This is a genomic window from Pseudonocardia ammonioxydans (assembly GCF_900115005.1).
GTDB lineage: Bacteria > Actinomycetota > Actinomycetes > Mycobacteriales > Pseudonocardiaceae > Pseudonocardia > Pseudonocardia ammonioxydans.
Genome location: NZ_FOUY01000002.1, coordinates 1 through 57271, shown reverse-complemented (window position 1 = coordinate 57271; position 57271 = coordinate 1). Strand labels below are relative to the sequence as shown.

51 protein-coding genes and 1 pseudogene are annotated in these 57271 nt (G+C 74.1%); 26 read left to right on the top strand and 26 right to left on the bottom strand.

All coding sequences use genetic code 11. The annotated features are described in order from the left end of the window. Positions 1-9: 9 nt before the first annotated feature. Positions 10-1134: an HNH endonuclease signature motif containing protein gene (locus BM093_RS02860; RefSeq protein ID WP_245773262.1), complete on the bottom strand. Its 1125-nt coding sequence runs from the start codon at positions 1132-1134 to the stop codon at positions 10-12. A 313-nt stretch (positions 1135-1447) separates the two neighbouring features. Between BM093_RS02860 and BM093_RS02855 the strand changes: the two genes are divergently transcribed. After that, a complete protein-coding gene (locus BM093_RS02855; protein WP_245773261.1) occupies positions 1448-3172 on the top strand; it encodes a hypothetical protein in 1725 nt (574 codons plus the stop codon). 14 nt (positions 3173-3186) lie between these two features. On the opposite strand, the gene BM093_RS02850 is transcribed toward BM093_RS02855, so the two are convergent. Then, positions 3187-4194 (bottom strand): ABC transporter substrate-binding protein, encoded by a 1008-nt coding sequence (locus BM093_RS02850; RefSeq protein WP_093336760.1) that lies wholly within the window; start codon positions 4192-4194, stop codon positions 3187-3189. A 153-nt stretch (positions 4195-4347) separates the two neighbouring features. On the opposite strand from BM093_RS02850, the gene BM093_RS02845 reads away from it, so the two are divergent. Then, entirely contained in the window at positions 4348-5235 is an 888-nt protein-coding gene (locus BM093_RS02845; RefSeq protein ID WP_093336758.1) for a MurR/RpiR family transcriptional regulator, read from the top strand. Here BM093_RS02845 and BM093_RS02840 read toward each other — a convergent pair. Further along, entirely contained in the window at positions 5201-6118 is a 918-nt protein-coding gene (locus tag BM093_RS02840; protein WP_093336756.1) for a TIGR03854 family LLM class F420-dependent oxidoreductase, read from the bottom strand. The two genes, BM093_RS02845 and BM093_RS02840, sit on opposite strands and share 35 nt — an antisense overlap. Before the next feature lie 21 nt (positions 6119-6139). Beyond that, a complete protein-coding gene (locus tag BM093_RS02835; protein ID WP_093336753.1) occupies positions 6140-6724 on the bottom strand; it encodes a TIGR03086 family metal-binding protein in 585 nt (194 codons plus the stop codon). 133 nt (positions 6725-6857) lie between these two features. On the opposite strand from BM093_RS02835, the gene BM093_RS02830 reads away from it, so the two are divergent. Next, positions 6858-7190: a DUF3817 domain-containing protein gene (locus BM093_RS02830; protein WP_143105238.1), complete on the top strand. Its 333-nt coding sequence runs from the start codon at positions 6858-6860 to the stop codon at positions 7188-7190. Positions 7191-7349: 159 nt separating this feature from the next. Here the strand turns inward: BM093_RS02830 and BM093_RS02825 are convergent, their stop codons facing one another. From BM093_RS02825 to BM093_RS02800, 6 genes are all read right to left on the bottom strand, one after another. After that, positions 7350-7847 carry a hypothetical protein gene (locus BM093_RS02825; protein WP_093336751.1) on the bottom strand — a complete coding sequence of 166 codons (498 nt, stop codon included), beginning with the start codon at positions 7845-7847 and terminating at the stop codon, positions 7350-7352. A gap of 10 nt (positions 7848-7857) precedes the next feature. Further along, on the bottom strand, positions 7858-8091 hold the full coding sequence (locus BM093_RS02820; RefSeq protein ID WP_093336748.1) for a helix-turn-helix transcriptional regulator: 234 nt from the start codon (positions 8089-8091) through the stop codon (positions 7858-7860). 14 nt (positions 8092-8105) lie between these two features. Next, positions 8106-8942, bottom strand: coding sequence for an SWIM zinc finger family protein (locus BM093_RS02815; RefSeq protein WP_093336746.1), 837 nt, complete (start codon positions 8940-8942; stop codon positions 8106-8108). After that, the gene (locus BM093_RS02810; RefSeq protein WP_093336744.1) at positions 8935-12012 is read right to left on the bottom strand and encodes an SNF2-related protein; all 3078 of its coding nucleotides are present in this window, start codon (positions 12010-12012) and stop codon (positions 8935-8937) included. Before BM093_RS02810 ends, BM093_RS02815 begins: the two co-directional genes overlap by 8 nt. A gap of 61 nt (positions 12013-12073) precedes the next feature. Then, positions 12074-12565, bottom strand: a complete 492-nt coding sequence (locus tag BM093_RS02805; protein WP_093336740.1) for an SRPBCC family protein — start codon at positions 12563-12565, stop codon at positions 12074-12076. Next, entirely contained in the window at positions 12562-12918 is a 357-nt protein-coding gene (locus BM093_RS02800; RefSeq protein WP_093336737.1) for an ArsR/SmtB family transcription factor, read from the bottom strand. Before BM093_RS02800 ends, BM093_RS02805 begins: the two co-directional genes overlap by 4 nt. 125 nt (positions 12919-13043) lie before the next feature. On the opposite strand from BM093_RS02800, the gene BM093_RS02795 reads away from it, so the two are divergent. Then, positions 13044-13469 (top strand): TIGR03668 family PPOX class F420-dependent oxidoreductase, encoded by a 426-nt coding sequence (locus BM093_RS02795; RefSeq protein WP_093337438.1) that lies wholly within the window; start codon positions 13044-13046, stop codon positions 13467-13469. Positions 13470-13515: 46 nt separating this feature from the next. Here BM093_RS02795 and BM093_RS02790 read toward each other — a convergent pair whose 3' ends face one another. From BM093_RS02790 to BM093_RS02750, 9 genes and pseudogenes are all read right to left on the bottom strand, one after another. Then, on the bottom strand, positions 13516-14262 hold the full coding sequence (locus BM093_RS02790; RefSeq protein ID WP_093336735.1) for an alpha/beta fold hydrolase: 747 nt from the start codon (positions 14260-14262) through the stop codon (positions 13516-13518). Next, a complete protein-coding gene (locus BM093_RS02785; RefSeq protein WP_245773260.1) occupies positions 14259-14657 on the bottom strand; it encodes an MmcQ/YjbR family DNA-binding protein in 399 nt (132 codons plus the stop codon). Before BM093_RS02785 ends, BM093_RS02790 begins: the two co-directional genes overlap by 4 nt. Continuing rightward, positions 14654-15037, bottom strand: coding sequence for a VOC family protein (locus tag BM093_RS02780; RefSeq protein ID WP_093336733.1), 384 nt, complete (start codon positions 15035-15037; stop codon positions 14654-14656). Before BM093_RS02780 ends, BM093_RS02785 begins: the two co-directional genes overlap by 4 nt. After that, complete coding sequence (locus tag BM093_RS02775; RefSeq protein ID WP_093336730.1) at positions 15034-15894, bottom strand: helix-turn-helix domain-containing protein; 861 nt, start codon at positions 15892-15894, stop codon at positions 15034-15036. The genes BM093_RS02780 and BM093_RS02775 overlap by 4 nt, the downstream gene beginning before the upstream one ends. A 10-nt stretch (positions 15895-15904) precedes the next feature. Beyond that, positions 15905-16654: a MerR family transcriptional regulator gene (locus BM093_RS02770; protein ID WP_093336728.1), complete on the bottom strand. Its 750-nt coding sequence runs from the start codon at positions 16652-16654 to the stop codon at positions 15905-15907. Between the two features lie 60 nt (positions 16655-16714). Then, a complete protein-coding gene (locus BM093_RS02765) occupies positions 16715-16927 on the bottom strand; it encodes a hypothetical protein (protein WP_093336725.1) in 213 nt (70 codons plus the stop codon). A gap of 41 nt (positions 16928-16968) precedes the next feature. Next, a complete protein-coding gene (locus BM093_RS02760; protein WP_143105237.1) occupies positions 16969-19788 on the bottom strand; it encodes a transglycosylase domain-containing protein in 2820 nt (939 codons plus the stop codon). A 1443-nt stretch (positions 19789-21231) separates the two neighbouring features. After that, the gene (locus tag BM093_RS02755; RefSeq protein ID WP_093336720.1) at positions 21232-21609 is read right to left on the bottom strand and encodes a nuclear transport factor 2 family protein; all 378 of its coding nucleotides are present in this window, start codon (positions 21607-21609) and stop codon (positions 21232-21234) included. Positions 21610-21651: 42 nt separating this feature from the next. After that, positions 21652-22673, bottom strand: a pseudogene (locus BM093_RS02750) (LLM class flavin-dependent oxidoreductase). A gap of 134 nt (positions 22674-22807) precedes the next feature. Between BM093_RS02750 and thrS the strand changes: the two are divergent. The 8 genes from thrS (at position 22808) to BM093_RS02710 (ending at position 32069) form a co-directional block, all read left to right on the top strand. Then, a complete protein-coding gene (thrS, locus tag BM093_RS02745; protein WP_093336718.1) occupies positions 22808-24865 on the top strand; it encodes a threonine--tRNA ligase in 2058 nt (685 codons plus the stop codon). Positions 24866-24881: 16 nt separating this feature from the next. After that, positions 24882-25499 carry an HIT family protein gene (locus BM093_RS02740; RefSeq protein ID WP_093336716.1) on the top strand — a complete coding sequence of 206 codons (618 nt, stop codon included), beginning with the start codon at positions 24882-24884 and terminating at the stop codon, positions 25497-25499. 43 nt (positions 25500-25542) lie between these two features. Next, the gene (pgsA, locus tag BM093_RS02735) at positions 25543-26157 is read left to right on the top strand and encodes a phosphatidylinositol phosphate synthase (protein WP_093336714.1); all 615 of its coding nucleotides are present in this window, start codon (positions 25543-25545) and stop codon (positions 26155-26157) included. Next, on the top strand, positions 26150-27082 hold the full coding sequence (locus tag BM093_RS02730; RefSeq protein ID WP_093336712.1) for a phosphatidylinositol mannoside acyltransferase: 933 nt from the start codon (positions 26150-26152) through the stop codon (positions 27080-27082). The genes pgsA and BM093_RS02730 overlap by 8 nt, the downstream gene beginning before the upstream one ends. 5 nt (positions 27083-27087) lie before the next feature. Next, positions 27088-28281 (top strand): glycosyltransferase family 4 protein, encoded by a 1194-nt coding sequence (locus BM093_RS02725; RefSeq protein ID WP_093337432.1) that lies wholly within the window; start codon positions 27088-27090, stop codon positions 28279-28281. Then, the gene (locus tag BM093_RS02720) at positions 28278-28865 is read left to right on the top strand and encodes a hypothetical protein (protein WP_093336710.1); all 588 of its coding nucleotides are present in this window, start codon (positions 28278-28280) and stop codon (positions 28863-28865) included. Before BM093_RS02725 ends, BM093_RS02720 begins: the two co-directional genes overlap by 4 nt. A 16-nt stretch (positions 28866-28881) precedes the next feature. Further along, positions 28882-29799, top strand: coding sequence for a pyridoxal 5'-phosphate synthase lyase subunit PdxS (gene pdxS / locus BM093_RS02715; RefSeq protein ID WP_093336708.1), 918 nt, complete (start codon positions 28882-28884; stop codon positions 29797-29799). A 1256-nt stretch (positions 29800-31055) separates the two neighbouring features. After that, the gene (locus tag BM093_RS02710) at positions 31056-32069 is read left to right on the top strand and encodes a glycoside hydrolase family 16 protein (RefSeq protein ID WP_143105236.1); all 1014 of its coding nucleotides are present in this window, start codon (positions 31056-31058) and stop codon (positions 32067-32069) included. Here the strand turns inward: BM093_RS02710 and BM093_RS02705 are convergent, their stop codons facing one another. Beyond that, positions 32070-32624: a helix-turn-helix domain-containing protein gene (locus BM093_RS02705; protein ID WP_093336702.1), complete on the bottom strand. Its 555-nt coding sequence runs from the start codon at positions 32622-32624 to the stop codon at positions 32070-32072. It abuts the gene before it with no gap. Between the two features lie 54 nt (positions 32625-32678). On the opposite strand from BM093_RS02705, the gene BM093_RS02700 reads away from it, so the two are divergent. Genes BM093_RS02700 through BM093_RS02690 form a run of 3 tightly spaced genes read left to right on the top strand, consistent with a single transcriptional unit; the run spans position 32679 to position 35238 of the window. Then, positions 32679-33422 (top strand): AzlC family ABC transporter permease, encoded by a 744-nt coding sequence (locus tag BM093_RS02700; protein WP_093336700.1) that lies wholly within the window; start codon positions 32679-32681, stop codon positions 33420-33422. Further along, entirely contained in the window at positions 33419-33727 is a 309-nt protein-coding gene (locus BM093_RS02695; protein ID WP_093336697.1) for an AzlD domain-containing protein, read from the top strand. The genes BM093_RS02700 and BM093_RS02695 overlap by 4 nt, the downstream gene beginning before the upstream one ends. Positions 33728-33774: 47 nt before the next feature. Beyond that, the gene (locus tag BM093_RS02690; RefSeq protein ID WP_093336695.1) at positions 33775-35238 is read left to right on the top strand and encodes a DUF2867 domain-containing protein; all 1464 of its coding nucleotides are present in this window, start codon (positions 33775-33777) and stop codon (positions 35236-35238) included. Between the two features lie 4 nt (positions 35239-35242). Here the strand turns inward: BM093_RS02690 and BM093_RS02685 are convergent, their stop codons facing one another. From BM093_RS02685 to BM093_RS02670, 4 genes are read right to left on the bottom strand one after another with little or no spacing between them, the layout of a single operon-like run. Beyond that, complete coding sequence (locus BM093_RS02685; protein WP_093336693.1) at positions 35243-36460, bottom strand: ABC transporter ATP-binding protein; 1218 nt, start codon at positions 36458-36460, stop codon at positions 35243-35245. A 37-nt stretch (positions 36461-36497) separates the two neighbouring features. Continuing rightward, on the bottom strand, positions 36498-37331 hold the full coding sequence (locus BM093_RS02680) for a carbohydrate ABC transporter permease (RefSeq protein ID WP_093336691.1): 834 nt from the start codon (positions 37329-37331) through the stop codon (positions 36498-36500). After that, a complete protein-coding gene (locus tag BM093_RS02675; RefSeq protein ID WP_093336689.1) occupies positions 37331-38296 on the bottom strand; it encodes a carbohydrate ABC transporter permease in 966 nt (321 codons plus the stop codon). The genes BM093_RS02680 and BM093_RS02675 overlap by 1 nt, the downstream gene beginning before the upstream one ends. Further along, positions 38293-39588: an extracellular solute-binding protein gene (locus BM093_RS02670; protein ID WP_093336687.1), complete on the bottom strand. Its 1296-nt coding sequence runs from the start codon at positions 39586-39588 to the stop codon at positions 38293-38295. Before BM093_RS02670 ends, BM093_RS02675 begins: the two co-directional genes overlap by 4 nt. Before the next feature lie 238 nt (positions 39589-39826). Here BM093_RS02670 and BM093_RS02665 point away from each other — a divergent pair, with 238 nt between their 5' ends. Beyond that, positions 39827-40858 (top strand): LacI family DNA-binding transcriptional regulator, encoded by a 1032-nt coding sequence (locus BM093_RS02665; protein WP_093336684.1) that lies wholly within the window; start codon positions 39827-39829, stop codon positions 40856-40858. Further along, positions 40858-42114: a DUF4032 domain-containing protein gene (locus tag BM093_RS02660; RefSeq protein WP_093337429.1), complete on the top strand. Its 1257-nt coding sequence runs from the start codon at positions 40858-40860 to the stop codon at positions 42112-42114. Before BM093_RS02665 ends, BM093_RS02660 begins: the two co-directional genes overlap by 1 nt. Here the strand turns inward: BM093_RS02660 and BM093_RS02655 are convergent. Beyond that, positions 42111-44231, bottom strand: a complete 2121-nt coding sequence (locus BM093_RS02655) for an elongation factor G (protein ID WP_093337425.1) — start codon at positions 44229-44231, stop codon at positions 42111-42113. The genes BM093_RS02660 and BM093_RS02655 overlap by 4 nt on opposite strands. A gap of 133 nt (positions 44232-44364) precedes the next feature. On the opposite strand from BM093_RS02655, the gene BM093_RS02650 reads away from it, so the two are divergent. The 9 genes from BM093_RS02650 to BM093_RS02610 all read left to right on the top strand — a co-directional run bounded on the left by BM093_RS02650 (position 44365) and on the right by BM093_RS02610 (position 55461). Further along, positions 44365-45771: an NAD-dependent malic enzyme gene (locus BM093_RS02650; RefSeq protein WP_093336682.1), complete on the top strand. Its 1407-nt coding sequence runs from the start codon at positions 44365-44367 to the stop codon at positions 45769-45771. A gap of 73 nt (positions 45772-45844) precedes the next feature. Next, positions 45845-46471: a pyridoxal 5'-phosphate synthase glutaminase subunit PdxT gene (pdxT, locus tag BM093_RS02645; RefSeq protein ID WP_093336680.1), complete on the top strand. Its 627-nt coding sequence runs from the start codon at positions 45845-45847 to the stop codon at positions 46469-46471. Positions 46472-46571: 100 nt separating this feature from the next. Then, complete coding sequence (locus tag BM093_RS02640) at positions 46572-47054, top strand: hypothetical protein (protein WP_093336678.1); 483 nt, start codon at positions 46572-46574, stop codon at positions 47052-47054. 222 nt (positions 47055-47276) lie between these two features. Beyond that, a complete protein-coding gene (locus tag BM093_RS02635; protein ID WP_093336676.1) occupies positions 47277-48488 on the top strand; it encodes a glycine cleavage T C-terminal barrel domain-containing protein in 1212 nt (403 codons plus the stop codon). 5 nt (positions 48489-48493) lie between these two features. Continuing rightward, positions 48494-49366 (top strand): methylenetetrahydrofolate reductase, encoded by an 873-nt coding sequence (locus BM093_RS02630; protein WP_093336673.1) that lies wholly within the window; start codon positions 48494-48496, stop codon positions 49364-49366. 32 nt (positions 49367-49398) lie between these two features. After that, positions 49399-51093: a formate--tetrahydrofolate ligase gene (locus BM093_RS02625; RefSeq protein WP_093336670.1), complete on the top strand. Its 1695-nt coding sequence runs from the start codon at positions 49399-49401 to the stop codon at positions 51091-51093. A 24-nt stretch (positions 51094-51117) separates the two neighbouring features. Then, positions 51118-53634, top strand: coding sequence for a GcvT family protein (locus BM093_RS02620; RefSeq protein WP_093336668.1), 2517 nt, complete (start codon positions 51118-51120; stop codon positions 53632-53634). 7 nt (positions 53635-53641) lie between these two features. Beyond that, a complete protein-coding gene (locus tag BM093_RS02615) occupies positions 53642-54442 on the top strand; it encodes an electron transfer flavoprotein subunit beta/FixA family protein (protein WP_093336666.1) in 801 nt (266 codons plus the stop codon). A 2-nt stretch (positions 54443-54444) separates the two neighbouring features. After that, on the top strand, positions 54445-55461 hold the full coding sequence (locus tag BM093_RS02610; RefSeq protein WP_143105235.1) for an electron transfer flavoprotein subunit alpha/FixB family protein: 1017 nt from the start codon (positions 54445-54447) through the stop codon (positions 55459-55461). A gap of 198 nt (positions 55462-55659) precedes the next feature. Here the strand turns inward: BM093_RS02610 and BM093_RS35720 are convergent. Further along, the coding region (locus BM093_RS35720) for an HNH endonuclease signature motif containing protein (protein WP_483880037.1) at positions 55660-57271 on the bottom strand (1612 nt) is incomplete at its 5' end.

The window sequence follows — 57271 nt, the reverse complement described above, 5'->3', positions numbered from 1 at the left end:
GGCCGGCGCTCACTCGGGTGCCAGGTAGGTGTGCCCGGTCGGGGTGGTGGTCTGCACGCCGTCGGGTGTGCGTGCCACGTTCCATCCGGGTTGTTCGCGGATGTAGTTGTGGAACTCGCAGACGGCGCGCCCGTTCTCGAGCGCGGTCGGCCCGTGCTCGGCGGAACGGTCGATGTGGTCGACGTGCCGGGCCGGGGCGTCGCAGTACGGCTCGGTGCAACGCTGCCGGGCCCGGGCCTTCACCAACTCGGCGAGCAGCCCGGTGAAGAACCGTTGCCGGGACCCACCGCCGATGATGAACCCGTCGCGGGTCAACAGCCGACGGAGCGCTTTCCGGCCGGTGGTGGTGGCCAGCAGGTCGACCGGGACGGGGCCGTGGCCGGGAACCTCGGCCGGCAGCGGGCTGTCGGGGTCGATCAACGCCTCGACCGGCACCAGCACCTGGACCTCGATGTCGACGTCGGTCGCGACGGACTTCCCGGTGGCGCGTTCGACCAGGGTGTCGGCCATGACCTGCCCGCGGGAGCGGGTCAGGGGTGCCGGGTCGACCGAGACCTCGGTGAACGCCTTATGAAGCGCGGCCAGGCAGGCGACGCCCTGTTCCACGGGGAGGTAGGCGGTCAGGTAGCTCATCCCGTCCGGGGCCGGGCGCAGGGTGACGCGGCGTTGGGCGCGGGCGGCCTCGACCCGGGACCGGAACTTCTCCGGGGCGATCTCGGCGACCAGCCGGCGCACCAGGTCGCGTAGCCGTCCGATGCCGAGCCGGGTCAGCTCGTGCGCGGCGAGGCGGGCGTCGACCGCGGCGCGTTGGCCGGTGTCGAGGTCGGCGGTAGCGGTGACGATGGCGGCGATCTTGTCCCGGTTCAGCTCCCCGGCCACGAACAGGCCACGGATGTGGTCGAGGCCCTCGCGCAGGTCCCGGGCGGCGCGCAGCCGGGAGCGGGCCTCGGTCGGGGAGACCCGGCAGGCGAGCCCGAGCTGGGCTATCACCCCGCGTTCGAGCTTGTCCGGGTCGACCACCCCGCTCCTGATCCGTCGGTCGACGTGGGTGCGGGCGAAGGAGCGGATCCGGTTCGCCTGCAACGCCGCGAGAGAGTTCTGCAGGGATTCGATCTGCTGGATCTGATCGATCAACTCGGATTCCCCACACGATTCCGCGTCAACCGTGGCGGCCTGTTCGACCGCGACCTGTATCAACACGAGATCGACCTGCGGGAATCCGGGCTCGCCGGCACCCGGGTGGGTGTCGGGAATCGGGGGATCATGAACTGCGGTCACGCACCCCATTTTACTCGAACTGGTGTTCGATGTCACGGTGCCGTTCGCTTCTGCGAATTCCGCTGGTGGAGCGCTTAATTGGTCGGCGAATTGTTTCCGGAGTGGAGGAATCGGGCGCCGAATGCCACCTCGCGTAGGCGGGCCGCGGGCGGTGCGGAATGATGCCCGCGTGGTCCAGGCACCCGACAGACCGGTCCGGCCCGTCACCCCCGCGCCGAGCCGCGGGCCGCGTGCCCCGCTGACCTGGCTGCTCGCCGTCGGTGTCCCGACCGCGGCGCTGGCGTTGCACATGGCGCTCTACGGCCGCTGGCTGGTCGACGACGCGGGCATCACGTTCGCCTACGCCCGTTCGATCGCCGCCGGGGCGGGCCCGGTCCTGCAGCCGGGCGCGGCCCCGGTGGAGGGCTGGTCGAACCCGTCCTGGCTGGCGCTGCTCGTGCTGGCGAGCGCGGTCGGGCTGTTCGACCACGGCACCTGGTTCGGGGTGTCGGACCTGGTGCTGTTCCCGAAGGCGGCCGCGCTGGCCTGCGGTGCCGGCGTGGTGGCCGCCTTCCACGTGGTGGCGCGGGAGGTCGTGCCCGGCCGGTGGCGGGCGGCCGCGGTCACCGCGGTGGCGGGGACGCTGGTCGCGGCGGTGCCGTCGTACGCGGCCTGGCTGGCGTCCGGCCTGGAGAACCCGTTGCTCGCGCTCGGCGCGGCGGCGATCGCCGCGACGCTGGTCCGGGCGGTGGCCCGGGGCCGGCTCACCGCGCCCGGACCGGCGGTGACCTGCGGGTTGCTCGCCGCGCTCGCCGCACTGACCCGCCCGGACGGGCTCGTGTATGCCGTCGCCTACCCGGTCGCGCTGCTGGTGCTGTTGCGCCGGGACACGATCGGCCGTGCCGTCGCCGCGGCGGGCCTGTCGCTGCTGGTGTTCGCCGTGCCCTACGGCGGCTACCTCGCCTGGCGGGTCGCGACCTTCGGGTTGTGGGTGCCCAACACCGCGGTCGCGAAGGCCCAGGGGCTACCGGAGGTGACCGCGCTGAACCGGCCGGCCGAGCTGGTGCCGGTGGCCGGCTGGCTGCTGGTGTCGCTGGCCGCCGGCGCGCTCGGGGCGGCGCTGCTGCGGCCGGGACGGCACCGGCCCCTGCTCGCGGTGCTGCTCGTGCCGTTCGGGCTCGCGCTCGCCGCCTACGCCGTCCTCGAACCGGACTGGATGGGCCTGCAGCGTTTCGCGACACCGATCTGGGCGCTCGGAGCACTGGTCGCGGTGCTCGCCGCGGACCGGGCGATCGGCGCGGCCACCGTGCGCGGTCGCGCCGTGGCCGGGGGGCTGGGTGTGGTGGCATTGGTGGTGTCGGCGGCGTCGTGGCTGGAGACCGCGCGGACGTTCCGCAACGGGCCGACCGTGCCGTTGTGCGCGATCGCGGTCGGGATGGGGGCGGCGCCGAACGCGTTCGGCGACATCCTCGGGGTCCCGGACGGCCGGATCGCCACCCCGGACGTCGGCGGCACCGCGCTGACCAGCCGTTACGAGGTCGTCGACCTGGTCGGTCTGGTGTCGGCACCGATCGCGCGCTTCCACGCCGACGGCGACATGGCGGGCCTGCGCGACCACGTCCTCGACGAGGTGGCGCCGGAGTTCGTCGAGGTGCACGGGAACTGGACCCGGATGACCGGGCTGCTCGACGACCCGCGGACGGCCGAGCGGTACGTCCCGGTGCACATGGTGAGCCCCGACTCCGGCTATCTGGTCCGGCGCGACCTGGTCACCGACCCGGCGCGGCTGGCCGAGGCGAGCACCTACGCCCGCGAGGTCACCCAGCCGCGCCGCGAGGCGGCGAGTGCGGCACCCCGCTCCGGCTGCGGGACGCTGCGGCCGGGGTCGACGGACGCGCTCACCATCACCCGCTGAGCGCCCGGGGCGGCTCAGCGGTCGGCGAAGTACGCGGTCAGGTCGTCGAGCACCAGGTTCGCGCCGGTCGGGCCGAGGCCCAGGAACCAGACGCTGTCGTCGACCTCCGCGACGTTCCCGGCGGCGACGGCGGGCAACCGCTCCCAGAGCTCACCGCCGACGACGGCGTCGCGGCCGTTGCGGGCGGGGTCGCCGAAGCTGGAGTAGAAGATCTGACCGGCGTCCGCCTGGTCGATCCGCTCCTCCGAGATCTCCACGGCCAGCTCCTGGATGTCCTGCTCCGGAGGCCGGGGCAGGCCGATGTCGGCGAGGATGACGCCGATGAACGACAGGTTCCCGTAGAGCCGCAGCCGCCCCGGCATGAATCGCACCAGCGAGATCGTCGGCGCATCGGGCCCGATGGAGTCCCTGATCCCGTTGGCCCGGGTCTGGTAGGCGTTCAGCAGTTCGGTGGCTGCCGTCTCCGCACCCAGCGCGTCGCCGACCAGGCGCAGATTCTCCTTCCAGGGGAAGCCCGGCCGGATGCTCAGGACGGTCGGTGCGATCGCGGCGAGCTGGTCGTAGTAGCGGTCGACCCGCAGCCTGCTGCCGACGATCAGGTCCGGACGCAGGGCCGCGATGCCCTCCAGGTTGAGCGGGTCGAGCAGGCCGAGCCGGGTGGCGTCGCCCAGCTTCGGCTCCAGGTAGGCGGGGATCTGCCCGTCGGTCGTGGCGACACCGACCGGTGTGAGTCCCAGCGACAGCACGTCGTCGAGCTCGCCGGTGTCGAGGACGACGACCCGCTGCGGTGCCGCGTCGAGCACGGTCTCGCCGCGCGCGTGCCGCACCGTGCGGGGGAACACGCCCGGTTCGGCATCCGAGCCCAGGGCGGCGGTCTCGGTGTCCGCGACGGAGAAGCGTTCACCGCCGGTCGTGATCGCCTTCGTGTCCGGTGGCGCGGGTGCGGGGCCGGCACAGGCGGTGACCGCCACGACCAGCGTGACGACGAGCAGGACGAGCGACCGTACGGAACGGCGGGACATCGGTACCCCTTCGGAGCTGACCGGTGTGGTGGGTGCCGGTGCCGGGCCTGGAGCGTGCAGTTCGGGGAGGCGCTCCCGGACGCTCCGGGCGCTGCTGTGTCGTAGACGCTACAGTGACGATCAATTCTGTAGCAAGCACGACTGGTGGGATCGATGCACACCGACCTGGAGGACCGCGCCCGCGCCGCACGGCTCACCGCCGCCGAGCGGAAGGTCGTGGACTACCTGCGGACCCGTGCTGCGGAGGCGATCTTCGCGACGGCGGAGCAGATCGCCGGGGCCGCCGGGACCAGCGACGCGACCGTCGTGCGGACCGCCCGCGCGCTGGGCTACTCGGGCCTGGCCGAGCTGCGGCGGAGCCTCGCCGAGCCGGTGGTCGGCCGGACCGGGCCGGGCGCGCACGCGACGGAGCTCGCCGGTGACGACACCGCGACCCTGCTCGACCGGGCCTTCGGCGAGGTCGGGGACCGGCTCGCCCGCACCCGGGCGGCGATCGACGTGGCGGAGTTCGAGCGGGCGGTCACGCTGCTCGGGGAGGCGGACGACGTGCTCGCCTACGGTGTCGGCCCGTCCGAGCAGGTCGCCCGGATGCTGGCGCAGCGGCTGTCCCGGATCGGCAGGCGTGCCCGTGCGTCCGGGGCGACCGGGTTCCGGCTGGCGGACGCGCTGGTGACGCTGGAGCCCGCGTCACTGGTCGTGCTCCTCCTCCCGAGCCGCCCGACCGTCGAGGCCCGGGTGATCGTCGAGCACGCCCGCGAGACCGGTGCCCGGACGGTGCTGGTGACCGACTCGCTGGGCGTCGAGCTGGGTGACCGGGTGGACGTCGTCCTGCCCGCGGTGGCCGCGAGCGGAGAACTGACCGCGGAGGCGGCGACGTCGGCGATGGTCACCGACGCGCTGGTGCTCGCGCACGCGGCGCGGCACCGCGATCAGGCGGTCGAGGCGTCGGTCCGGCTGAACCGGCTGCGCAGCGCGCTGACCGGGCACGGACCCGGCGACGGGACCCTCACCCGGACTCCAGGGGACCCAGCTCGGCACTGAACTGGTCGAGGTAGGCCGACCAGTCGGTGATCGGTGCCGACGGGCGCACCACGAACTTGGTGAGCCCGCCGTCGACGTAGCGGCGGATCAGCTCGGCGACCCCGTCCCAGCCGATCCCGACGAGCTCGCGGGGGTCCACGTCCGGGCGCTGGGCGGCGGCCCGCTCCAGCGCGGCGTCGACGTCGGTGCCGGGCAGCGCGAACCAGACGTTGGTGCCGTAGTGGTCGTCGTCGATGGTGCGGCCGGCGTCACGGGCGGCGTCCTCGATGACCGACCGCCCGCGGGCGGTCTCCTCGGGGGTCAGGAAGCTGGCCAGCCAGCCGTCGGCCAGCCGTCCGGCCCGGCGCAGGCCGGCCGGTGCGCGGCCGCCCAGCCACAGGTCCAGCGGCCGCTCCGGGCGCGGGACGATCGAGGCGTCGTCGAGGGTGAAGAACTCGCCGTGGTGGGTGACGTGGTCCTCCGAGAGCAGCCTGCGCAGCACCAGCAGCGACTCCTCGAACAACGCGGCGAGCCGGCCCGGTGCCGGGTAGAACTGGCGGTCCGCCGGCGACGCCGCGCGGATCCCGAACACCGGCAGGACCCGCTTCGGTGCGAGCACCGCGAGCGAGGCGAGCTCGGCGGCGAGCAACATCGGGTTGCGGCCGGGCAGCACGGTGACCCCGGTGCCGACCTTGATCCGTTCGGTGCGGGCGGCCACCCAGGTGTTCCCGATCGTCGGCTCGATGACCGGGGTGGAGATCAGGTCGGCCAGCCAGAGCGAGTCGACCGACGACTTCTCGAGTGCCTCGACGAACTCGTGGAACTCGGGTCCCAGCTCGGGGACGCTGCGCGCCCCGACCAGCCCGATGCCGATCCGTACCTTGCCGTGCGGGGAGTCGACCACTCACGGCACGTTACGCGGTGGTCACGCTGCGGTCACGGGGGTCCAGCGTGGATCACGCCCGCTGAACCCGAGCGCCCGCTCGAACGCCGGCGCCCGGTCGGGTACCGCGACGGCCGGTCCGAACAGCCCCTCCGTCGGTCCGCCGGCGGCCGTCGCCTCGGTGAACGCCAGGACGACGGCGACCGCGTCGTCGTCGGGCTCGAAACGCTGCCCGGTGGCGACAGCCAGGTCCCAGCCGTGCAGCACCAGCTCGTCGAGCGTGACGGTGCCGGCGACCTCCGCGGGCATCTCCAGCCCGCCGGCGTGGGCGGTGCCCGCCCAGGCGGCCGGGTCCCGCCAGGCGGCGGCGAGCGCGTCGAGCCGGGCCGGGATCGCGGTGCGCCAGTCCGGGGCGAGGTGCTCGGCGACCAGGCTCGCCGTCGAGTCCACGGCCTCGGGGTCCTTCTCGGCGGCGAGCCGGAACGCCCGCGCCAGGCCGTGCAGGTGGTCGAGCAACGCGGCCACCGTGGTGGCGGCGCACGGGGTCGGGTGGCCGAGCTGGTCGTCGGTGATGCCGGAGACGACGGCGGCGACGGCGTGGGCGGTCGGGGTCAGGTCGATGCTCATGCCCGGACGACCGCCCGTGGCCCCCGGACTCATCGCCGGGCGCTGCATTCGACACCCAGTAGAAGTTCGTGCGGCGGATGCGGCAGAGTAGGGGAGACGCCGTCCCCGAAGCGTGCCGGAGGAACCGACCGCCATGAACGACCCCATCCTCGTCGCCCGGATCTTCCGGGTCGTCGCGATCGCCGAGGCCGGTTCCTGGACCGGGCTGCTGATCGGGATGTTCGTCAAATGGGTGCTCGGCACCAGCGAGCTCGGCGTGCAGGTGTTCGGGCCGATCCACGGGGCGCTGTTCGTCGCCTACGCGCTCGTGACCCTGTGGACGGCCCGGCTGTTCCGCTGGGACCTGCGGACGGCGGCCGTCGGCCTGCTCGCCAGCATCCCGCCGCTGACCACGATCTGGTTCGAGCGGCACGTGACCCGCTCGGGGCGGCTCGACGCGGCGCGCGCCCAGCCGGTCGCCGGCTGACACATGCTCCGAACTGCGCCGATGCGATCCACCCTTGACGCCGAGGTAAGCCTAAGCTAACTTCAACGGTGTCGCTTCGTGGTGGGAGCGGCGCGTCAGTTCGGGAATCACGGCCCGGCCGCCTCGACCACAGCGGCCGGGCCGTCCCGCGTTCGGGGGTCATTCCGAGGCGGGCCCGGCAGTCGTGTCGTCCTGCTCACGGGCCAGGTGGGCGTGCCGCCACCGGCGCAGCAGCAGGGTGGCCGCCAGCATCGGGCCCAGCATCCCGATGTAGAGGACTGTGAAGTCGAGATCGCCACTCACGTACCAGTGGATCAGGGCCGTGACGACCGGGGTGGCCGGGAGCAGGACCAGGCTGCGGGTGGCGTCGGCCCGCTTCGCCTCGGCCGAGTGCGACGCCCCGTGCCGGTGGGTCGCGACGGCGACGGAGAGCCCGCCGGTCAGCAGCGTGGCGACGAGGGTGGTCAGCACCGGCCCCGTGGGCAGCGTCTCCGTCGTGCCCAGTCCGAGCGTCACCACCAGGCCCGCGAACCCGGTCCAGAGCATCGTGCGCAGCACGATCCGCTCCTTGCGCAGTGCGATCAGCTCGGCGCGTTCGTCGCGTTCCCGGTGCAGCTCGGCATTCGCGTCCCGCAGGACGGTCCACGGCGCTCGCATACCTCTCCCGTCAGCCGTCGTCCCGGCGTGCGCGCAGGTCGGTGGCCTCCTCCGCGGAGAGTGCGAACAGCGCCGTCACCGGCGTCTCCAGCACCACCGCCAGCCGCAGCGCGACCGCGGTGGACGGGTTGTACCCGCCCGCCTCGATCTCCACCACGGTCTGGCGGCTCACCCCGATCAGCTCGCCCAGCCGCTTCTGGGTCAGCCCCGACCGGCGTCGTGCGGTCGCGACATCCGAACACACGTCGGCGGGAAGATCTACCCGACACGAGCGGGGTCGGCGAGTGCCCGGTACACCGGCCGGAGCAGGTCGGTGAGCGTGTCCCGGCCCGACCGCAGCCCCGGCTCGGGTACCTGGTCGAGCACCGCGTCCGGCGCGGTCTCCGGCGGGCGCGGTGCGGCGGCCCCGCCCGGCGGGGCGGTCCAGAAGTCGTCGAGCAGGTCGGCGAGGGCGGCCGGACCGGATGCCGAGTCCGCCCCGGCCGCGCGGTCGCGCTCGGTCCGCAGCCGCTCCAGCAGCGTCGTGCGGTCCCGTCCGCGCAGGGCGAGCAGCGTGAACGGGTCGGTGTCGCAGCGCTCGGCCAGCACGTAGAACACCGCGGCGAGGTGCTTGCAGGGCACGGTTGCGTCCGGGCACGAGCAGTCCTGGGCCAGGTCATCACCGGCGGCGGGGAACAGCGAGAGCCCGAGCCCGTCGAGCAGCTCCTCGATCTCCGGCGGGACCGTGCCGGCGAGCAGCGCGGCCGCGTACCAGGCGTCGGCGGCGAGTGCCTGTTCCACCCGCCGCCACTGCGGCTTGTCCCAGACCCCCAGGCCGATCCGGACCCGGTACGGCTGCGGCCGGGTGCCCTGCACGAGGGCGACCGCGGCGCCGGCGTCGATGTCGAGGGAGACGATCTGTCCGGACCGGGCGTAGGTCCGCCCGCGGGAGAGTCGTCCGCCGACCCCGAGCTGCTCGAGCACGGTGAGGAACCGTGCCGACCACCAGGTGCGCGCGACCGCGCCCTTCGTCGCGTGGATCCGGATGCCGCCGTCGACCCGGATCGGGCGCCCGCCGGCGTAGTCGTCGGCGGCCCAGAACGGACGGTCACTCATCGGTGTCCTCCCCGTCGGCGACGGCGTCGGAGCCCAGTGCGAACACCTCGCGCAGCTCGGTGACCGACAGCGACGTCAGCCAGTCCTCGCCGTCGCTCACCACCATGTCCGACAGCGTCCGCTTCGAGGCGACCAGGGTGTCGATCCGTTCCTCGACGGTGCCCGGGCAGACGAACTTGCGCACCTGCACCGAGCGCTTCTGCCCGATCCGGAACGCCCGGTCGGTCGCCTGGTCCTCCACCGCCGGGTTCCACCACCGGTCCAGGTGGATCACGTGGTTGGCCGCGGTCAGCGTCAGCCCGGTGCCGCCGGCCTTGAGCGAGAGCAGGAACACCGACGGGCCGTCGTCGCCCTGGAACCGGGCGACCATCTCGTCGCGCCGCTTCTTCGGCGTGCCGCCGTGCAGGTAGAGCACCTCGGTGTCGAACCGGGCGGACAGGTGCGGGCGCAGCATCGCGGCGAACTCGGTGTACTGGGTGAACAGCAGCGCCTTGTCGCCCGCGGCGAGCACCGACTCGAGGATCTCCTCCAGGCGGGCGACCTTCCCGGAGCGGTGCCGGCCGCCGGCGCGGTGGATCGCGGAGCCGTCGTGCAGCAGCTGGGCCGGGTGGTTGCAGATCTGCTTGAGCTTGCTCATCGCGGCGAGCACGTTCCCGCGCCGCTCGATGCCGTCGCTGTCGGCGATCTTCTCCATCATGTCGTCGACGACCGTGCGGTACAGCGACGCCTGCTCCCGGGTCAGCCGGTGGTCCTGCACGATCTCGATCTTCTCGGGGAGGTCGTCGATCACCTGCGGGTCGGTCTTGACCCGGCGCAGCAGGTACGGCCGGGTGATCCGGCGCAGCGTGCGGGCGGCGCCGTCGTCACCGTGCCGCTCGATCGGCACGGCGAAGCGCTGCCGGAACACCTCGGGCGAGCCGAGCAGGCCGGGGTTGAGGAAGTCCATCACCGACCACAGCTCGGCGAGCCGGTTCTCCATCGGGGTCCCGGTCAGCGCGATGCGGTGCGCGGCGTCGAGCGAGCGCGCCGTCCGGGAGGCCGCAGCGTGCGAGTTCTTGATCATCTGGGCCTCGTCGAGGACGAGCCGGTGGAACCGCCACGCACGCAGGTCCTCGGCGTCGCGGGTGGCGGTCGCGTAGGTCGTGACGATCACGTCGACCTCGCCCAGCCGCTCGTGCAGCGCCGCGCCGCGCGGGCGGGCCGGGCCGTGGTGGGCGTGCACCCGCAGCTCCGGCGCGAACCGCGCCGCCTCCTTCTGCCAGGTCCCGACCATCGACATCGGGCAGACGATGAGGGTGGGCGCGGTGCCGGTGGCGGGGTCTCCGGCCCGGTCGTGCGCCTCCAGGGCGAGCAGCTGCACCGTCTTGCCGAGCCCCATGTCGTCGGCCAGGCAGGCACCGAGCCCGAGCGAGGACAGGAACGCCAGCCAGGACACACCCCGCTCCTGGTAGGGCCGCAGGGTCGCGGTGAACCCGGGCGGCGCCGGCAGCGGTTCCAGGTCGCGGTCGGCGGTGCCGTCGAGGAGCGCACCGAGCCGGCCACGGGCCTCGACGTCGGTGACCGGCAGCGGGGCGTCGACATCGCCGCGGGCGGCGGCCAGCACGTCGTGCACCGTCGGGGTGCGGTCCCGCGACCGGCGCAGGAAGTCCAGGCCGCGGGCGAGTGCGTCGGCGTCGACGCTGACCCAGCGTCCGCGCAGCCGCACCAGCGGGGCCTTCGCCGCGACCAGGGCGGCGATCTCGTCCTCGCCCAGCTCGTCGTCGCCGACCGCCAGTGACCAGCGGAAGTGGGCGAGCTCGTCGCGGCCCAGGCCACCGCGGGTGACCACGCCGGGCGCGCCGGCCGACGACGCCGACAGCTTCAGCCCGAGCGCCCGCGAGCCGTCCCACCCGCGCGGGAGTGCGACGCCGAACCCGGCGGTGAGCAGCGCGGGCGCGTCCCGGGTGAGGAACCGGTGCGCCCCGGCGATGTTGAGGTCCAGAGCCACCGGCCGGGCCTCGCGCAGCGCGCGGACCAGCTCGGGCAGCACCTGCGCGGCCCGGCCCAGCTCGGCGAGCAGCACGTCCTGCGCGCCGGCGATCAGGCGCTCGGCGCCGCCGCCCCAGACGTCGGCCGCCTCCAGCTGCAGGCTCGGGTCCTCGGTGGACTGCAGCGCGAACTGCACCTGCCACCGGGTGCCGTCGCCGGTCTGGTCGAGTACGTCCGGTCCGGGATCGGCCGGGTCGTGCAGGGTGTCGACCTCGGTCAGCCGGAACAGCGCGGTTCCCGCGCCGGGCTGCTCGCGGCCCACGTCGTCCCACGCGGTCAGGGCCTCGCGCAGCGCGGCCAGCCCCTCCCTGGAGGCGGTGACCTCCGGCGCCGGCCCGGTCAGCGCGTGCAGCAGCGCCGCCGGCGCGTCCGGGCGGTCCGGCAGAGCCAGTGGCATCGCGGCACTGCGGCCGAGCCGGTCGCGCACCGCGGCATCGGTGAAGCGCTCGAGCGCGGCGTCGACCAGCTCGTCCGGATCCTGCCCGGCGGTGTCGCCGGGGCGCCGCTGCTCACAGCGGGCCACCGGCGGCAGCCGGCGCACCAGGTCCGCCCGGGCGACGGCGTCGAGCCCCTGCACGACGGGCCGCCAGCGGGCGACCGGCCGGCCGGAGTCCGTCGCCAGTACCGGCAGCACCCGCCCGCGGGCGGCCAGCTCGTCGGCCAGGCGGACCAGCTCGGCGAGGTGCCGGAACCCGTCGCCGTAGCGCACGCCGGGTGCGGGATCGGTCAGCTCGGAGGGATCCACCAGCACCGCGGGCACCGTCCACGGGGCCAGCGCCGGCGTGCTGCGGCTGCGGGCGCGGGCCGTGCTGCGCACGAGCCCGGGGGAGTCCTGCGGCCCGCCCGGATGGGACGGCAGCAGGACGGTGACCGACGCGGGCTTGCCCGGGTGCACCGCGGCCAGCTCGTCGGACGGCACCGCGAACGGGTGCGGCCGCGCGGTCCGCAGTGAGCGCCGCCCGGTCCGGGCGGGCCGCTCACCGTCCTCGGCCCAGAGCAGGACACCCCGGCCGGGGGAGTGGAGGGCGTGGACGACGAGCACACCCCCACGCTAGAAGGCACCCCCGACAGTCACCGCGCCCGCCCGCCGCGCCGGCTCCGGGTCAGGACGCGGCGAGCAGTTCGTCGAGCTGCTCGTAGCCCTCGTTCACGCCGACCTCCATGCCGGAGGCGAGCATCGCGTCCCGGGCCTCGACCGAGTCGACGACCGAGGTCGCGACCAGCCGGGTGCGTCCCCCGGGCAGCTCGGTCAGCGTCATCGTCTCCAGGCTGACGCCCTCCGGGTAGCCCTCGTAGGTGAAGGTCTGCACGATCCGCTCGGGCGCGCGGACCTCGTGGAACGAGCCGAAGAAGCGGTGCTCGCCGTCGACCGTGTCAGGTTCGGTGTGGGTGTAGCGGTAGCCGCCGCCGGTCTCGGCGTCCCAGCGCTGCACGGTCATGGTCAGCCGGCGCGGGCCGAGCCAGCGCTTGACCTTCTCGACGTCGACGTGGGCGTCGAAGACCCGCTCCGGCGGCGCGTCGAACTCCCGGGTGATCCGGATGATCGGCAGGTCCGGGACGGCCTCGATGGTGGTCTCGCGGGTCGTGGTGCTCATGATGCTGCTCCCTCGGTGTCTGTGTCGGTGTCGCTGCGTGCTTCTCCGGCCAGCAGGTCGTCGAGGCGCCGGTAGCGTTCCTCCACCTGGCGCCGGTACCGCTCGATCCAGGCCGTCATGAGGTCGAACACCTCCGCCTCGAGGTGCACGGGGCGCCGCTGGGCCTGCCGGCTGCGCCGGACCAGCCCCGCGTCCTCGAGCACCTTGATGTGCTTGGACACCGCCTGGACGGACACGTCGTAGGGCTCGGCGAGCTCGTTGACCGTCGCGTCGTCGGCGGCCAGCCGGGCCACCATGTCGCGCCGGAGCGGGTCCGCCAGCGCGGCGAACACCTTCGAGAGCCGGTCCTCCACGACGCCTCCTCCTCGTTCAACCTTTCGGTTGAGTACGACGGTAGCGCGGCTCACTGCAGTATTCAACCCCGAGGTTGAACAACGGTGGTGGCGCGGTCGCCCACGGGCGGCCAGGATCGTCGGTGATGCCCGCCCTCGACGAGAACGCCGCCCGCTCGCTGCTCGCCTCGGCCCCGGTCGCCCGGCTGGCCACGATCCGCACCACCGACGGGACGCCGCGACTGGTGCCGATCACGTTCGCGCTGCTCGACGGGCGGGTGGTCTCCGCGGTGGACGAGGTGAAGCCCAAACGGCACCGCAGACTGGCCCGGCTGCGCGACATCGAGGCCGACCCGCGCGTCGGGCTGCTCGCCGACCACTACGACGACGACTGGTCGCAGCTGTGGTGGGTGCGCCTCGACGCCACCGCGGAGATCCACGACGACGGCGAGCCGGCCGAGCGGGCGCTCACCGCGCTGGCCGGCAAGTACCCGCCGTACGCCGAGCAGCGGCCGGCGGGCCCGGTGCTGATCCTGACCCCGGCCCGCTGGACGGGCTGGTCGGCCCGCTGAGGGCGCAGCCGCGGCGGTGTTCGCAGGGAGGTCCCCGGGGAGCTTCTCAGCCGAGCCCGGCGAGGAACCCGGTGATCGCCGCGGCCGTCTCGTCCGGGAGCTCCAGGTGCGGCGAGTGCCCGCAGGCCGGCTCGGTGATCGTCACCGGCCCGGCCGACCGCTCGGCCACGCTGCGGACGTGCACGATGCTGCCGTACGGGTCGTCGTCGCCCTGGATCGCCAGCACCGGCGCGGTGATCGCGCCGAGCCGGTCGCGCACGTCCCAGTCCCGGAACCCGGGATCGAGCCACATGTCGTTCCAGCCGCGGAAGGCGGCGTCCGGGTCGTCGTGGTGGCGGGCCATCCGGGTGCGCAGCTCGCCGGTCTCGAACGCGTCCCGGGCGGAGCGGATCGCGTCCAGCGCGAACTCCTCGACCAGCACGTGCGGGGCGAGGACCACCGCCGCCGTCACCGGGTGCTGCGCCGCGGCGAGCAGCGCGATCGTCCCGCCGTCGGAGTGGCCGACGAGCACCGGCCGGTCCAGCCCGAGTGCCCCGCACAGCGCGGGTACCACGCCGGCCGCCTCGTCGGCCATGAACGACGCGGTGCGCGGGGTGCGCGGCGGGTCCGAGCGGCCGTGCCCGAGCCGGGAGTAGGCGACCGTCCGCCGCCCGGTCTCCGCCGCGATCCGGCGGTGGAACCCCCGCCACAGCCCGACCGAGCCCAGCCCCTCGTGCAGGAACAGCAGCGGAGCGCGGTCCGCCGCGCCCGCGACGTCGTCGTACTCGTAGTGCAGGCCGTCCAGTTCGATCACCGTTCCAGTAAAGCCGCCAGCCGGGCCGGTGCCACGCAGCGGTAGGCGTCGGTGACGATCTCGGTGATCTCGTCGCGGTCCGGCCGCGCCGCGCCGCCGGGGGAGCCCGTGCCGTCCAGGACGACACCGAGCCAGCCCCGGTGCCCGACGTAGGCCGGCCGGAAGAACCGGGCCGGGTCCTCGGCGATCAGCTCCTCCTGCACCCCGGGCGGGGCGGCGCACCAGAAGGCGACGTGCGGGTGCCCGTGGTGGTGCTCGGCGTAGGACACGAACATCCTCCGCACGAACCACGACGGCGAGCCGTGGCTGAGCTTCTCGGTCACCTCGGGCAGCGTCAGGCAGATCTCCCGCAGCCAGGGCAGCGGGTCGGCCGGGTCGGGATGCGCTGCGATCACCCGGCTCCCATCCGGTACGTGCCGAGCGACCACACGTTGCCCTCCCGGTCGGCGACGGCGAACTCGCGGGAACCGTAGTCCTGATCGGTGAGGCCCATGACGACGGTCGCGCCGGCAGCCACCGCCCGCTCGTGCAGCGCGTCCGGGTCGTCGCAGGTCAGGTAGGTCACCGCACGGCCGGTGTCGAACGGGTCGCCTCCGGTGCGGGCGCCGAGGGCGAGGACGCCGCGCTCGCCCCGGTCCTCCCAGGCCAGCTCGGCGTGCACGATCGTGCCGTTCCCGTCGGAGTGCGCGGCCAGCTCACGGAAGCCGAGCGCGGTGACCAGGAAGTCGATGGCGGCACGCGGGTCGTCGTAACGCAGGGTCGGGTGAATGCTCATGGCGCCCGATCGTCGTCGCCACCGGGCTCCGTGTCTTGAACGGACGGGAACCGGCCCCACTCCGCCCGGAACGCCGACGGCGTCGTCCCGGCGAGCGTCCGGAACTCCCGTGACAGGTGGGCCTGGTCGGCGTACCCGCAGGTCGCGGCCACCTCGGCGAGCGGGGTGCGGCTCCCGCCGACCAGGCGGGAGGCGCCGGCGAAGCGCAGCACCCGGCCCGCGGTGCGCGGGTTCAGCCCCATCTGGCCGGCGAACCGGGCCTGCAGGTGACGCCGGCTCCACCCGGTCTCCGCGGCCAGGGTGGTCACCGGCACCGCACCGGCCGAGGCCGCGAGCCGGTCCCACGCGTGCGCGACCTCGGGTGCCGGCCGGCGGGCACGCACATCCAGCAGCCGGTCCGCGAGCAGGTCGGTGACCAGCGCGAACCGCCGCCCCCAGTCCGGGGCCGCGGCGAGCCGCTCCGGCAGGGCCGCGAGCTCGGGATCCTCGAGCCGGTCGAGCGCCGGCACCGCGCCGTCGCCCACCGTCCGGCCGCCGAGCAGGGTGAACAGCGCGGCCGGAGTGAGGTCGACCTGGATCCCGGCCTGCGGGCCGGTGAACTCGGTGAGTACCCAGCTGTCGCTGAGCCCGCCGACGAACGCGGCCGCCGCCCCGGTGCCGATCAGCGGCCCGGACAGCGACAGCGGATGGAACCCCAGGATCAGCGCGATGCCGGCGGCCGGGGCCTGCCTGCGACGGACCGGCGCCGTCGAGCGCTCCCGGTAACCGAGGTAGCGCAGCACGTGCCGGCGCAGCGCGGTGGGCGGCTGCGCCGGCACGTACTCGGTGTCGAGCCACCGGTCCGTCACCCCGTCCATACCCGGGGTTCTACTCCAGATGCGCCTGCGCGTACACCGCGATCGCGTCGCGCAGGTAGCCGCTCAGGCCGTCGGCGTGGGCGTCGATCTGGTCGGCGAACCGCGGGTCGTCGGCGTAGAGCGAGCCCAGCCCGATGTAGGCCTCGCGGCCCGGCACCCAGAACCGGCTCACCCACGCGTGGTGGGTGGCCACCACCTCCTGCACGGCGGGCGCGTCGACCGGCTCACCGGCCGAGCGCGCCGCGGCGAGCCGCCGCAGGATCGCCTCCCAGCCCGCCATGGTCTCGGCGGCCCGGTCGCGGTCCCAGCCCGCGACCTCCTCCTGGACGGCGACGGCCTCGGCGCCCCAGCGCTCGCGCGCCTCCGGGCCGTACGGGTCGTCGCGGAACGCGGCGAACATCTCGTCGGCGGACACCGTGTCTCCCCCTTCTCTCTCCTCGATGGACAGCGCGACGGTGTCGGCGAGCCGGCGCAGGCGCCCGACCTCGCGCAGCAGGCGCTCGTGGTGGGCGCGCAGCGCGTCCACCTCGGACCCCCCGTCGAGTACCGCGGCGATGTCCGGCAGCCCGAGACCCAGCTCACGCAGCACGAGCACGTGCTGCAGCCGCCGCAGCTCCGCCCGCCGGTAGAACCGCCGACCGCCCGGGCCGGTCCCGGCCGGTCGGAGCAGTCCCACCTGGTCGTAGTGGCGCAGCGTGCGCGAGCTGACCCCGGCCAGCCGGACCACCTGATCGGTGCTCCAGCTCTGCGTCTCCGTCACGGGAGAAACGGTAGGAGTTGACGCAGCGTCAACCGCAACCCCGGATTTCCGGGCCGTGGCTCAGATCCCGGACCGCCAGGGCCGCCCGAGGTGGATGTCGCAGGTGATCTCCCCGCGGTCGACCCCGGTCAGGTCGGCGATCAGGTCCCGGACGGCGTCCTCGGCCGCCCGCGGGTCGTCGACGGTGGTCGAGGCCTCGATGCCGGGCACATAGAGGGTCAGCCTGCGGTCCGCCCGCCAGGCCACCACCTCGAAGTGATGGTGTCCGGTCACGGGCCCACCGTATCCCGGCACCGGCGGTCCGGGCAGGCTCGTCAGCCGAACGTCGGTTCCCCGTCGCGGCCCGCGTCCTCACCCGGCTGGTCGGGCTCGTCCTGCTGCTGCAGCGGTTCGTTGCGGGGGTCGACGGTCGGCTCCGGTGTGGTGGTCGGCTCCACCGGGACCTCCGGCTCGGGCGGCGGGGCCTCCTCGACCGGCTCCGGGGACGGCGGTGGCGGCGGGGCGCTGCTCGACGGGGTCGGCGTCGGTGTCTCGGTCGGCTCGTTCGCCGCCAGCTCCGAGGGTGACTCGCCGAGCGGCCGGAAGGTCGGGAACTCGACCACCTCGGTGCTGCGCACCGCGTCGGCCATGAACTCCTGCCACACGTCGGCGGGCAGGTCCTTGCCGTTGATCGGCTCCCCGGCCGCGTTCCGGATCGGGTCGTTGCGGTCGGTGCCGATCCACACCGCGGCCGCGAACTCCGGGGTGAAGCCGGCGAACCAGGCGTCGTTGTTCTCGCCCTCGAACCGGGACTGCACGGTGCCCGTCTTGCCTGCGGCCTGCTGCCCGCCGGGCAGCTCCAGCCCGTCGTGCTCGACGACGTCCATCATCGACTCGGCGACGTTGCGGGCGACCTGTTCGGGGAAGCGCTGTTCCCCCTCGCCGGGGGAGTACTCGTAGAGCACCCGGCCCTCGGAGTCGACGACCCGCGACACCATGTGCGGTGCGTGCCAGACCCCGCCCGCCGCGATCGTGGCGTACGACGACGCGAGCTGGACCGGGGTGACCTCCTTGTTGCCCAGGGGGAGCCGCGGGTCCGGGTTCTCCATCGAGGCGGTGATCCCGGCGAGCCGGGCCGCGTCGGCGACCTTCTGCGGCCCGATCTGCGCGGCCAGCTTGGTGAAGACGACGTTGTTGGAGATCGTCATCGCCTGTTTGAGGTCGCAGCGGGGGCAGTTCGCGCCCTCGGCGTTGCGCAGGCCCGGCCGCTCGGAGCCGTCGAAGACGGTGCCCAGCCCGACCGGCGGGTCCTCCATCAGCCCGGCGAGCACGGCGAACGGCTTGAACGTCGATCCGGGCTGCTTCATCACCGTGGCGTAGTCGAGCCCCGCGCCGTTCTCGCCGCCGTAGTAGCCGATGATGCCGCCGGTCTGCGGGTCGATCGCGACGGCGCCGGAGCGCAGCACCTCGGGCTGGTCCTGCAGCTCCGCGCTGACGGCGTCGGTCAGCTGCTGCTGGCGCTGCGGGTCGATCGTCGTCGTGACCTGCAGTCCGCCCTGGGCGAAGGCCTGTTCGGAGATCCCCAGCGAGCCGAGCTCGGAGCGGACGGCGTTGAGGATGTGGCCGCGCTCGTCGGTCAGCGAGGACGAGCGCGACGTGTTCTCCGGGGGCAGCGTCTGCGGGAAGACGGCGGCGTCGCGCTCGGGGCCGGAGATCCAGCCCTGCTGCTCCATGCCGTCGAGCACGAAGCTCCACCGCTGCCGCGCGCTGTCCGGGGAGTTGGCCGGGTCCCAGTTCGACGGCGACTGGATGATCCCGGCGAGCAGAGCGCCCTCGCTCGGGGTCATCTGCGCGGCGGGCTTGCCGTAGTAGGCCAGGCTGGCCGACTCGATGCCGTAGGCGCCGCGGCCGAAGTAGATCGCGTTCAGGTAGCCGTTGAGGATCTCGTCCTTGGACTTCTGCCCGGAGACCTTCAGCGAGACGATCAGTTCCTTGTACTTGCGCCAGTACGTCGCGTCGTTGCCGACCAGGGTGTTCTTGACGTACTGCTGGGTGATCGTCGAGCCGCCGCCGGCCCCGCCGAGCACCTGGTTGAACGCGGCCCGCAGGATCCCGGTGATGTCGAACCCGGGGTTGGAGTAGAACGAGCGGTCCTCGGCGGCCAGCACCGCCTCGCGCACGTGCGGCGGGATCGCCTCCATCCCGACCTTGATCCGGTTGCCCTGCTCGGGCACCAGCCGTGCCAGCTGACCGCCGTCGGCGAACGAGACGGTCGCGATCTGCTTCTGCACCGCCTCGTCCTCGTTCGGGACCGGGAAGATCAGCCAGCCGATCCCGAACAGCAGCAGCGGCAGCAGTACGAACGAGGCCGCGGTGCCGATCAGCGAGTAGCGGATCTGCTTGCGGCGGCGGGTGCGGCGCTCCTGCGGGGTGAGCGCCGCCTTCTGCTCGGCGTCGAGGATGCCGAGCCGGCTGCGCACGGCGCCGACACCCGGGCCGACCAGCGCGACGACCCGGTCGAGCGGGCGCTCCGGTTCGGCGCGGCGACGGCGGCGCGGCCGGTCGGCCACGTCCGTGACGGCCGGCGCGACCGTGGTCGCGGCTCCGGCTCCGGTCCCGGCTCCGGTGTAAGCGGTGAGGTCGTCGTCGTCCTCCGGTGCGGCGGGCACGACGCGGGTGGCGTCGTCCCGGGCCGGCTCCGGGGCCTCGGGGGCGCGACGGCGTCCCGGCTGCGGCGCGTCCGGGCGCCGGCCCGGCGCGGGGGCTCCGGCACCGGTGGGGATCACGCCGGTCGGGTCGGCGCCCGCCGGGTGGGGCGGTGCCGGTGTGCCCGCCGGGTGGGCCGGTGCCGGGGCGTCCGGGCTCGCCGGGCCGGGGGCACCGGCGGTCCGGGGCGGCGTCGTGGCGCCCGCGGGCCGGGGTGCGGCGGGGCGCTGCTCACCGGAGCCGGGGGTGGGCCCGCCGGGGGCGGTGGCCCCGGTCGCTCCGGGCGTCGCTCCGGCCGCGGGGGTGCGCCGGGTCTCGCCGGTCACCGGTCGCGGGCCGGGGCCGGGTGCGGCCGGCCGGGCGCCGGTGGGCGCGCCCGGACGCGCTCCGCTGGGGGTACCGCCGCCGGGCGGGGGCGGGGTGCCGGGCGTGCCGGGGTTGCGGGGCACGGTGCCACCCCGCACCCGGAGGCCGACCTTGGTGGTACCGGTCGTGCCGGTGGTTCCGTCCGCCCCGGTGGGGGCGGGGGTGCCGTCGTCGGCGGGGCTCGCACCGCGGGGAGGGCGGGCGTCCGGGCCCGCGCCGCGACGCCGGCCGCCGTTCGAGCCGGCGTCCGGGGCGGGAGCGTCCGGGCCCGGGCCGTGGGGGCGCCGAGCGTTCGGGCCGGAGCCGTTCGGACCCGCGCCGTCGGGACCCGCACCGTTCGGACCGGCACCGTTCGAACCGGCACCGTTCGGGCCGGCACTGTTCGGACCGGGGCTGTTCGGTCCGGTACCGATGGGTGCCGCACCGTTCGGGGCAGGAGCGTTCCGGCCCGCACCGTGGGGCGGGCGACCGTTCGGGCTGGGGCGGTCCGGAGCCGGACCCCGGGGGACACCCTCGCTCGGACCGGGGCGGCGGACGTCTCCGGAGGGGTGGCCGTCCGGGGCAGGGCGCCGGCCGTTCGGCACCGGTGCGGGCCTGCCGGGCGCAGCGCCACGCGGTGCGGGTGCACCGCCGACCGGCCCGTGCCCGCCGGGCGCACCGCCGGCCGCGGCCCCGTTTCCGGCCGGGTCACGGCGGGCACTGCGCCGCCCGGAGGGGCCCGCATCCGGTTCGTCGGCGGCCGGGCCCCGCGCGGCGTCGCGGCCCGACGCGCGCACGACGTCGGCGAACGACGTGGCCGCCGTGCCCTCGGACCCGTGCCGGGCGGGGTCCCCGGCGTCGTGCCGTCCGGTGCGGGCCGGGGCACCGTGCCGCGGGGCGCGGCCCGGGTCGTCGCGGGGGACCTCGTCGCTGCTGTGTCGTCCGGTGGGGCGTTCCTCGGTCCGCAGCGCGCGGCCGGATCCGTACGGCTCGTTCCCGTCCTCGCCGGAGGAACGACGCCGGGACCGCGGGGGCGGGGGCGGGCCTGCGGTCAACCGCCTCTCCTCTCACGGTCCGGCCGGCGGGGCACCGGCGTCTGCTTCGGGCGAGCACGCGTGTGCTCGCCGGGCCAACGAGTTACCGACGGGTTGCGATGTGGCCACCTGATCGACGTCACTCGAATGTCGGCACGTCAGCGCATCGTGCGCGGCGTCGCGTGACCGTTCGGCCGGGGAGCGTCCGCCGTACGCACCATCGTGCCTGCGCCACACGGCCCTCAGTGGCGGGCGCGTGGTTCCGTCGAGCAACGGACCGCTGTGTGCGACGACGCGAGGGGCGGGCGTGCCGCGACGGCACGCGACACCGGTGGCAGCGGCCGACCGGCGGGTGTCCGGCGCCGAACGACCGGTGGCGCGGGCCGGGCCGGGACGGGTACGCGGCGTGACCGCTCGGCGACGGTGGTGGCCGTTCCGCGGCGGTGCCGGCGGCCTCGGGAACCGCCCGGCGCCGGCCCGTCCACCGGGTCGCGCTGGCCGCCGGGGCCGGTGTCAGCCGCCCAGCAGCGGACCCATCCGGTCCCGCAGCGCCTCGGCGGCCGAGAGCGGCCGGACCATGACCGTCAGCTCGCGGACCCGGCCGTCGTCGGCGAACCGGAGCAGGTCGATGCCCTGCACCTCGCGGTCGCCGACCTGCGCGGTGAACTCGAGCACGTGGCCGGCCTCCCCGGAGAACTCGGCGACGTACCGGAAGTCGCTGAACACCGTGAACACCGCGCCGAGGATCGCCCGCAGCGCGTCGCGTCCCTCATAGGGGCGGTGGACGACCGGCGAGCGGAACCGGACGTCGTCGGTGCACAGCAGCACCGCGGCGTCCAGGTCGCCGGCCTCGATGGCGGCCCGGAATCGGGCGGACGTCGTATCGCGCACGCCGCGATCATGCCCTGTCGTCGGCCCGGGACGATCGGACGGTCACGCGGCAGCAGCGGCCCGTGGCAGCCCGACGGCCTCGGCCAGCAGCTCGTAGGACCGCAGCCGGTCCTCGCCGCGGTAGGTCGCCGTCGTCACCATCAGCTCGTCGACGCCGGTACGTGCACCAGCTCCTCGACGCCGGCCCGCACGGTCGCGGGCGATCCGATGATCTGGTCGGCCTGGCGTTCCTCGACGAACGCGCGGGCCGTGTCGGTCCAGTCGAACGCCGCGACCTCCTCCGGCCCGGGCAGCTCGCGCGGGTTGCCGAGGCGCAGGTGCAGGAACTGCAGCGCGGCCGGCAGGGCGAGGTCGCGGGCGGCCTCGTCGGTGTCCGCGCAGAACACGCTCGCCGCGATCATCGCGTACGGCTCGGAGAGCATCGACGACGGCCGGAAGTGCTCCCGGTACAGCTCGAGCGCCGCCGTCGTGTTCCGGCTCGAGAAGTGGTGCGCGAACGAGAACGGCAGACCCAACATCCCGGCCACCTTCGCCGAGTAGCCCGAGGACCCGAGCAGCCACAGCGACGGCGCGTTCCCCCTCGCGGGCACGGCGAGCACGTCGGCGTCCCCCCGGAAGTACGACGCGAGCTCGACGAGCTGGTCGGGGAAGTCGTCCGGCGCCTGCAGCCGGTCCGCGGAGATCCCGCGCAGCGCCGCAGCGGTCTTCGGGTCGGTGCCCGGTGCGCGGCCGATGCCCAGGTCGATGCGGTCCGGGTGCAGTGCCTCGAGCGTCCCGAACTGCTCGGCGACGACGAGCGGGCGATGGTTGGGCAACATGACCCCGCCCGACCCGACCCGGATGCGCTCGGTCGCGCCGGCCAGGTGCGCGATCAGCACCGGCGGCGAGGAGCTCGCGATCCCCGGCATCGCGTGGTGCTCGGCCACCCAGTAGCGGGTGAAGCCGAGCTCCTCGGCCCGCCGGACGAGCCGCGTGCTGTGCTCCAGCGCGGTGGTGGCCGACGAACCGTCGGCGACGGGGACGAGGTCGAGCACGGAGAGGGGGACCACGACCGGCTGCAACACCCGCGGCGTCGCGGATCTTCCCCATGGCGGCCCGGACCGCCCGCGGGAAACCTGTCGGGGCGCCCTACTAGCATCGACCCCTGGCTCCGCCGGCGGAGCCCACACCGTTCGTGAACAGCCCTGGAGGCCCCACCGTGTCCGCACCGCCCGCCCCGCCCGCGTCCGCCCCGATCCGGGTGCCGGCCGGGACGACCGCCGGCGCGCGCGTCCGGGAGGGCGGCCTGCCGACCAGCGGCCCCGGGGCGATCGTCGTCGTCCGCGACACCGAGGGCGGCCTGCACGACCTGGCCTGGGCCCCCGAGTCCGACACCGAGGTTGTCCCCGTCCCGGCCGACACCGAAGAGGGTCGCAGCGTCATCCGGCACTCCTGCGCGCACGTCCTCGCGCAGGCCGTCCAACAGCTGTTCCCCAAGGCGAAGCTCGGCATCGGCCCACCGGTCACCGACGGCTTCTACTACGACTTCGACGTCGACACCCCCTTCACCCCCGAGGATCTGAAGAAGATCGAGTCGGCGATGAAGAAGATCGTCAAGTCGGGGCAGCGGTTCTCCCGGCGCCGTTTCGAGTCCCAGGACGAGGCGCGGACCGAGCTGGCCGGCGAGCCGTACAAGCTCGAGCTGATCGACCTCAAGGGCGGCGACGGCGGCGCGGACGGCGAGATCATGGAGGTCGACGCCTCCGGCGAGCTGACCATCTACGACAACGTGCACGCGCACTCGGGGCAGACCGTCTGGTCGGACCTGTGTCGCGGCCCGCACCTGCCGACCACCAAGTTCATCCCGGCGTTCACCCTGACCCGCTCGGCGGCCGCGTACTGGCGGGGCAACCAGGCCAACGCCCAGCTGCAGCGCATCTACGGCACCGCCTGGGAGTCGCAGGAGGCGCAGGACGCCTACCTGGAGCGGATCGCCGAGGCCGAGCGCCGCGACCACCGCCGGCTGGGCTCCGAGCTGGACCTGTTCAGCTTCCCGGACGAGATCGGTTCCGGCCTGCCGGTGTTCCACCCGAAGGGCGGTGTCGTCCGCAAGGAGCTGGAGGATCTCTCCCGCGAGCGGCACGCCGAGGCGGGCTACGAGTTCGTCTACTCGCCGCACGCGACCAAGGGCCAGCTGTTCGAGCTGTCCGGGCACCTCGACTGGTACGCCGAGGGCATGTACCCGCCCATGCAGCTCGACGCCGAGTACGGGTCCGACGGTGAGCTGAAGAAGCAGGCCGTCGACTACTACCTCAAGCCGATGAACTGCCCGATGCACAACCTGATCTTCCGGTCGCGCGGGCGGTCCTATCGGGAGCTGCCGCTGCGGCTGTTCGAGTTCGGCACCGTCTACCGCTACGAGAAGTCCGGTGTGGTGCACGGACTGACCCGGGCCCGCGGGTTCACCCAGGACGACGCGCACATCTACTGCACCCGCGAGCAGATGCAGGACGAGATCCGCTCGCTGCTGCAGTTCGTGCTCGACCTGCTGCGCGACTACGGTCTCGACGACTTCTACCTGGAGCTGTCCACCCGCAACCCGGAGAAGTCGATCGGCTCCGACGAGGCGTGGGCGGAGGCCACCCAGGCGCTGCGCGACGCCGCGGAGAGCTTCGGTCTCGAGCTCCGGGACGACCCGGGTGGTGCCGCGTTCTACGCGCCGAAGATCTCCGTCCAGGCCCGCGACGCGATCGGCCGGTACTGGCAGATGTCGACCATCCAGGTCGACATGATGCTGCCGGACCGCTTCGAGCTGGAGTACGCCGCGACCGACGGGTCCCGGCAGCGTCCGGTGATGATCCACCGCGCGCTGTTCGGGTCGATCGAGCGCTTCTTCGGCGTGCTCACCGAGCACTACGCCGGCGCCTTCCCGGCCTGGCTCGCCCCCGTGCAGGTGGTGGGGATCCCGGTGACCGACGACCAGGACTCCTACGTCCGCGACATCGCCGCGAGGCTGCGGGCCCGCGGGATCCGGGTCGAGGTCGACGCCGGCGACGACCGGATGCAGAAGAAGATCCGGACCCACACCCTGCAGAAGGTCCCGTTCCTGCTGCTCGCGGGCGGTCGCGACGTCGAGGCGGGGGCCGTGAGCTTCAGGTTCCGCGACGGTTCGCAGCGCAACGGCGTGCCCGTGGACGAGGCGGTGGCGGCGATCGCGGACTGGGTCGGATCGCGGACGAACACCTCACCGGACGCGGAGTCGTTCCCTGCAGCCTGAGGCTTAGGATCGCCTCATGGAGCAGCAGTGGGTCCCGCAGGAGGGGGTCGGGACACCCGACGGGTTCGCCCGGCTCTGGACCCCGCACCGGCTGGCCTACATCAAGGGCGCCTCCGACACCGGCTGTCCGTTCTGCCGGATCGGCCGCGGTGAGATCGTCGGGGAGCCCGGGGACTGCGGGGAGCCCGGGGAGTACGACGGCGGGGACCAGGTGGGCCCGGACGCGGAGAACCTGGTCATCGCCCGCGGTGACGAGGTCTACGCCCTGCTGAACCTGCACCCGTACAACCCGGGGCACCTGATGGTGCTGCCCTACCGGCACGTCGCGGACCTCGAGGAGCTCACCGACTCCGAGGCGGCCGAGCTGATGGCCTTCACCCGCCAGGCGGTGGTGACCATGAAGCGGGTGGCGGCCCCGCACGCGTTCAACGTGGGGCTCAACCTGGGCAGCGTCGCGGGCGGGTCGCTGGCCGAGCACCTGCACCAGCACGTCGTCCCGCGGTGGGGCGGCGACGCGAACTTCATCACCGTCGTCGGGCAGACGAAAGTCATCCCGCAGCTGCTCGCCGAGACCCGTGCGCAGCTGGCGGAGGCGTGGGAGCCGCCCCGGCGCGGAGCCCGCCACCCCGACTAGGCTGGTCACCACCGCCTGCCCGTGAGGGAGTTCGTCGCCCACGATGCTCAACCTGTTCGCCCGCGGGCACGTCAACCGGCTCACCGATCCGGTGGGCCGGCGCCTGGTCGCGCTCGGCATCGGCCCGGACACCATGACGGTGCTCGGCACCGTGGGTGCCCTCGCCTGCTCGGTCGTGTTCCTGCCGACCGGCCGGCTGGTGCTCGGCTCGGTCCTGGTGACGGTGTTCGTGCTGACCGACCTGCTCGACGGGGCGATGGCCCGCGCCCGCGGCCACGGCACCCCGTTCGGGGCGGTGCTCGACTCCACCTGTGACCGGATGGTCGACGGCGCCCTGTTCGGTGCGCTGGCCTGGTGGGCCCTGACCGGTGGGGACGAGCCGGTCGCCGCGGCGGCCGCGCTGGTCGCACTGGTCGGCGGGCAGATCGTGTCGTATGTGAAGGCGCGCGCCGAGTCGGTGGGGCTGGCCGCGGAGGGCGGCCTCGTCGAGCGGGCCGAACGGCTGGTCCTGGGGCTGCTCGGCGCGTTCCTGGCCGGGCTCGGCGTGCCGTACGCGCTGACCGTCGCGCTGGTCGTGCTGGCGATCGGGACGGTGGTGACCCTCGGCCAGCGGATCCTGGCGGTACGCCGGAGCTCGCGCGAGGTGCCCCGTGCCTGACGGTCCCACGCGGGCCCGGGAGGCGCTGGCCGGTGCCGGCTACGCGGCGGGCTGGGCGGTCGTCGGGAAGCTGCCGCCGGCGGTCGTCGCCCGCGTGTTCGACGCCGGTGCCGACCTCGCCACCCGCCGCGGCGGGCCGGGGGTGCAGCGGCTGCGCGCGAATCTCGCCCGGGTCCGCCCGGACGCGGCGCCCGCCGAGCTCGACGACCTGGTACGACGGGGTATGCGCAGCTACGCGCGCTACTGGCGGGAGGCGTTCGCCCTGCCCTCGCTGGAGCCGGGCGCGCTGCACCGGGCGATGCACCCGCACGTGCACGGCATCGACGCGTCGCTGGAGGCGCTGCGCGCCGGCCGGGGGGTGCTCTACGCCCTGCCGCACGCGGGGAACTGGGACGTCGCCGGGGTCTACATGGTCGGCGAGCTCGCCCGGCTCGGGCTGGAGCCGGCCATCACGACCGTCGTGCAGCGGCTGCGCCCGGAGTCGCTGTTCCGCCGGTTCCTCGACTACCGGCGCTCGCTGGGGTTCGAGGTGGTGCCGGCCGACGACCCGCGGTCGGCGCACCGGGCCCTGACCGCGCGGCTGCGTGCCGGCGGGGTGGTCTGCCTGATCGCCGACCGGGACCTGTCCGGGACCGGGGTCGACGTGAGGTTCCTCGGCGCCCCGGCCCGCCTCCCCGCCGGCCCGGCCCGGCTGGCCCGGCTGACCGGCGCGGCGCTGCACCCGGCGTATCCGGTGTTCGCCGGTGCGGCGTGGGGGGTGCACGTCGGCCCGGAGATCCCGGTCGATGGCGCCGCGGCGGTGTCGGGGCCGGGGTCGGCGGTGGTCAAGGCCACCCAGGCCCTGGCCGACGCGTTCGGCGAGCTCATCGCGCACCGGCCCGAGGACTGGCACATGCTGCAGCCGATCCCGGGCGGGCCGGGATGACGGCGCTGCGGGTCGGGGTGGTGTGCCCGTACTCGCTCGACGTGCCGGGCGGGGTGCAGAACCACGTCCTCGACCTCGCCGCGGCGCTGCGGGCGCGGGGACACCGGGTCGACGTCCTCGCCCCGGCGGTGGGGGAGGCGCCCGAGTTCGTGACGCCGGTGGGGCGCTCGCTCGGCGTGCCCTACAACGGCTCGGTCGCCCGGGTGACGTTCGGACCGGTGTCCTACCACCGTGCCCGCCGCTGGCTGGCCGAGCACGAGTTCGACGTGCTGCACCTGCACGAGCCCACGACGTTCTCGGTGTCGGTGCTCGCCCTGCTCGCCGCCCGCGGCCCGATCGTCGCGACGTTCCACACCTCGACCGAGCGGTCGCGGGCGTTGGCCGCGTTCGGCGGGGTACTGCGCCCGCTGATGGAGAAGGTGACGGCGCGGATCGCGGTCTCGGCCACCGCGCGGCGGGTGCAGGTCGAGCACCTGGGCGGGGACGCGACCGAGATCCCCAACGGCGTCGACGTGGCCCGGTTCGCCCAGGGCCCGCCGCTGCACGAGCTCGTCGACGGCCTGGCGCCGGACCCGCCGGACGGGGCGGGCGCACCCGGCCGGCGGGTCGGTTTCGTCGGCCGGTTCGACGAGTCCCGCAAGGGCATGGGGGTGCTGCTCGACGCGCTGCGGCCGCTGGTCGCGGTGCGCCCGGGCCTGCGCCTGCTCGTCGTCGGGCGCGGGGACGCCGACGCCCTGCACCGGGCGGCCGGGCCGGAGCTGGCCGGGCGGATCGAGCTGCTCGGCGCGGTCGACGAGCCGACGAAGGCCGCGGCACTGCGCGCGATGGACGTCTACTGCGCCCCGCACCGCGGCGGGGAGAGCTTCGGCATGGTGCTCACCGAGGCGATGGCCGCGGGCGCACCGGTGCTGGCCAGCGACATCGAGTCGTTCCGCGCGGTGCTCGACGGCGCGGGCGTGCTGACCCCGCCCGGTGACAGCGCCGCGCTCGGGACCGCCCTGGCCGACCTGCTCGACGACGACGGCCGCCGTGCCGCGCTGCGCACCGCCGGGCGGGAGCGGGCGGCCCGCTACGACTGGCCGGTCGTCGCCGAGGAGGTGCTGCGCGTCTACCGGGCCGCCCTCGCGGCTTCGCCGCCCGTGAGTGGAAACCGTGGCTCCAGCCGCGATTTCCACTCACGGGTGCGGAGCGCGGAATGAGCACGCTCGCCGTGGTGCTGCTCGTGGCGGCGGCCCTGGTCGTCGTGGTCGCGCTCACCGTGTGGTCTCTGACACGGGTGCGACGTCTGCACCGGTTGCACGTGCGGGTGGGGGCCGCCCGGGGTGGGTTGGCCACCGCGCTGGAACGCCGGGCGGAGGTGGCACTGCGGATCGCCGATGTGCCCGGTGCGGCCGGGTCCGGGCGCCTGCGCGCCGCCGCGACCACCGCCCGGTCCGGGGCCGCGCCGACCCCCGGCGGGCACGACCCGGCCGGCGCCCGGGAGGCCCGCGAGACCGCCGAGAACGTCCTGACCAGGGAGCTCGCGGCCGTCGACCGGGCCGGGCTGCCGGCGCCGCTGGCGGCGGAGCTGCGTGACGCCCAGCAGCTGGTCGTGCTGGCGCGACGGGTGCACAACGACGCCGTGCGGGACACCCGGGTGCTCCGGTCCCGACGACTGGTCCGCTGGTTCCACCTGTACGGCACCGCCCCGGAGCCGGTGTACTTCGAGATCGCCGATCCGGAACCGGCGGCCGGGCCGGGCGGCGCTGACGTAGAATCGGGCCGTCACCCGACCGCCATGTGAGGAGCTCCGATCACCCGTGTCCGCAGCCGACAACACCCCTGACAACGCCGGTCCGCAGCACGGCACCGCGCGGGTCAAGCGCGGCATGGCCGAGATGCTCAAGGGCGGCGTGATCATGGACGTGGTCACCCCGGAGCAGGCGAAGATCGCCGAGGACGCCGGCGCCGTGGCCGTCATGGCCCTCGAGCGGGTCCCCGCCGACATCCGCTCCAACGGCGGCGTCGCCCGCATGTCGGACCCCGACATGATCTCCGGGATCGTCGAGGCCGTCTCCATCCCGGTCATGGCCAAGGCCCGGATCGGGCACTTCGTCGAGGCCCAGGTCCTGCAGGCGCTCGGCGTCGACTACATCGACGAGTCCGAGGTGCTGACCCCGGCCGACGAGGCCCACCACATCGACAAGTGGTCCTACACCGTGCCGTTCGTGTGCGGTGCGACCAACCTGGGCGAGGCCCTGCGCCGGCTCTCCGAGGGCGCGGCGATGATCCGCTCCAAGGGTGAGGCCGGTACCGGCAACGTCGTCGAGGCGACCCGGCACATGCGGTCGATCCGTGCCGAGATCGGCCGGCTCGCGTCGCTGGACCCCGCCGAGCTCTACGTCGCGGCCAAGGAGCTGCGGGCGCCGGTCGAGCTCGTCGCCGAGGTCGCGCGCACCGGGAAGCTGCCGGTCGTGCTGTTCACCGCGGGTGGCATCGCCACCCCGGCCGACGCCGCGATGATGATGCAGCTCGGCGCCGAGGGCGTGTTCGTCGGCTCGGGCATCTTCAAGTCCGGCGACCCGGCGCAGCGCGCGTCGGCGATCGTGAAGGCCACGACGTTCCACGACGACCCCGACATGATCGCGAAGGTCTCGCGGGGCCTGGGTGAGGCCATGGTCGGGATCAACATCCCGGACATCCCGGAGGACCAGCGCTACGCCGGCCGCGGCTGGTAGTTCCCGCCCTTCCGTCGTTCACGAGAGCCCCGTCCGGCCGTCGCCGGGCGGGGCTCTCGTCGTGTCCGGGTGGTCCCCACCACCGGATCGCGGCACCACGATGCGGTGACCACACGGATCCCTCGGTAGCGGGGCGCGCCCGATTTCTCCGGGTTTCGTGATCACCCGAGGGCGGGGTTGCCAACTCGATACGGTGACAGCGGGGCGCATGGTGACTGTGTGGCGTTTACGTTCCTTTGCGAATCACGAGACCAGTGGGGCGGAGGAGCCTGATGGGACGCTCTGTGCGAGCCGCGGCCATCGCGGCCGCGATGCTGATCACTGTTCCGGCTGCGGCGTACGCCGACACCGGGGCGGCGGATCGGCCGAGCGCGACGACGGCGGTGGACTGTCCGGCACCGGGCCCCGGCCCGGGCGGGTCCGGTTCGGGTGGGTCGGGTTCGAGGGACGACGGTGGCGCCGGGTCGGGGAAGCCCGGCGGCACCGGTGAGCCGAGCACGGCCGGTTCGGGCTCCGGAACGTCGAGCTCCGGAACGTCGGGCCCGGCCTCGAGCGCCCCCGGCTCCGGTGGTGCGTCGGATCCGGGCAGCTCGGATCCAGGAGATGCGGCCTCGGGCGGCTCCGCGGCCGGCGGCGGTGGCCAGGATTCCGGAGCTGCGGGTCCGGCGGCGGAAGGGGCCGGTCGAGCCGCGCTGCCGGATGCCGGTGCCGCCGCCCGGGAGGCCGTCGCCGAGCCGGAGTCGGGAGACGATGGCTCGGGGGATGCGGCCGGGCCGTCCGGTGATGGGCAGGACCCGGGTGGCGACCAAGGCTTGTCCGGCTCGTCCGGTGACTCGGGATCCGGGGACGACCAGGGCTCCGGTGGCGACCAGAAGTCCGGCGACAGGTCGGGTGGCGGCCAGGATTCGGGCGATGACGACTCCGGCGGGCCCGGCGGCGACGACTCGAGGTCGGGCGGCGACTCGGGGTCCGGGGGCGATCAGGGCTCGGGTGGCGATCAGAGCTCGTCCGGCTCGGGCGGTGGCTCGGGGTCCGGGGACGACCAGGGCTCGGGTGGCGACCAGGGCTCGTCCGGCTCGTCCGGTGATTCGGGATCCGGGGGCGACCAGGGCTCCGGCGGCGATCAGAAGTCCGGCGACAGGTCGGGCGGTGGCCAGGATTCGGGCGATGACGACTCCGGCGGGCCCGGCGGCGACGCCTCGGGGTCGAGCGGCGACTCCGGGTCCGGCGGCGATCAGGCTTCGGGCGGTGGCCAGGTGCCCGGCGACGGCGGTTCGGGCGACGACCGGGGCTCCGCGGGTCAGGACCAGGGTTCCGGGGACAGCCAGGCGGCCGGTGGCAGTGGCACCGGCAGTGGCGCCGGCCCGGGTGAGCGGACCGCGGGCGGACCGGGCGGTGGGCCCGGCCCGGCCGACTGCGGGACCGGCGGCACGCCGGCCGGCCAGGCGGCCGAGCCGACGCCCCCGCCCGCACCCGCCGACCCGGCGGCCGGCCCCGCCGCGTACCCGGGCGCGGAGAGCAGCGCCGCCACCGCGCACGGCTGGGGCGAGCCGAGCAAGGTCGACGAGTTCGACGGCGGTGACCTCGCCGGATGGAACATGTACGACGGTCCCGGCCACGCGGGTGAGGGCACACGCTCGCCGGACGCGGCGTCGGTGCAGGACGGCATCCTCACCATCAACGGTGACTCCGAGGGAAAGACCGCCGGAATGGCCTGGACCGACGCCAGCCAGAAGTACGGCCGCTGGGAGGGCCGGGTGCGCGCGCCGGCGTCCGACCCGAGCTACAACGCGCTGCTGCTGCTCTGGCCGACCGCGGAGAACTTCCCGGTCGGCGGCGAGATCGACTTCATGGAGATGACCGACCACACCCGGCAGTCGACCGAGCTGTTCCTGCACTACGGCGAGGACAACAGCCAGGTCCAGGGCGAGGTCCAGATCGACGCGACACAGTGGCACAACTGGGCGGTCGAGTGGAGCCCGGACGGTGTCGTGGCCTATGTGGACGGCAAGGAGTGGTGGCGCACCGACGACACCTCGATCCTGCCCCCCGGTCCGATGCACCTGTGCATCCAGCTCGACTGGTTCCCGGAGGGCGGGGGTGAGGTGAAACCGTCCACGATGGAGGTCGACTGGGTCCGCCAGTACCCGATGCCCGAGTCCGAACAGGGCGGTGGCAGCGAGGAGGGTCTCCTCGACGGGCCGCTGAAGCGGATCACCGAGGGCGGTCCGGACGCCGGCTCCGCCACCCGGGGGCCCAGCGGTGGCTGATCAGCGGTACTCCATGACCAGTACCGCGGACGCGTCCGCGGTCAGCGCCCGGTAGGTGTGCGGCCGGTCGGCGGGGAAGGTGACGTAGTCGCCGGGGTCGAGGTCGACCTCCTCGCCGGCCGGGCCGGCGTTCCACCGTCCACTGCTGACGACCATGTGCTCGACCGTCCCGGGGGAGTGCGGGTCCGAGGCGCGGGCGTCGCCCGGCTCTGAGGTGATCACGTGCACGTCCCGCCGGGCACCCGGCGGGCACGCCGCCAGCAGCGCCGACGTGAACGGCGAGGCCTCGGAGCGGATGGCCGGGCGTTGGCTCGCGCGGACCACCCGGACCGGCGGTGCCGGAGGCTCCACCAGCGTGCTGAACGGGACCCCGGCCACCACCGCGATCGCCCAGAGCGTCTCGACGCTGGGATTGCCGGTCCCGGCCTCGAGCTGGGAGAGCGTCGACTTCGCGATCCCGGCCCGGCGGGCGAGCTCCGCCGAGGAGATGCCCAGGCGGTCGCGCTCCCGGCGGATGGCGGCCGCGATCGTCGCGAGCGGTGGCGTTCGATTCATCGGTCCTCGAGTTCGGCTTGACGAACGACAGGTCGTGGGTTCACTGTAACGGTCATGCGTTCGGTGCAGCGAACAGGATCTGGGCAGAGCCGGGCCGACGTCCGGGACGCGGTGACCGTCTCGGTCGCGGTCGGCCTGGTCGGTGTGTCCTTCGGCGCGCTGGCCCCCGCGGCCGGCCTCTCGCCGGTGACGACGATGGCGATGTCGATGCTGGTCTTCGCCGGCGGTGCGCAGCTGCTGGTGACCGGTGTGCTGGCGGCCGGCGGCGGGATCTGGGCCGCCGTCGTCGCCGGGCTGGTGCTCAACCTGCGGCACCTGCCCTTCGGACTGGCCCTGGCCCGCCACATCGGCGGCGGCTGGTCGCGGATCCCCGGCGCGCACGTCATCACCGACGAGTCGACGGCCTTCGTGCTGGCCCGGACCGACGGTGAGCCCGGCCGCGCCCGGCGTGCCTTCTGGCTCCTCGGTCTGATCAAGTACGGCTGCTGGCAGCTCGGCACCGCCGGGGGACTGCTGCTCGGCGCGAGCGTGCCGGACCCGTCGGCCCTCGGGCTCGACGCCGCGTTCCCGGCCGCGCTGCTGGCGATGCTCGTCCCGATGCTGCGCCGCGCCGACGCGCGCCGGGTCGGTGGCGCAGCGGCGGCGGTCTCGCTCACCTGCGCCCCGTTCCTGCCGGCCGGGCTCCCCGTGCTCGCCGGACTGCTCGGCGTCGGTGCGGCCGCCCGGCGGGCCCGGCCCGGCGGGGTGCAGGCCCGGGCCGGCACGAGCGACGCCCGCTGCCCGGGAGGCCGGGCATGACGATCACCGCACTGGCCGTCCTCGCCGGCGGCACGTACCTGATGCGCCTGGTGCCGCTGCTCCTGGCCGGCCGGGTCGAGTTCTCCGACCGCACGGTCCGCCTCGTCGAGCTCGGCGCGGTCGCGCTGCTGGTCGCGCTCGTGGTCACCGGGACCTGGTTCGAGGGGCAGGAGTTCGCCGGCTGGGCCCGGCCGGCGGGGGTCGCGGTGGCCGCCGCCGGGATCTGGCGGCGGCTGCCGTTCGTGCTGGTCGTCGTGCTGGCCGCGGCGACCACGGCCGTGCTGCGGCTGGCCGGTCTGCCCTGAGCGCGCCCCGTCGCGCGCCGGGGGCGCACGAGGGCGAGGATCGGGGGATGCACGTCCTCGTCGTCGGCGCCACCGGCTACATCGGATCGCGCCTGGTGCCCCGCCTGCTCGACGCCGGCCACACCGTCCGGGTGCTGGCCCGGACCCCGCAGAAGGTCGCGGCGCACCCCTGGGCAGGCGACGTCGAGGTCGTCACCGGCGACGCGCAGGACCACGCGGAGGTCGCCGGTGCCTGCACCGGGGCCGACGCCGTCGTCCACCTGGTCCACGCGATGGACGCCCCCGGCTACGCCGACCGCGACCGCGCCGCCGCACACGCCGTGGCCGACGGCGCCGCCGCGGCGGGTGCCGCCCGGGTCGTCTACCTGGGCGGCCTGCAGCCGGATGCGGACACCCGCCGGGTCTCGGGGCACCTGCGCTCGCGCCGCGAGGTCGGCGACATCCTGCTCGCGGGACCGGCCCCGGCCGTCGTGCTGCGGGCCGGGATCGTCGTCGGCACCGGCTCGGCCAGTTTCGAGATGATCCGCCACCTCACCGACGTCGCGATGGGCGGCCCGCTGGTGCTGCCGCTGCCGGACCGGGCGTGGAACCGGATCCAGCCGATCGCCGTCGACGACGTCCTGCACGCGCTCGTCGGGTGCCTGGACCTGCCCGCGGAGGTGAACCGGGCGTTCGACGTCGGCGGCCCCGACGTCCACACCTACCGGTCCCTGATGGGCGAGTACGCCGCCGAGGCCGGCCTGGCCCGGCCCGCGTCGCTGCCGGTGCCGGTGTCCGCGCCGCGGCTCACCGCCCGCGCGGTCGCCGCGCTGACCCCGGTGCAGCGCGGGCTAGCGGAACCGCTGGTCGAGTCGATGCGCCACGAGCTGGTCGCCGACCCCGCCGACATCGCCACGCTGGACGCGCTGATCGGCCCGCCGGCCGGCGGGCACACGCCGTACCGCACGGCCGTCCGCCGGGCGCTGGACGGCACCGGGGCCGCCGGGCCCGGCCGGTCGGACGCGCCGGGCAGCGGGCCGGTCGCGTGGGAGACGACCGACGCCTGCGACGTCGACGCGCCGGCCGGCGCCGTGTGGTCGGTGATCGAGGACCTCGGCGGCGAGCACGGCTGGTACACCGTCCCGGGCACGGCCACGCTGAGCGGCATCCTCGACGCCCTCGGTGGTGGGGCCGCGCAGCCGCGGCACCGGGGCCCCGCCGGCGCACCCGGCCTGGTCCCGGGGGAGTGGCTGGACCACTGGGTGGTCGAGGCCGTCGAGCCCGGGGCCCGGCTGCTGCTGCGCGCTGCGACCCGGCTGCCCGGGGTCGCGCACCTGGAGCTGCGGGTCCGCCGCACCAGTGCCCTGACCAGCCACTACTCCCAGACCCTGCGGTTCGCCCCGCACGGGCTGGCCGGGCGGCTGGCCTGGCTGGCCGCCTACCCCACCCAGCGGTTCGTCCTCGCGGTGATGGCGCGGACTCTCAGCGGCTACGCCGCTCGTGAGTGGTTATCGCGGTCGGAACCGCGATAACCACTCACAACCCACTCTCCCGGTCCTCGGCGGCCATGCGGGTCAGCTCGGCACCGGCCTCCTCGTCCCGGGTGAGGTTCTGGCCGGACTCCGGGTCGAACACGTGGATCTTCCGCGCGTCCAGCCAGAACTCGGCCTCGCGGCCCTCCCGGATCCGGCTCGTCGAGTCGATCGACACGATGGCCTGGGTCCGCAGCTGGTCGGAGTCGAGCTCCCGGGAGAGCTCCTTGAGCTGGGCGTCGACCTCCGGCGGGGCCTCGTAGGGGATGTAGGCGTACTGCGAGTCGCCGAGCCACTCGGTGACGTCGACCTTCGCGGTGAAGGTCGTACCCAGGTCCCGCTTCGCCCCGTCGACCAGGGAGGCGTCCTCGAAGTACTCAGGCCGGATCCCGACGAGCACGAGCTCGCGGCCGGCCACCTGTTCGGCGCGGGTGGCGTCGAGCTCGATCGGGCCGAACGGCGTCTGCAGCGTGGCGCCCGAGACGGTCGCGGGCAGGAAGTTCATCGGGGGCGAGCCGATGAACCCGGCGACGAACAGGTTGACCGGCTGCTCGTAGAGCTCGCGCGGCGAGGCGACCTGCTGGATGACGCCCTTGCGCAGCACACAGACCCGGTCGCCGAGGGTCATCGCCTCGGTCTGGTCGTGGGTGACGTAGACCGTGGTGATGCCGAGCCTGCGCTGCAGCCGGGAGATCTCGGTGCGCATCTGGCCGCGCAGCTTGGCGTCGAGGTTGGACAGCGGCTCGTCGAAGAGGAACGCGTCGGCGTCGCGGACGATGGCGCGGCCCATCGCGACCCGCTGGCGCTGGCCACCGGAGAGGTTGGCCGGCTTGCGGTCGAGGTGCTCGCCGAGCTCGAGCACGTCCGAGGCCTCGGTGACCTTGCGCTTCACCTCGTCCTCGGGCGCCTTGGCCAGGCGCAGCGGGAACGCGATGTTCTCGAAGACCGACAGGTGCGGGTAGAGCGCGTAGTTCTGGAACACCATCGACAGGTTCCGCTCGCGCGGCGCCTTGTCGTTGACCCGGTTGCCGCCGATCACCATGTCGCCGGAGGTGATGTCCTCCAGGCCGACGATCATCCGGAGCAGGGTCGACTTCCCGCAGCCGGACGGGCCGACGAGGATCATGAACTCGCCGTCGGCGATGTCCATGCTCACGTCGTTCACGGCCGGGAAGCCGTCCCCGTACTTCTTGACGATGTTGCGCATCTCGATCGACGCCATGGCCGGTCGGGTCCTTTCTCTCTGGCGAAGTACGAGGTCAGCCCTTGACGGCGCCGTTGGTCAGGCCGGCGACGATCCGCCGCTGGAAGATCAGGACGAGGACGACGACCGGGATCGTCACGATCACCGCGGCGGCCGCGATCGGGCCGTTCGGCGACTCGAACTGCGAGGCACCGGAGAACAGCCCGAGGGCGGCGGGCACCGGCCGCGACGCGCTGGTCGAGGTGAGCGAGATGCCGTAGGCGAAGTCGTTCCAGGCGATGAAGAAGGCGATGATCGCCGTCGTGAACACCCCCGGCGTGGCCAGCGGGACGATCACCTTCCGGAACGCCTGCCAGGTCGTCGCGCCGTCGACCTGGGCGGCCTGCTCCATCTCCCACGGGATCTCGCGGAAGAACGCCGACATGGTCCAGATGGACAGCGGCAGGGTCAGCGACAGGTAGGGGATGATCAGGCCGGGCCAGGTGTCGTAGAGCCCGATCTGGCGCCACAGGTTGAACAGCGGCGTCACGATCGAGATCACCGGGAAGATCGCCACGGCGAGCGCGGTGGACAGGATGAGCTTCTTGCCGGTGAAGTCCAGCCGGGCGATGGCGTAGGCGGCGAACATCGACAGGACGCACGCGATGAACGTCGCGATGAGCACGATGCCGAACGAGTTGCGCAGCGCGGGCAGGAACAGCTCGGCAGCGTCGCCCACGAGGATCTGCTCGTAGTTCTCCCAGGACAGGGCGGTGGGCAGGAACTGACCGTTCGCGATGTCGTCGGACGACTTCAGCGACAGCGACACGATCCAGCCCACCGGGAACAGGGCGTAGACCACGATCGCGATGCCGGCCACGACCCACAGGACCTTCTCGCGGGTGGACATCAGTTCTCCCCTCGGGCCTGGGACAGGTCGACCTTGAAGCCCTTGATGAATCCGACGCAGATGATCACGACCGACAGGAACAGCAGCACCGAGACCGCCGAGCCGAGCCCGATCTCGACCCGGGCGATCGTCTGCCGGTAGGCCAGGAACGACACCGTCTCGGTGTTGTTCGCGCCGTTGGTCATCACGAAGACCGTGTCGAAGACCCGGAAGGCGTCCAGGGTCCGGAACAGCAGGGCCACCATGATCGCGGCCTTCATGTTCGGGATCGTGACCTTGCGCATCCGCTGCCACCAGGTGGCGCCGTCGACCTTCGCCGCCTCCTGCAGCACGTCCGGGACCTGGGCGAGCCCGGCGAGCAGCAGCAGCGAGATGAAGGGGGTGGTCTTCCAGATCTCGGCCAGGCAGATCACCAGCAGCGACGTGTACGTCCCACCGAACCAGTCGGTGTCCGCCGCGATGCCGGGGAGCCACGAGAACCACGAGTTGACGAACCCGGAGTCCAGCGAGAAGGCGTACTGCCAGGCGAACGCGGACACGACCGTGATCACCGCGTACGGGATGAGGATGGCCGCGCGCAGCACGGGCCGGATGGCCTGCAGCGCGTTCATCATCACCAGGGCGAGCGCGAAGCCGAGCACCAGCTCGACCGCCACCGTGACCACGGTGATGAACACGGTGACGGCGAACGAGATCCACCAGATCTGGTCGGTCAGGACCACCGCGTAGTTGTTCAGCCCGATGAAGGAGATGTTCTCCTGGTCGGTCAGCCGGTAGTCGAACAGCGAGTAGTAGACCGCCTGCGCGATCGGGTACGCCGTGACCAGCAGCATGACCACGAAGGCCGGGCCGGCGAGCAGCCAGCCCAGTCGCTGCTCGGCCCGGGCCCGGTCGCTGGCGCCGTTGCCGGGCGGGGTCGGCGTCGTACCGCTCCCGGTGCCGGACTCCACCGCCGTCGTACTCACAGCAGCTCCTCCTTCGCCAGGACCGCCTTGATCAGGTCGGCGGTCGCGGGGCCGACGGTGACCGGGTCGATGCCGGCCGAGGGGTGGTAGTTGCGCTGGATCGACTCGGAGACCTCGCTGTAGTACGCGGTCTGCGGGCGCGGCTTCGCCTGCTGCAGCGACTGCGCGATCACCGGGGCCATCGGGAACTTCTCCACCACCTCGGGGTCGGTGAAGACCGACAGCTTGGCCGCCGCGTTGCCGTTGGTGAGGAAGTACTGCTTCTGGTTCTCCTCGGACACGATGCACTCGGTGGCCCGGTAGGCCAGGTCGACGTTCGGGCTGAAGGCGCCGACGCCGAGGTTGATGCCGCCGTACGGCGGCGCCGACGGGGTGCCCGGGGTGACCTGCGGGTACAGCGCCCAGCCGAAGTCGTCGGCCGTGGCCTGTTCCGCGGTGCCGTCCTCGACCGCGCTGTTGACCTTGCCCCAGATGAACGGCCAGTTCACCTGGAACATCGCGCTGCCGTCCTGGAAGGCGTTGGAGTTCTCGTCCTCGGACGCGGTCGAGAAGCCGGGCCCGCCGATCGCGGAGACCGCCTTCATGACCTCGGCGGCGCGCGTCGCGGCCGGTGAGTCCAGCCCCAGCTCGACACCCTCGGGGTCGCCGGGCGAGGGGTTGGTGACGATCTCGCCGCCCGCCGACTCCACCAGCGCGTTCAGCCACACGGTCAGCGACTCGGCCCGGATGCCCTGCGCGGCGATGGTCGAGTCCGCGCCCTGCGCGGCGGCGATCACCTGGTCCCAGGTCACCGGCTTCGACATGTCCAGCCCGGTGCCCTCGACCTGCGACTTGCGGTACCAGAGCAGCTGGGTGTTGGCCCAGAACGGGACGGTCACCAGCTCGCCGTTCCAGCTGGCGCCCTCCTTCGCCGAGTTCACGATGCCCTCGGTGGTCCGCTGCGCCACGTCCGCGGGGACCGGGGCGAGGAACCCGGCCTCGGCGAACTCCGGGATGTAGGGCGGGTCGATGCTCATGATGTCGATCGAGGTGTCGCTCGCCGCGAGCCTCCGGATCAGCTGCTGGCGCTGCTCGCCGGCCTGGCGCGGCAGGATCGAGACCTCGATCCGGTACTGCCCGCCCGACGCCGCCGTGCAGCGCTCGGCGATCTCGGCCTGCCCGCCGTCGTCGGGGTTGATGTACCAGTTCAGGACCGGCGGACCGGCGGGTGCGCCCCCGCAACCGGCCAGGCCGACCAGGGCGGCGGCGGCCACACCGGCGGCCAGCGCCCTTCTCCACCGTGCGCGACGCATGGTCAACTCCGAACTCCCGTGTCCGATACCGCCGGTACCACCGCAGGGCCTCCGGCCCGTCCGAGCGGGCGCTGGAAGCGTTTGCAGGCGTGACTGTGCGTCCCCGACACGATCGTGTCAAGGGTCACAACGATCGCCGCAGCACCGATCGAGCATTGCCGATCGTCCGGTCGCGGTCCAGCTCGACGGGGTAACGCTGCTCTTGCAATCGCTTGCAGTGTTCGGCATACATGGACCCGTGTCCGAGCCGGTGAACCTCGCCGACGTCGCCCGGCGTGCCGGCGTGTCGCCGGCCACCGCCTCGCGCGCGCTCAGCGGGCACCCGCACGTCGCCGAGGTCACCCGGGCGCGGGTGTGGGAGGCCGCCCGGGCCCTGGAGTACGTGGCCTCCCCGGAGGCCACCGGGCTGGCCCGCGGGACGACGGGGCGGGTCGCCGTCGTCGTGCCGCACCTGGCCCGCTGGTGGTTCGGGGCCGCACTGGAGGGGCTCGGCACGGTGCTCCGGGAGGGTGGCCGGGACCTGCTGCTCTACCGGCTCGGCGACGCGGGCTCCCGGCAGGCGTTCTTCGACGAGCTGCCGACCCGCCGCCGCGCGGACGCGGTCGTGCTGCTGGGGTTCGGGGTCGACGAGCGGGAGCGCGAACGGCTCGACCGGATCGGTGTCGGCATCGTGGCGGCCGGTACCCGGGTCGGCTCGCACCCGTCGGTCTCGATCGACGACCACGCGGCGGGCCGCCAGGCGATGGACCACCTGCTCCATCTCGGTCACCGGCGGATCGGCACGATCGTCGCGGCGGACCCGGAGCTCGACCTCGCGCAGCCGGCCGGGCGGTCGTCGGCCTACCGGGCGGCGCTGGCCGACGCCGGGATCACCCCGGACCCGGCACTGTCGGTCACCGTGACCTGGAGCCCGGAGAGCGGGGCCCGGGCGATGGGTGAGCTGCTCGGGCTCGCCGACCCGCCGACCGCGGTCTACGCCCACTCCGACGAGATCGCCCTGGGCGCGGTCCGGACGTTGCGCCGGGCCGGCCTGCGGGTGCCTGAGGACGTCTCGGTGGTCGGCATCGATGACCACCCGCTGGCCGCGATGACCGATCTGTCCACAGTGGCGCAGCCGGCCGCGGAGCAGGGGGAGCTGGCGGGCCGGATGGCGCTGGCCGGGCTGGCCGGCGAGCCGGTGGACCCGGTCGTGACGGTCCCGACGCGGCTGGTGATCCGGGGGAGCAGCGGACCGCCGCAGGCGGCGGGCCGCCGGTGGAGGAGGTCGTGATGGCCGTGCCCGAGCTGACCCTGCGCGCGCCCTGCCCGGGGCTGCTGGCGTTGCCGTGGGACCTGCCGCTGGCGCAGTGGCAGGCGACCGAGGTGCCGCTGCGCGACATCGCCGTCGGCCCGAGCCGGCACCTGGTGCGGTTCGTGGAGGCCGACGGCGAGCTGTGGGCGCTCAAGGACATGCCCGAGCGGATCGCCCGCCGCGAGTACCGCGTGCTGCGCCGGCTCGAGGACGAGTGCCTGCCCGCGGTGCGCCCGGCGGGCCTGGTGCACCAGCCCGAGCACGACACCGCGGTGCTGGTCACCCGCTACCTGCAGGGTTCCTGGCAGTACCGGCGGCTGATCATGCGGCTGCCGCCGAACCGTCCGCTCCAGCGGGCCCGGCTGTTCGACGGGATGATCTCGCTGCTGGTCGACCTGCACCGCAACGGCGTGTTCTGGGGTGACTGCTCGCTGGCAAACACGCTGTTCGTGCGGGACGGTCAGTGCCTGCAGGCCCACCTCGTCGACGCCGAGACCAGCGAGGTCCACCCCGAGCTCTCGGACGGCCAGCGCGAGCACGACCTGGACATCCTGGTGGAGAACGTCGCCGCCGGGATGATCGACCTCGCGGCCCGGCTCGAACGCCCGCCGGAGATCGTCCCGGAGCTGATCGACGAGGCGAACGCGCTCCCGGACCGCTACCGCGCGCTGTGGGACGTGCTGCACGCCGCGCCGGTCTTCGCCTTCGGCGACCGCTACCGGGTGGAGGGCACGATCCGCGAGCTCAACGAGCTCGGCTTCGTCGTCGACGAGGTCTCGCTGCAGCCGGTGGGCGAGGACCGGAGCAGGCTGCAGGTCACCGTCGGTGACCGGAACTTCCACGGCGACCAGCTGCGCCGGCTGACCGGGCTGGAGGCGGGGGAGGGGCAGGCGCAGATCCTGCTCGGCGACCTGCGCGCGCACCAGGCGTGGATGTGCCGGCGGGCGGGCGCCGAGGTGGGCGAACAGGTCGCGGCCCGCAGCTGGGTCGACACATGCCTCACCCCCGGGATGCGGGCCGCGCACCGGGAGCTGGGCGGGGTCGGCTCCGCCGTGCAGGCCTACTGCGACCTGCTCGAGGTCCGCTGGCTGCTGTCCGAGCGGGTCGGGCGCGACGTCGGCACCGCGGCCGCGCTCGCCGGGCTCGGCGGGCGCGCGCCGACCGACTCCGCGGCGAAGACGGCGGTCGCGGACCCGCCGACCGGCCCGATCCCCCGGATCGACGACGAGACCTAGCTGCGCTGGGCCCACCGGGCGAACGACCGGGTCGCCTCCGCCGTGCCCGCGGTCAGCGAGCGCAGGTCGACGGCGTGGCGGAGCAGCTCGATGCGGGGCACCTCGGCCCGCACGTCGGTGTGCCCGGCGCCGTCCGGCTCGGTGGACAGCACCTTCCCGCGCCGGGCGGACAGGTCGCCCAGCACCGCGCCGAGGTGTTCGTCGCGCAGCCGGATCCGCACCTCGTCGACCGGTTCCAGCAGGCGCAGCCCGCAGGTCTCGGCGGCGGCACGCACGGCGAGCGCACCGGCGGTCTGGAACGCGGCGTCCGAGGAGTCGACGCTGTGCGCCTTCCCGTCGACCAGCCGCGCGACGACGTCGACCACCGGGTGCGCCGGTTCGCCCTCGGCCGCGGGCAGCCCGCGTTCGAGCTGCGCGCGGATCCCCTTCTCGACGCTCGGCACGTACTGGGTGGGGACCGCGCCACCGACCACCTCGGAGCTGAACACCAGCCCGGAGCCGGGTTCGCCGGGGGCGAACTCGACCTGGCAGACGGCGTACTGTCCGTGCCCGCCGGACTGCTTGACGTGCCGGCCGGTGACCCGGCCGGACCCGGCCGGGGTGACCCGCAGCGGGACCCGCACCTCCTCCAGGTCGACCTCGACGCCGCCGTCCCGCAGCCGGCCCAGCGCCACGTCGGCGTGCGCCTCACCGGCGCACCAGAGCACGGTCTGGCGGGTCTCCGGATCGCGCTCGAGGCGCAGCCCGGGGTCGGTGGCGACCAGGCGGGCCAGCCCGCGGGCGACGGCGTCCTCGTCGGCGCGGTCGCGGGCGGTGACCGCGATCGGCAGCAGCGGTTCGGGGCGCGCTCCGGGTGTGAGGTGCACCGGGTGGGCGGGGTCGGACAGCACGTCGCCGACGACGGCCTCCAGCCGGGGGACCGCGCACAGGTCCCCGGCCACACAGGCGGTGGTCTCGCGCAGCACGGCGCCGAGCGGGGAGTGGATCCGGCCGATGCGCTCGTCGCTGTCGTGCTGCTCGTCGGGTCCGGCCTCGGGGCTGCGCCGCGGCGCCGGGACCGCGCCGCCGACGTGCACCGCGCTGTCCGGGCGCAGGGTCCCGGAGTATACCCGGACCAGGCAGATCCGCCCGACGTAGGGGTCGGCACCGGTGTGCACGACCTCGGCGACGAGCGGGCCGTCGGGGTCGGCGGCCATCGGTGGTGCCGGGTCGGGACCCGACGGGCGCGGATCCGACGCAGCGGGCGGGGTCCGGTCGACCGGGGTGGGGAAGGCGGAGGTGAGCAGCTCCAGCAGCTCGTCCGGCCCGGCGGCGCCGGCGGCGGTGACCGGCACGATCGGGTGGAACGAGCCGCGCAGCAGGGCGGTCCGCAGGCCGGCGGCCAGCTCGGCGGTCCGCAGGTCGTCGCCGCCGAGGTAGCGCTCCAGCAGGTCCTCGTCCTCGGCCTGCTCGATGATCTGCTCGATCAGTGCCGCCCGGGCCTCGTCGGCCCCGGCCGGCCCGGAGCCGTCCGCGGCGTCGAGCAGGCCGTGCAGGCCGGTCATGGTCCCGTCGGCGTCGCGGACCGGCAGGTGCAGCGGGACGGCGTCCGGGCCGAACGCGTCCCGGCAGGCGGCGACGGTGGCCTCGACGTCGGCGCGGGCGGTGTCGCAGCGGGTGAGCACGATCGCGCGCGGGATCCCGGCGCACTCCTCCCACAACGTCACCGTGCCCGGCTCCAGGGCCCCGTCGCGGCCCTCGGACGCGGGCAGCACGAACAGGGCCGCGTCCGCGGCGCGCAGCCCGGCGAGCAGCTCGCCGCGGAAGTCGCCGTAGCCGGGGGTGTCGAGCAGGTTCACGGTGATGTCGCGCCACTGCAGCGGGGCGAGGGTGAGCCCGACCGACCGGTGCTGGCGCACCGCGGCCGGGTCGTGGTCGCAGACCGTGGTTCCCTCGGTGACCGAGCCGGCCCGCGGGATGGCCCCGGTGCGGGCCAGCAACGCCTCCGCCAGGGTCGTCTTCCCCGCCCCGGTGGGACCCACCAGAGCCACGTTGCGCACCAGGACCGGGTCGCCCACCGCCGTGTGGACGGGGGTCCCGGCCGGTGCGCGACCCGCCTTGACCGCCACGCCGACCACCTCCAGGAGTATGACCGCGATCACACACCCGGCGGCGGGAAGATCACAACCCCGGGGTGACGGTCGTCGTCACACCGGAGACCGCACCGGTGACCCACCGGTAACCACACGTACGGCGGTACTGTCCCGCCCCGTGTCAATTCCCGGTCCCGGATACGCCATCACCGCTCGCGTCGACGCCCCCTCCCGCCCCAGCACCGCCGGCGACCTGACCGCCGCCGTCGGCCGGGTCGGGGGCGTCGTGACCGCCTTCGACATCGTCGAGGCGCGCACCGAGCACCTCGTCGTCGACATCTCGGTCGACGCCCGTGACACCGAGCACGTCGAAGAGATCAAGGCCGCGGTGGAGAGCCTCGAGGGCTTCTCGGTCCGCAAGGTCTCGGACCGGACGTTCCTGCTCCACCTCGGCGGCAAGATCGAGATCAAGTCCAAGGTTAACCTGCGCACCCGGGACGACCTGTCCCGCGCCTACACCCCGGGTGTCGCGCGGGTGTCGATGGCGATCGCGGAGAACCCCTCCGACGCCCGCCGGCTCACGATCAAGCGCAACACCGTCGCCGTCGTCACCGACGGTTCCGCGGTGCTCGGGCTGGGCAACATCGGCGCCGCCGCGGCGATGCCGGTGATGGAGGGCAAGGCGGCGCTGTTCAAGCAGTTCGCCGGGGTGGACGCCTGGCCGGTGTGTCTGGACACACAGGACACCGAGGAGATCATCCGGACCGTCCAGCTGATCGCCCCCGGGTACGGCGGGGTCAACCTGGAGGACATCGCGGCACCGCGCTGCTTCGAGATCGAGCGCCGGCTGCGCGAGCTCCTCGACATCCCGGTCTTCCACGACGACCAGCACGGCACCGCCGTCGTCGTGCTCGGCGCGCTGCGCAACGCGCTGCGGGTGGTCGGCAAGAAGTTCTCCGACGTCCGCGTGGTCGTCTGCGGCGTCGGTGCGGCCGGCTCGGCGATCATCCGGCTGCTCGGCTCGGAGGAGACCGCGGACGTGATCGCGGTCGACGTCGACGGGATCGTCCACCCGGCCCGCGAGGGCATGGACGAGAACCTGCGCTCGATCGCCGAGCAGACCAATCCCGAGGGCCGGACCGGTTCGCTGGCCGACGCCGTCGCCGGTGCGGACGTGTTCATCGGGGTCAGCGCGCCGAACCTGCTCGGCGCCGAGGAACTGTCCACGATGAACGACGACGCGGTCGTCTTCGCGCTCGCCAACCCGGACCCGGAGGTGGACCCGATGGTCGCGATGCAGCACGCGGCGGTCGTCGCGACCGGGCGCTCGGACTACCCGAACCAGATCAACAACGTGCTGGCGTTCCCCGGGGTGTTCCGCGGGCTGCTCGACGCGCAGGCGCACGACATCACCGACGGGATGATGCTCGCCGCGGCCGAGGCGATCGCGAACGTCGTCGCGGAGCCGAACCCGTCGTTCATCGTGCCGAGCGTGTTCGACCAGAGCGTGGCCCCGGCCGTGGCGGAGGCGCTGCGCGCGGCGGCGGCGAAGCAGGCGCGCGAGGGCGAGGTCTCGGCGGGCTGACCCGCCGCCCGCGTGCGCCGGCTCACCTCGTGCGGGCGCGTTCGTGCTGGTCGAGCGGGGTTACCCTGGGGCCATGTCGTCCCCGACCATCGGTGTGCTGGCCCTGCAGGGCAACGTCCGTGAGCACGTCGCCGCGCTGACCGCGGCGGGTGCGACGGCGCTGCCGGTCCGCCGGCCGTCCGAACTGGACGCCGTGGACGGGATCGTGCTGCCCGGCGGCGAGTCGACGACGATGTCGAAGCTCCTCGACGTGTTCGAGCTGCTCGACCCGCTGCGTGTGCGGCTGCGCGCCGGCCTGCCCGCCTACGGCTCGTGCGCCGGCATGATCCTGCTGGCCGACGAGATCCTCGACGGCCGGCCCGACCAGCACCAGCTCGGCGGACTCGACGTCGTCGTGCGGCGCAACGCCTTCGGCCGCCAGGTCGACTCCTTCGAGACCGACCTGGAGTTCGACGGCCTGCCGGGGGGCCCGGTGCACGCGGTGTTCATCCGGGCCCCGTGGGTGGAGAAGACCGGCGGCGACGTCGAGGTGCTCGCCGCCGTCCCGCACGTCACCAGCGACGGCCGGGCGGCGGGCGAGGCGGCCGGACAGGCGGTCGCGGTCCGGCAGGGACCGGTGCTGGCGACCTCGTTCCACCCGGAGCTGACCGGGGACCGGCGGGTGCACGCGCTGTTCGTGGACATGGTGCGCGCGGCCTGATCGCCGGTGGGGCGGGCCCCACCGGCGGCCGGGGGCGGACCGTCTGGGGCGGCGGGGAGATCCGGGTGAGGCTGGTCGGACCGATCCCGAGGAGGTCCGCATGAGCACGCCCGCCACGATCCGCCGCACCGCCCGCACCGACCGCCCCGCTCCGCCGCCCGCCGTGACGCTGAGCGTCGGGCTGTGGCTGGCCGCCATCCTCGCCGGGTTCGCCGAGACCCTGGTCCGCCTCGCCGGGGAGGCGCCACCGTCCGGGACGGAGATCGCCGGGCGGGCCGGCATCTACCTGGCCCTCGCCGTGCTGGTCGTGCAGCTGCGCAGCGGGCGGAACGTGATCCGGTGGACCGTCGTCGGGTTGCTGGGTGTCATCGGGACGCTGTCACTGGTCGTCGACCCGGTGACGGCGATGCTGGCGGGCGCCTCGCCGGCCGGCTTCCTGGCGTCCGCGTCCACAGTGGAGCTCGCCGCGGCCGGGCTGCGGGTGCTGCACCTGCTCGCGGTGTTCGCGGCGCTCGCACTGCTGTTCCACCCCGCCGCCCGTACGTTCTTCCGCCGAACCGGAACCGCGCGGACGGCGGCCTGACCCCGCCGGTGCCGGTGTTGCGTATCGCTGCCCGTAGCTTCGCTGTACGCAACTCCGGCACTCGTGGCGGGGCGGCGAATCACCCCGCCGGCGGTGTGAAAATCGGCCCTTGACGTGGGGGAGTGGGACTGCGCACACTGCTGTTGCGCGAGCACCTCTCGCTTTGCGCGATACGCAACTCTCCGATTCCACCGCTGCGATCCGGATGACGAGGCGATCCGCATGACGGACGTACTTGAACCCCCCCAGACCACCTCGCGGGAGCCCCGGGGCACCGATGCGCCGGGCATCCTGCTCTACAGCCGGTTGCGGACCTCGCCGTACTTCTGGAAGTCACGCGCCCACGGCGTGGCGATGTACAGCGTCTACAACCACACCTACCACCCGCGGCACTACGGCGACCCGATCGCCGAGTACCACGCGCTGCTCGAGGCCGTGACCCTGTGGGACGTCGGGGTGGAGCGGCAGCTGGAGATCTCCGGCCCGGAGGCCTTCGACTTCACCAACCACCTCGTGCCCCGCGACCTCACCAAGTGCGCGGTGGGCCAGTGCAAGTACGTCTTCCTCACCGCACCGGACGGCGGCATCGTCAACGACCCCGTCCTGTTGCGACTCGAGGAGAACCGGTTCTGGCTCTCGCTCGCCGACAGTGACGCCCGGTTGTGGGCGATGGGGCTCGCGCACGCGGGCGGCTGGGACGTCACGATCCGCGAGGTCGACGTCGCCCCGGTGCAGATCCAGGGCCCGCAGGCCAAGCCGGTGATGACCGATCTGTTCGGTGACGGCGTGCTCGACATCCCGTACTACGGGATGCGCGCGTACACACTGGACGGGATGGACGTCGTGGTCAGCCGGACCGGCTACACCGGCGAGATCGGCTACGAGATCTACCTGCACGACGCCACCCGCAACGCGTCCGCGCTGTGGGACCGGGTGTGGGAGTCCGGCCGGCCGCACGGGATGCGGACGATCGGGCCGTGCCACATCCGCCGGATCGAGGGCGGGATGCTCGCCTACGGCTGCGACATCACCCTCGACACCAACCCGCTCGAGGTCGGCTACGACTACCGCTGGATGGTCGACCTCGACCAGGCGGCGGACTTCGTCGGCAAGAGCGCCCTGACCCGCATCCGGGCCGAGGGGGTCTCCCGCCAGCTGGCCGGCATCGAGATCGACGGCGCGCGGCTCGGCTCGTTCAACGACGGGTCCATGATCGAGCCGTATCCGGTCGAGGAGGGCGGCACCGTGGTCGGGCGGGTGACCAGCGCCTGCTGGTCGCCGCGGCTGGACCGCAACATCGGGCTGGCGATGGTGCCGGTCGGCCTGGCCGGGCTCGGCACCGAGCTGGACGTGCGCCTGCCGGACGGGCCGCGCCGGGCCGTCGTCGTGCCGAAGCCGTTCGTGGACCCGTCCAAGGAGACCCCGAAGGGCTGAGCACGATGGGCGCACCGATCCCGGGTCGCCGTGCCGCCTCGGCACACCGCCGGGGCGCCACGGCGCACCTGCTCACCGGGGCCCGCTACGAGCTGCTGCCGCTGCCCGGGACGCTCGACCGGGCGGCGGCACTGCCGCCGGGCTCCACGGTCACGGTCACGGCGTCCCCGAACCGGGGGGTCGAGGCCACCGTCTCGCTGACCGAGGCGCTGTCCCGCACCGGGTTCCGCGCGGTCCCGCATCTCGCCGCCCGGCAGCTCACCGACCGCGCCGAGCTGGCCGGGGTGCTCGACCGGCTGGACGCCGCGGGCGTGCGGGACGTGTTCGTGGTCGGCGGCGACGCGCGGGAGCCGGCGGGGGAGTTCCCGGACGGGCTCGCGCTGCTCACCGCGATGGCGGAGCTGCGGCACCCGATGACCGACGTCGGGCTGCCGTCCTATCCGGAGGGACATCCGTTGATCGACGACGACCGCCTGTGGGCGGCGTTGCGCGACAAGCAGTCCCACGCCACCTACACGGTCACCCAGCTGTGCTTCGACGCCGACACGGTCTGCGCGTTCGCCGCCGCGGCCCGGGCGCGGGGGATCGGGCTGCCGATCGTCGTCGGGGTGCCGGGGGCGGTCGACATCGGACGGCTGCTGCGGATGAGCCTGCGGGTCGGCGCGGGCGATTCGGTCCGGTTCCTGCGGTCGCACCGCTCGATCGCCGGGAAGTTGTTGCGTCCGAACGGCTACCGGCCGGACGGGCTGGTGCGCCGGCTCGGCGCACACGTCGCGGCGGGCCGGTGCCGTCCGGCCGGGCTGCACCTCTACACGTTCAACCAGGTCGAGTCCACGCTGCGCTGGGTGCAGCAGGCGCGACGACGCGCGGCGTCCTGACGCGCGCCGGCGACACCACGAGGGGGTGGGTCATGCCGTCCGATCTCGAGCTCTCCCGCAACGCCGCGCTGCGGCCGCTGCCGGAGATCGCGGCCGAGGTGGGGCTCGGCGCGCACCGGCTGGAACCGTACGGGCACGCGGTCGCCAAGGTCTCGCTCGACGCCGCCGCCGACCTCGCGGACCGGCCACCGGGCCGCTACGTCGTGGTCTCGGCGATCACGCCCACCCCGCTGGGCGAGGGCAAGACCACCACCACGATCGGGCTCGGGCAGGCGTTCCGGCACATCGGACGGCGCGGGGTGATCGCCGTCCGGCAGCCCTCGATGGGCCCCACGCTCGGGATCAAGGGCGGCGCGGCCGGCGGCGGCTACTCGCAGATCGTGCCGATGGAGACGGTGAACCTGCACCTCACCGGGGACCTGCACGCGGTCACCGCGGCGCACAACCTGCTCGCGGCGATGCTGGACAACCACCTGGGCAAGGGCAACGCGTCCGGGCTCGACCCGTTCTCGATCAGCTGGCGGCGGGTGCTGGACCTGTGCGACCGGGACCTGCGCCGGGTCGTGACCGGCCTCGGCGGGCATGCCGACGGCGTCCCGCGCGAGACCGGGTTCGACATCACCGCCGCGAGCGAGGTCATGGCGGTGCTCGCGTTGTGCACGTCGTTGCCGGACCTGCGTGCCCGGCTCGGCCGCATCGTCGTCGGGACCGACCGGGACGGGGCGCCGGTGACGGCCGAGCAGCTGAAGGCGGCCGGGGCGATGGCGGTGCTGCTGCGCGAGGCGATCAAGCCGAACCTCATGCAGACCATGGAGCACACGCCCGCGTTCGTCCACTGCGGACCATTCGGCAACATCGCGCACGGCAACTCGTCGGTGGTCGCCGACCTGATCGGCATCCGGTGCGGCGACTACCTCGTCACCGAGGCCGGCTTCGGTGCCGACATGGGCGCCGAGCGGTTCTTCAACATCAAGTGCCGGGCGTCCGGGCTGGTGCCCGACGCCGCCGTCGTCGTGGCCACGGTGCGGGCACTCAAGGCGCACTCCGGCCGGTACCGGGTGGTGGCCGGGCGTCCGCTGCCCGAGGAGATGGCCCGGGAGAACCCGGACGACGTGCTGGCCGGGGCGGTGAACCTGCGCCGGCAGCTGGCGAACGTCCGGGCGCACGGCATCCCGCCGGTCGTCGCGGTGAACGCCTTCCCCGGCGACCACGACAGCGAGCTGCGGGCGGTGCTGGAGGTGGCCGCCGAGGAGGGGGCGCGGGCCGCGGTGACCCACCACGTCGCGAAGGGCGGGATCGGTGCCGCCGACCTGGCCACGGCGGTGGAGGAGGCCTGCACCGACGGGACGGCCGGGTTCCGCCCGCTCTACGCCGACGACCTGCCGCTGCTGGACAAGATCGACACGGTGGCGCGGGGGATGTACGGCGCCGACGGCGTCGACCTCGCACCGCTCGCGCGCCGCCAGCTCGAGGCCTGCGAGCGCCAGGGCTTCGGCCGGCTCCCCGTGTGCATCGCCAAGACCCACCTGTCGCTGACCGCCGACCCGGCGCGGCCCGGGGCACCCACGGGGTGGCGGCTGCCGGTGCGCGAGGTGCGGGTCTCGGCGGGCGCCGGGTTCGTCTACCTGATCTGCGGTGACATGCGCACCATGCCGGGCCTGTCGTCGAGCCCGGCCGCCGAGCGGCTCGACATCGGGCCGGACGGAGAGATCGTCGGCCTGTCCTGACCGGCGGAGTCGAAGGAGGACGCCATGACCACACCACCGGACCGGGCCGACGTCGTGGTGATCGGCGCCGGCATCGTCGGCAACTCGCTGGCCTACCACCTCGCCGAGCGCGGGCAGCGCGGGATCGTGCTGCTGGACAAGGGGCCGCTGCCCGACCCGGGTGGCTCGACCGGGCACGCGTCCAACTTCATCTTCCCGGTCGACCACTCCCAGGAGATCACCGCGCTCACGCTGGACTCGATGCGCCAGTACGAGAAGTTCGGCACGCTCACCACCTGCGGCGGCATCGAGATCGCCCGCACGCGGGAACGGGTCGAGGAGCTGCACCGGCGGATGTCCTCGGCGTGCGCGTGGGGTGTGGCGGCCGAGCTGATCCCGCCCGGCGAGGTCGCCCGGCGGGTGCCGTTCCTCGACCCCTCGCCGGTGCTCGCCGGGTTCTGGACGCCGTCGGTCGGGGTGGTGGACCCGCTGCGGACCGGCGCGTTGATGCGCGAGCGCGCCCAGGAGCTCGACGCGCTGACCGTGTGCGCGAGCACCGAGGTGCTGGGGATCGACACCGCGGACGGGCGCGTGGCCCGGGTGCGGACCGACGCCGGTGACATCGAGACCGGCACCGTCGTCGTCGCCTGCGGGGTGTGGAGCCCGCGGATCGCGCGGATGGCCGGGGTGGCCCTGCCGCTGACCCCCGCGGTGCACCAGATGATCGACGTCGGCCCGATCCCGGAGTTGGAACGGACCCGCTGCGAGATCGCCTATCCGATCGTCCGCGACATGGACGCGCTGATGTACGAGCGCCAGTCCGGGCCCGACCTGGAGATCGGGTCGTACGCCCACCGGCCGATCCTGCACGAGCCCGACGAGATCCCCTCGATCGCGGCCGCGGCGCTGTCCCCGACCCAGCTGCCCTTCACCGAGGAGGACTTCGACCCGCAGCTCGAGCAGGCCCTCGAGCTGTTCCCGGAGATCCTCTCCCGGCCCGGTGCCGGGATCCGGCACGCGATCAACGGGCTGCTCTCGCTCACCCCGGACGGTGCGCCGCTGCTCGGGCCGGTCCCCGGGGCGGACGGCCTGTGGTCGGCCGCCGCGGTGTGGATCAAGGAGGGTCCGGGTGTCGGCCGGATGCTCGCCGAGTGGATGACCGAGGGGGTCGCCGAGATCGACCTGCACGGCGCCGACGTCGCCCGCTTCGGCCCGCACCAGCGCACGCCCGCGCACGTGCGGGCGCGCGCGTCCGAGGGGTTCAACAAGACCTACGGGATCGTGCACCCGCGCGAGCAGTGGGCGGGTGACCGGGACCGGCGGCTGTCCCCGTTCCACGCGGCCGAGACCGGCCTGGGCGCGGTGTTCTTCGAGACCGGCGGCTGGGAACGTCCACAGTGGTATGAGTCCAACGTGGGCCTGCTCGACGAGTTCGCCGGCCGGATCTCCCACCGGCCGCACGAGTGGGACGCACGCTGGTGGTCCCCGATCATCGACGCCGAGCACCTGGCGATGCGCGAGCGGGTCGCGATGATCGACCTGTCGGCGTTCACCCAGTTCGAGGTGGCCGGGCCCGGCGCGTGCGGGTACCTGCAGCAGCTGGTGGTGGCCGATGTCGACAAGCCGGTGGGGCGGATGGTCTACACCCCGGTGTTGGCGCCGAACGGCGGCTTCCGCTCCGATCTCACGGTGGTGCGGCTGGCGCCGGACCGGTTCCGGATGATCACCGGCGCCGCGGACGGGCCCCGGGACCTGGCCTGGTTCGACGCGCACCTGCCGGCCGGGGGCGGGGTGGTGCTGACCGAGGTGACCTCGGCGGTGTGCACGGTCGGGGTGTGGGGCCCGCGCGCGCGGGACCTGCTCGCGTCGGTGACCCCCGACGACGTCTCGGCGGAGGGCTTCCCGTTCGGCCGCGCGAAGTGGATCACCATTGCCGGGTCGCCGGTGCTGGCGCTACGAGTGTCCTACGTCGGTGACCTGGGCTGGGAGCTGCACGCGCCGTTCGAGCAGGGCCGTCGCCTGTGGGACGAGCTGTGGGCGGCGGGCGGCCCGCTCGGCGTCGTCCCGGCCGGGATCGGCGTCTACGGCACGACCGGGCGGCTGGAGAAGGGCTACCGGCTGATGGGCGCCGAGCTGGACTCCGAGCACGACCCGGTCGAGGCCGGGCTCGCACTGCCGCGGGTGAAGGCGGCCGACTTCGTCGGCAAGGACGCCTACCTGCGTGCCCGCGAGCAGGCACCGGCCGCGACGATGTGCACGCTCGCCGTCGACGACCACACCGGCGCGGACGGGACGCACCGGGTGCCGCAGAGTGGCGAGCCGATCGTGACCGCGGACGGCGCGCGGATCGTCGACCGCAGGGGGCGTCCCTCGGTGGTGACGACGGCCGGCGCGGCCCCGTCGCTCGGCCGCCACCTGCTGATGGCGTACCTGCCGCCGGAGCGGGCGGTCGAGGGGGCCCGGCTGGCCGTGCGCTACCTGGGCCACGACCACCCGGTCACCGTGCTGCGGGTGGGACGCCGGCCGGTGTTCGACCCCGACGACACCCGGATGCGGGGGTGACCGGCTCATGAGCACGACGGCGGAACCGGAACGCCGCGACGTGCTGGTGTGCATCAAGCGCACCCCGGCGGTCGGGGCACGGATCGCCCTCACCGACGACGGGCTGGCCATCGACACCCGCCACCTCGGGTTCACGATGGGGCCGCACGAGGAGTGCGCGGTCGAGGAGGCCGTCCGGATCGCCGAGTCGCACCGGGCGGCCGGTGGCACCGCACGGGTCACCGTCCTGACCGTCGGCCCGCCGGACGCGGCCGAACAGCTCCGGTACGCGATCTCCATGGGGGCCGACGAGGGGGTCCTGGTGGAGGTCCCGACCGAGGAGCTGGACCCGGAACCCACCGCCGCCTCGATCCTCGCGGGTCTGCGGTCCGCCCCCGACACCCGCTACGACCTGCTGCTGTTCGGCACCGACTCGGCCGTCGCCGGGAACGCGCAGGCCGGGATCCGGGTCGCCTGCGCGCTCGGGCTGCCGATGGTCGCCGGGGTCAAGGGCATCCGGTTCGACGACTCGGGGCTGGAGCTCCGCCGCGGGACGCCCGCGGGGATCGAGATCTACCGGGTGCCGCTGCCGGCCGCGGTGGGGGTGAAGGAGGGCATCAACGTGCCCCGGTACCCGGCGGTCACCGGACGGATGCGGGCCCGCAAGGCCCCGCTGCGCACCGTGCCGGGCGAGCCGGCGGCCGGTGGGCTGCGCACGGTCGCGCTGCGGCGCCCGCGCGAGGACCGGCCCGAGACCGTGGTGCTCGGCAGCGGGGCGGCGGCCGCGCCGGCCGTGGTCGACGTACTGGCCGAGCTGGGGGTGGTGTGACGATGCTGCTGGTACTGATCGACACCGAGGCGGACGGCACGCCCGGGCCGGGCACCGGGGACGTGCTCGCCGTCGCTCACGCGACCGGGCTGGCGGTGGAGGTAGTGACGACCGGGGCCGTGCCCGACGGCCTCGCGGTGCGACGAGTGCACCGGCTCCGGCACGACCTGCTCACCGACCACGCGCCGGAGGCGCTGGGCGAGGCGCTGGTCCAGCTCCTGGCCGCCGTGCACCCGGCCGGGCTGCTGGCCGCGGCGACCGAGCGGGGTGACGAGGTGCTCGCCCAGACCGCGGCCCGCGCCGGCCTGCCGTTGGCCACCCGGTGTCTCGCGCTGTGCCCGGGGGAGCCGTGGTCGCTGACCCGGGTCCGCAGTGGTGGGGTGCTGCTCGAGGACGCCGAACTGACCGCTCCGGTCGTGCTCGCGACCGTGGCGCCGGGGGCGGCGGCCTCTGGCTCCGCCTCTGCACCTGCCGCCTCCGCCTCCGCCTCCGAGGCGCCGGCACCGGCTCCGGACGTCGTCGAGTTCGTGCCCGAGCTGGACCCGGTGTTGGCCCGTACCCGGGTGGTCGAGCGGGTGCCGCGTGCCGAGGGCGTCTCGCTGGCCACCGCGCCGGTCGTCGTCTCCGGTGGGCGCGGGGTCGGCAGCGCCGACGGCTACGCCGTGCTGGAGGAACTGGCCGCGCTGCTGGGAGGTGCGGTCGGCTGCTCGCGGGTGGCGACCAACAACGGGTGGCGCTCGCACAGCGACCAGGTGGGTCTGACCGGGACGCAGATCGCCCCGGATCTCTACATCGCCTGCGGGATCAGTGGTGCGACCCAGCACTGGGTGGGGTGCATGAACGCGCGCACCATCCTCGCGATCAACATCGATGCGGAGGCTCCGATGGTGACGCGGGCGACCTACGCGGTGCTCGGTGATCTGCACGAGGTGCTGCCTGCAGTGATCGAGGAGATCCGGGCGCGGTCGGGGACGGTCGACCGTCCGGATCCGGTGCCGGTGGGGGTGGCCGACAGGTAGCCGGTGCCGGGGCCGACGGTCCGGGCGCGCGGGCGGGCACGGGTCGGAGCTCGTCGAGCCGGTGCTCGTGGCGTTCGTGGCCGACTGGCAGGTCGGCGCGGTGGTGGCGGGCCGGGCACCTCGACTCATCGTGGTCGGATTCGGGCCATCCCGGCGCAGGGAACCACGGTGTGGTGCGGCTCCCGTGCGTCGGTAGCGTCAGAACGGCGGCTCGTCCGGTGATGCGCGGTCGGTTGTCTCGGTCGGTTCGGGTTCCTCGGCCGGTTCCTCCGGTTCGGGTTCCTCGGGTGGGGTCGGGAACGGGGGCCGTTCGTCGAACTCGGCCTGCAACGGACTCCCCAGTCCCGGCACGGCCTCGACCTGCCCGACCTCGGCTTCGGGGTTGGGTAGCGGGTCGGGCAACGGTGGACACACCGGCTCACCCCGGGTGGTGTAGAACCAGCCCAACGGGCTGCGCCACCGGAACACCCCCGGCACCGGTTGTCGCACCCGCCAGCGTCCGGCGGTCTTGATCGCATGGTGGAACACGCAGAGTGGGCCGAGATTATCGCTGGTCGTCGGCCCGCCGTACTGGTGATCGTCCGTGTGGTCCTGCTGGGCCTTGCGCGCCGGACGCCGGCATCCGGGGAACACGCACGTGCGATCCCGGACCTCGACGTGACGCCGCAGCGCCGGGTGCGGGAACCGCTCCCCGGAGCGCCGATCCAACTCCGCCAGCAGGGTGGCGCGGTCGGCGTACTGGGCGGCCAGGTCGGCGATCAACGGTTCCCACCCGGGTGGCGGGTCGACCGCGAGCTGTTCGAGCAGGGTGGCGGGGACCTGCAGTTCGACGGTGCCGCCGTGGGCCTGGCGGATCAGTGGACGCCCACCCGGTCCGGGTTGTCGGGGTGGGCGGCGGCGGGTGGTGCCGGCCAGGATCAGGTAGCCGTCGGCGTCGGTGATGGCGAAGCGCCACTCGGCGTACTGCTGGCGGGCCAGGCAGTCGCGGGCGGTGTGGGCCGGAATCGGGCCGAGGCCGGGGATCTCACCGGGGTGGTCGTCGTGGCCGAGCAGGGTGGACAGGCGTAGCCGGATCTCGATACCCGGCCGGGCGCGTTCCGGGACGGGGCGTCCGCCGCCACCACCGGAACGGTCGCCACGAGGGCCGCCACCATCATCGTTGGGGCCGCCCCCACGGGGACCACCACCGCCGCCGCTGGGACCGCCTCCATCGGGACCGTCATCGTGCGGGCCGCCGGAGTCCCCTTCGCCGAGATCAGGATCAGGATCGGGTTCGGGCTCGGGGAGGTCGCTCCCGTCGTCGCTGTCCCCGTCGTCGGCACCCTCGTCGGCAGCCTCAGAATCCGAGTCCGAACCGGCGTCCGCATCGGGGCCATCGGCACCGTTGGTGTCGCCTCCGGCATCGGAGCCAGAGGCCCCGGGACTGGTCCCGTCGTCGTCTTCGTCGTCTTCGTCGGGGTTGTCGGTATCGCCGTCGGCCTCGGTGCCGGCCCGGCTCGGCCGGCCACTGTCGTCGTGGCCGGCTTCGTCGCTGTCGCTGTCGCTGTCGCTGTCGCTGTCGTCGGCACCCTGCTCGCGACTGCCGCCATGCTGCGCAGCGATCCCGGTGCCGGCGTTGGAGCCGGTGTCGGACCCGGATGGTGAGCTGGGGCCGCAGTCAGTGCCGGTGCCCGAGGCCGAGTCGGAGGTGTCGGTGCTGATGGCCGAGTCGGTACCGGTGCCGCTCGGGTCGCCGGTGTCCGGGTCGGGTGCGGTGGCCCGGGCCAGCATCACCGCGACGATCTCCTCGTGGCTCAGCGTATGCAGGCTG

Bases quoted from the DNA above. Each gene is read 5' to 3' on its own strand.
- BM093_RS02685 (WP_093336693.1), bottom strand. From the start codon at position 36,460: ATGGCGTCGATCGAGATGCGCAACATCGTCAAGAAGTACGGGGACGGC.
- BM093_RS02610 (WP_143105235.1), top strand. From the start codon at position 54,445: ATGCTGCTGGTACTGATCGACACCGAGGCGGACGGCACGCCCGGGCCG.
- pgsA (WP_093336714.1), top strand. From the start codon at position 25,543: ATGCTCAACCTGTTCGCCCGCGGGCACGTCAACCGGCTCACCGATCCG.
- pdxT (WP_093336680.1), top strand. From the start codon at position 45,845: ATGTCGTCCCCGACCATCGGTGTGCTGGCCCTGCAGGGCAACGTCCGT.
- BM093_RS02850 (WP_093336760.1), bottom strand. From the start codon at position 4,194: ATGTCCCGCCGTTCCGTACGGTCGCTCGTCCTGCTCGTCGTCACGCTG.
- BM093_RS02700 (WP_093336700.1), top strand. From the start codon at position 32,679: ATGCGTTCGGTGCAGCGAACAGGATCTGGGCAGAGCCGGGCCGACGTC.
- BM093_RS02635 (WP_093336676.1), top strand. From the start codon at position 47,277: ATGACGGACGTACTTGAACCCCCCCAGACCACCTCGCGGGAGCCCCGG.
- BM093_RS02740 (WP_093336716.1), top strand. From the start codon at position 24,882: ATGGAGCAGCAGTGGGTCCCGCAGGAGGGGGTCGGGACACCCGACGGG.
- BM093_RS02695 (WP_093336697.1), top strand. From the start codon at position 33,419: ATGACGATCACCGCACTGGCCGTCCTCGCCGGCGGCACGTACCTGATG.
- BM093_RS02780 (WP_093336733.1), bottom strand. From the start codon at position 15,037: ATGAGCATTCACCCGACCCTGCGTTACGACGACCCGCGTGCCGCCATC.
- BM093_RS02660 (WP_093337429.1), top strand. From the start codon at position 40,858: ATGGCCGTGCCCGAGCTGACCCTGCGCGCGCCCTGCCCGGGGCTGCTG.
- BM093_RS02630 (WP_093336673.1), top strand. From the start codon at position 48,494: ATGGGCGCACCGATCCCGGGTCGCCGTGCCGCCTCGGCACACCGCCGG.
- BM093_RS02680 (WP_093336691.1), bottom strand. From the start codon at position 37,331: ATGTCCACCCGCGAGAAGGTCCTGTGGGTCGTGGCCGGCATCGCGATC.
- BM093_RS02620 (WP_093336668.1), top strand. From the start codon at position 51,118: ATGACCACACCACCGGACCGGGCCGACGTCGTGGTGATCGGCGCCGGC.
- BM093_RS02825 (WP_093336751.1), bottom strand. From the start codon at position 7,847: ATGCGAGCGCCGTGGACCGTCCTGCGGGACGCGAATGCCGAGCTGCAC.
- BM093_RS02670 (WP_093336687.1), bottom strand. From the start codon at position 39,588: ATGCGTCGCGCACGGTGGAGAAGGGCGCTGGCCGCCGGTGTGGCCGCC.
- BM093_RS02625 (WP_093336670.1), top strand. From the start codon at position 49,399: ATGCCGTCCGATCTCGAGCTCTCCCGCAACGCCGCGCTGCGGCCGCTG.
- BM093_RS02705 (WP_093336702.1), bottom strand. From the start codon at position 32,624: ATGAATCGAACGCCACCGCTCGCGACGATCGCGGCCGCCATCCGCCGG.
- BM093_RS02815 (WP_093336746.1), bottom strand. From the start codon at position 8,942: ATGAGTGACCGTCCGTTCTGGGCCGCCGACGACTACGCCGGCGGGCGC.
- BM093_RS02690 (WP_093336695.1), top strand. From the start codon at position 33,775: ATGCACGTCCTCGTCGTCGGCGCCACCGGCTACATCGGATCGCGCCTG.
- BM093_RS02830 (WP_143105238.1), top strand. From the start codon at position 6,858: ATGAACGACCCCATCCTCGTCGCCCGGATCTTCCGGGTCGTCGCGATC.
- BM093_RS02640 (WP_093336678.1), top strand. From the start codon at position 46,572: ATGAGCACGCCCGCCACGATCCGCCGCACCGCCCGCACCGACCGCCCC.
- BM093_RS02775 (WP_093336730.1), bottom strand. From the start codon at position 15,894: ATGGACGGGGTGACGGACCGGTGGCTCGACACCGAGTACGTGCCGGCG.
- BM093_RS02845 (WP_093336758.1), top strand. From the start codon at position 4,348: ATGCACACCGACCTGGAGGACCGCGCCCGCGCCGCACGGCTCACCGCC.
- BM093_RS02835 (WP_093336753.1), bottom strand. From the start codon at position 6,724: ATGAGCATCGACCTGACCCCGACCGCCCACGCCGTCGCCGCCGTCGTC.
- BM093_RS02795 (WP_093337438.1), top strand. From the start codon at position 13,044: ATGCCCGCCCTCGACGAGAACGCCGCCCGCTCGCTGCTCGCCTCGGCC.
- BM093_RS02720 (WP_093336710.1), top strand. From the start codon at position 28,278: ATGAGCACGCTCGCCGTGGTGCTGCTCGTGGCGGCGGCCCTGGTCGTC.
- BM093_RS02805 (WP_093336740.1), bottom strand. From the start codon at position 12,565: ATGAGCACCACGACCCGCGAGACCACCATCGAGGCCGTCCCGGACCTG.
- BM093_RS02615 (WP_093336666.1), top strand. From the start codon at position 53,642: ATGAGCACGACGGCGGAACCGGAACGCCGCGACGTGCTGGTGTGCATC.